Genomic DNA, 51,865 nt, shown 5'->3' with positions numbered 1-51,865 from the left:
AATGCGATTTGGGTTTGAGTAAATCCGACTTGTAAAAGACTCTGAATTTGATACCTTTGAGATAGGGTCAATTGTTTGTAATGTTTCATGCAAGATCAATATAAATATTGAACCTAAAATACTTGGGGCTAGCCCCAAGTATTTTAAATATGCATGTTGCACTTATGACTTGAACTTAGAAATTACTTTATCAATGTTATTTTTTGCAGTATTTTTTTACCTCCTTTCTACTATTTTTAAAACTTTTAAAGCTCCAAAACTTTTCACGGATAGGGCTATCAAGCAATTAAACTATTTTGCGCTGCTTAATTTGATTGCGGCACCTCTATTGTTCTTAACCATAGATATCTTTATCATGCAAAAACAACAGATAGGAAATATTTTAAATTACCTTTTGACCTTCCTTTTAGGAATTTTTCTACTATTTATTGTGGCTATTTTTAAACGAGGTTATCAGGTTCAAAATGAAAACGATTTAACGATATAACATGGGCATCTTAGTAAATCTGGACAAAGTACTTGCTGACCGAAACATGAAGAGCAAAGAACTTGCAAGGGCTATTGGGATTACCGAGGCCAACTTGTCCATACTAAAATCTGGAAAGGCCAAAGCGGTTCGCTTTTCCACTCTAGAGGCTATTTGCAAAGAATTGGATTGTCAACCTGCGGATATTCTAGTATACAAACCATAAAAAAAGCCATACGTAAGGTATGGCTTTTGAATAATATTTGAATTTCATACTATCTAATCCGCTAGTACAATCACTTTGTTATCCTTCATTTCAATTGTTCCACTAGAAATAGAAAGAATTGTTTTCCCTGTAGAATCTGTAGAGAATTTATTTTCGTGCGCTTCTTCAATAGCAATATTTCCTTCTACCTTAACGTCTCCTTTTTGCAAAAGCGATACCACTGGTGCGTGACCTTTTAACATTTGAAATTCACCGTTAATACCTGGCACCGTAACTGATGTTACTTCACCTGAGAATAAGGTTGCTTCTGGAGATACGATTTCTAAATACATAGTTCAATAGTAGTTAGTAGTTAGTAGTTAGTATTCAGTAAAGCGTTGCTGATCGCTCAATACCAAATGCGAACATCTCAATACTATTTTAAGCTTCAGCAAGCATTTTCTCACCAGCTTCTATAGCTTCTTCAATAGTTCCTTTAAGGTTAAAGGCAGATTCTGGCAAGTGGTCTAATTCGCCATCCATAATCATATTAAATCCTTTGATGGTATCCTTAATATCTACCAATACACCTTTAAGCCCGGTAAACTGCTCAGCCACATGGAAAGGTTGTGACAAGAAACGCTGTACACGTCTTGCTCTACCTACGGCCAATTTATCTTCTTCGGATAACTCCTCCATACCTAGGATGGCAATAATATCCTGTAATTCTTTATAACGTTGTAACAGCTCTTTTACTCGTTGTGCACAAGCATAATGGTCGTTTCCTAAAATTTCTGCCGTTAAAATTCTAGAAGTAGAATCCAGTGGGTCAACGGCAGGGTAAATTCCTAATTCCGCAATCTTACGAGATAATACCGTAGTTGCATCCAGGTGAGCAAATGTTGTTGCCGGAGCTGGATCCGTTAAATCATCCGCAGGAACATAAACCGCCTGTACAGATGTAATAGAACCTCTTTTAGTTGATGTAATACGCTCTTGCATTGCACCCATTTCCGTTGCCAAGGTTGGTTGGTAACCTACTGCAGAAGGCATACGACCTAAAAGTGCCGATACCTCTGAACCCGCTTGTGTAAAACGGAATATATTATCAACGAAGAATAAAACGTCTTTACCTTGCCCTTCACCAGCACCATCACGGAAATACTCCGCTATGGTCAAACCTGAAAGCGCAACACGTGCACGTGCTCCAGGTGGCTCGTTCATTTGACCAAAAACGAAAGTCGCTTTTGATCCTTTCATCGCTGTCTTATCCACTTTGGATAAATCCCAGCCGCCCTCTTCCATAGAGTGCAAGAAATCATCTCCGTACTTAATAATACCGGACTCTAACATCTCACGAAGTAAATCATTTCCTTCACGAGTTCTTTCACCTACACCTGCAAACACAGAAAGACCACCGTGACCTTTTGCAATGTTGTTTATCAATTCTTGAATCAATACTGTTTTACCGACACCTGCACCACCGAACAAACCAATTTTACCCCCTTTTGCATAAGGCTCAATCAAATCGATTACTTTAATACCTGTGAACAAAACTTCAGTAGTAGTGGTAAGGTCTTCAAATTTTGGAGCTTCTCGGTGAATTGGCAAACCATCTTTACCCGCTTTAGGTAAATCACCTAAACCATCAATAGCATCTCCGATTACATTAAACAAACGTCCATAAACATCATCTCCAATAGGCATCTGTATAGCGGCTCCAGTAGCAACTACATCAGTACCTCTGCTTAGTCCATCAGTAGAATCCATTGAAATTGTCCTAACCGTATTCTCTCCTACATGAGATTGTACTTCTAACACCAATTTAGATTTATCCTTATTAGTGATCTCTAAAGAATCATAGATTTTAGGAAGGTCTGCGCCTGATTGAAACTCTACATCAACCACTGGGCCAATGATTTGTGAAACTTTACCTGTAACTTTTGACATTACTCTTTTGTTTATGTATTGCGTTTAAAATAAGCTGGAGAATGCTTTCATTTTCCGGCTGTAAAGATATGTCATTACATTTTAAAGAAAAACTGTTTTTTGGGTTTTTTACCAAACAAAAGAGGCACTACGAAAGTGCCTCTTTTAATTTCTCTTACACATGTTATTTTACTGAAGCGCAGGCGAATAATTAGTTGGAAAATCCCCAACATTGACAAGATTGCCCGAAGCTTCAAAGTTAGAGCCATATGTAGCATCTATAGCTTTCATAAATTCATTTGCCAAAAGTGCGTACCCTCTAGCTGTGGGATGAATTCCGTCTAATGAAAAAGCGCTACCTGTAACCAAACTTGATGTTAACGTAAAATCACCACTAGTGATGCCTCCATTGGCCAATTGATTCAACAAACCATTAGCATCGACCAAAGCCAAACCTGCAGCGTTTGCAGTAGCCTCAATAATCGTATTAAATGCCGCCGTGGCTGTTGCTATTTCCGCTTGCTCCTCTGGAGTAAGCACCCATTTATCTTCTAAAGGAAGTGAAATACCCTCAACAGAGAACTGGCCAGCCAATGCTTGCGGTAATCCTTGGGCAACTAGTGCCCCAACGGAAGCCGTGTTTACAGTACCGATAATGGAAGCACTTGGTAAGACCAAAAGATCATCTGCAGTGGCTTCCCTTGTCTGCCCATAAATATTACCTAACAAGCCCGCGACCAAGGGCGCTGCTTCTGCAGGAAGCCCAAAGGATTGTACAAATAATGGAAAAGCAGGACTAGCATTAAAAACTCCCGCAATCTGAGCCGACAAATCTGGTAAATTCTCATCCTTTATCACTACCTCACTGGCAGCCGTTGTAGAAAATTCAATACTTCTTTCTGGAACACCTAAAAAGGCATAAACTTGATTTAATTGTCCGAAAATACCATTTAATGTTGCTATTTGAGGACCGAAATCAGGGTTTGTAGGGTCTAACGGATTATGTGGTACTGTAGTAAAATGCGGAATATCGATGACATTTGGGATATTTGAAACAACGCCTTGCGCCCCACCTGCCGTAAGTGTTGCAATCAACGCACCATAACTACCATCAAAACCAACACCAGGCGCTCCGTTTACAGGTGTTAAAGGGTTAGTCCCATCACCACCTGTAGTAGCGTAACCCAGCACATCATTATTCCCAATCCAAAGTGAAAAGAAGCTTGGTGCTTGGCCTACGGCCAATTCAAGAACACTAGCATCTGGTGTACTTCCCGTCATCCGAACAAAGAATGGATTAGCAAGTCCCAAAGGAACATTTGCTAAATTACCGTAGCCAGGTGCTAGGAGATGAAAACTTTTAGCACCAGGCACTCCTAAATTGTTAAAAGGACCTGTTGGATTGTTCAAAGCGATATCAGTAGTCACCGTAACTGGACCTATCACAGATTCCAGCCCTACCGGACCTGCTCCTCCAAAAACCAGTCTGGGCCCTTGGATTCTAGTCCCCGCCAATGCTAAACCTCCTAAATTATCGTTGGTTAGGGGTTGCGTAAAGCTACCTCCGCCGACTATGGCAAACTTTTGAGAAAGAATGTTCGGGAAAGATAGGTTTTGACTCGCTTGAAACAAAGCGCCATCAGTAAAACCTGCCGTCAAAGAGTTTCCTAAAGCCACATAGTTGGAAAAGTCCACCGAACCTGCCGTAAGTTCTGGAGTAGGCTCCATTACCTCTGGAGCATCCAAATCTATATCTTCAATATCATTACAATTGACAAATAGTAAGGATGCCGTTAATAAATAAATATATTTTAAGTTTTTCATGTCAAATACGTATTTGATTTTCATTTAGTTGTTGATAGTCCATGATAGGTAATACATAGAACCTATAAACCCTGTTCCAAAAGCAGTAAAATATTCATCGCCTAACAAGTTATTACCACCTATTTTAAAAGTGGACTTAATACTAGGCACAGCATAATTTATCTGTGCATCAACTACATGGAACTCAGGTATTACCCCGTTGCCAAAAGTAGCCTCCCAAAAATAATCATCGCTGAACCTGTAATTAACGTTGAATCCGAAATTTTTGAATAACTCTGTATTACCAAATGAGGCTTTGAACTGATGCTCTGGTGTATTGAACTGTACCTGAAAATCAGGATTTAGCTCTCTATCAAAATCTAGTTTAGTAAAGGTATAACTACCGCTTAAGTCAAAATTACCAAGCACTTTAGCAGTAAGCCCTAATGAAGCTCCGTAGGAATTGATGTCCACATCAGAATTCGTGTAAGCCTGATAGGTCTGAAAATCTCCATTAGCAATCGCAGCAACGGACAAAGAGCCATCACCAACAGTACCATAATATGGAGCAATCACGTTCTCCGGAGAAAGAAAATCTTTATAGCTATTGTAATATGTACTGAAATCGATGACCAATTTATCAACCTTACCACGGTAACCTATCTCAAAAGATGTTACCTGCTCTGGCTGCACCAAATCAGGATTTGCAATTTCCAAATCCGCTGGATTGCCGGTTTCGGACAAACGAAGTACAGATTCGGCAGAGTAAGAATTCTCATAAGCCGCTCTACCGGTCTGCGTAATCTGCGCAGGCTGACCTAATAATTGACCTCCGCCACTAACTTCGTAAGGTCTAGAAAAACGATCTAGGTTATCAGGTGCCGCTCCGATCAATATGGCCCTACCCGCATTTAAGCCGATAAACAAATCTTGAGTGGTAGGGTTCCTGAAGCCTGTTTGTACAGAAGCTCTGATGTTATGATCTCTATTCAGGGTAAAACCTGCAGAGACTCTTGGAGAAAAGAAGCCATCAAAAAATTCTGACTTGTCATAACGTACGGAACCAGTTAGTTTTAAACTTTTTTCTCCTTCTAATTCAATCTTCTTTTGAATTTGTGTGTACACCCCAAATTCTGAATAGTCTATCGGTCCATCAAAATCAGTATAAATGGTTCCTGACGAATTTAGACTATACTGTCTGTAAGACCCACCTATCTGAATCTCAGCAAAATCGATCAAATGACTAAAATTATAATTAGCATCTGCGTGATAGTACTTGGAGGCATCTTGGAACTTAGAACCCGTTGATAAATCCGGATCATTTATACTACGATTAAAAGCCGCTTGAAACTCTGGTGTTCCTGGTAAAAATCTTCCTGTTTCCGCTTGGGCCCGTGCCGCTGCATGTGCTTGTTCGTTTGTAGCTCCTCCTAGTGTAGCCTGCACATAGGTGCCAGTGTACTCACCAAACCAAGTGTTATCGTCTTTCCAAGCTCTATTAATATTAATACCCGTAAATACCATATCGTAAGAATCACCGGCCTTATCCGCAACTACATAACCTCTAACAAAGAAATTATCGTTTCTAATCTCCAGCTTATGCTGTTCTTGGAAGAACCTCGCGATATTATATCTGTTCGTACCTTGATAAATCGTGTTCCCCGTTCCTATTTTTCCTATATAGGAAAGTTCAAGACTTTTACCTTCTATCGGTCTATAATAAAGGCCCCAGTCAGATTTAATACTTCGTGCCGTATAATTAGTAAGGTCTCTTTCGTTGTAGCCTGTTCTACTTACTTCAACAGAGGGAACCAAAGCATTGGCGCCAGCGGGCAAGACCCCTAAACCTTCTAAAGTAACGGCTACATCCTTAATATCTGTTGAAACTTCATCACCATAAACATTGATTCCGTCATAATTTAAATCTGCCCTTGTAGCTCCGGGATTAAACTTATCTACTTCACTTGTAGCGGCCCAATCGGTACCATCCAAGAATCCAAAGTTCCATTTCACCGCAAACTTATCACTGAATTTGTGCGCGGCCCTTATACCAACATCCGTGTAGGAATTGGTTCCCGCTGCCTCTTGTGAAGTGACCCCTTGTTTTACGGAAGCGCTTATGCCTTGATAATCAAAAGGACTCTTACTACGCATAAAGAGAATTCCATTAAAAGCATTTGCACCATAAAGTGCAGAAGCTGCACCTGGTAGTAATTCCACACTAAGCACATCTGGCTCTATCATACCTACCAAGTTCCCAATAGGGAAATTCAAAGCCGGTGTGGAGTTGTCCATCCCATCTACCAATTGCATAAAACGCGTATTGGCAAAAGTGGCAAAACCTCTGGTGTTTACCGACTTAAAGGTTAAACTGTTCGTGTTTACGTCTACGCCTTTTAGATTTTCTAATCCGCCATAAAAATCGGCAGATGCAGTGTTTTGAATTTCTTGTAATCCAAAACGCTCTACGGTAACCGGAGATTCAAAAATACGTTCCGGAGTCCTGGAAGCGGATATCACCACTTCATCCAAAAAGGTCTGTGTTTCTTCCAATACCACCGTAAAGGTTTGGTTGTTAGAAGTAACGTTCTCTACTGCGTCCGCATACCCAATACTAGAAATATTAATTTGAAAGGGGGGGACTTCTGATGTTTCCAAAACAAAATTACCGTCAAAATCAGCGGTAGTGCCGATTGCTTTTCCTACGATGACAATATTTGCACCAGGAATAGGTTCATTGTTCTGATCAACAACATTTCCATTGATTATTGTTTGGGACAACCCTACGGTGCCAGACAGCATCAATGCTAAAAATAGTATTGCTCTCATTATAAATTTGAGTTAAAATTAGTTTGGGGTCAATATACAGATAATTTTAAACGGAAAATAGTAAAATGAAAAAAATTATGCATGCATAGTATTATTTTGATAAAAATCATCCACACATAATGGGAAATCCTTAAAAAACAAAAGGAACCCAGTAAAACCAGGTTCCTTTTCAAAACAAATTTTAAAAACGTTTATTCTACGGTAACAGATTTTGCTAGGTTACGCGGCTGATCTACATTACACTCTCTCATCACCGCAATGTGGTAAGAAAGTAATTGCAATGGAATCGTCGTAAGCAAAGGCGTAAGACTTTCTAAAGTTTCAGGCACTTCTATTACATGGTCGGCAAGCTCTGTTACTTGTTCATCACCTTCCGTTACGATAGCGATAATTTTACCTTTTCTTGATTTTATTTCCTGAATATTGCTAACTACTTTTTCATAATGTCCTCTCTTGGTAGCTATCACAAAAACAGGCATTTGTTCATCGATAAGTGCTATAGGTCCGTGTTTCATCTCCGCAGCGGGATATCCTTCTGCATGTATGTAGCTAATCTCCTTTAACTTTAAAGCACCTTCCAAAGCAACCGGGAAATTGTAGCCCCTACCTAAATAAAGACAGTTACTTGAATCCTTATAAACATTGGAGATGATTTCGATTAACGGGTTGGACTCCAAAGCTTTTTCTACCTTGGCAGGAATAGTCTCTAATTCCGTTAAGTATTCGTGATATTGTATTTGTGAAAAAGCACCTTTCTCCTTGGCCAATTTTAAAGCGATAAGCGTTAAAACGGTAATCTGTGTGGTAAAAGCTTTGGTAGAAGCCACCCCAATTTCCGGTCCTGCATGTGTATAAGCTCCCGCATCGCTCTCTCTTGCAATGGAGGAACCTACTACATTACAGACGCCAAAGACGAAGGCTCCTTTTTCCTTGGCTAATTTAATTGCTGCTAACGTATCTGCTGTTTCTCCAGATTGAGAAATAGCAATTAATACATCGTTTTCCGTAATAACCGGATTTCTATATCTAAACTCAGAGGCATATTCGACTTCGACAGGTATTCTGGCCAAATCTTCAAAAATATACTCCGCCACCAAGCCAGCATGCCATGACGTTCCGCAGGCAACAATTATAATTCTATTGGCATTCAAGAACTTTTCTAAGTTTTGGTCAATGCCGGCCATACGTATCAATCCTTGATCGGCGAGTAATCTACCACGATAAGTATCCTTAATTGCTCTAGGTTGTTCATAGATTTCCTTAAGCATAAAGTGATCATAACCACCTTTTTCAATTTCTTCAAGATTCATCTGTAACTCTAAAATCCTAGGGTAAGCAACGGCATCATCCTTGATTTTGCGGAGTTTTATCTCTTTCCCTAAACGGATAATAGCCATTTCCTCATCTTCTAAGTAAACAGCATTATTAGTAAATTCTATGAAAGGTGAAGCATCTGAAGCTATAAAGAATTCATTTTCCCCTATTCCTATGGCTAATGGACTCCCTAACTTTGCTACCACTATCTCGTCCGGTTTCTTTTTGTCAAAAACGGCAATTGCATAAGCTCCCACTACCTGATTCAAAGCAATCTGAACAGCCTGACCCAGTTTCACGTCTTCGGTCTTCTTGACCTCTTCTATTAAATTCACGAGAACCTCAGTATCCGTATCTGACTCAAAAGTATAGCCTCTTTTCGTAAGCTCTTTTTTGATGGACTCATAGTTTTCTATGATTCCGTTATGTATGATGACCAAGTCACCAGAATTTGAATAATGAGGATGAGAGTTCACGTCATTAGGTACACCGTGAGTGGCCCATCTTGTATGACCTATACCAAGACTTCCCTTTTGAGAAATACCCTTGGCTTTATTCTTTAAATCCTCGACTTTTCCTTTTGTCTTGACAAGGTTGATTTCGCTTCCATCAAATAGGGCAACGCCAGCACTATCGTAACCACGATATTCTAGGCGTTGTAATCCTTTGATAATAACGGGGAAAGCTTCCCTATGACCTATATAACCTACAATTCCACACATGTTGTTTGTGTTTGGTGATTTATATTAAATTTCCTAAGCAAAAGTAACCTAAAATGTAAAAAAGCATTTCGTTTCTGGATATAGAACGCTTATAATCCTTGAATTGTATAAACCGGGATAATATTTATTATAAAAGAATCTTAGTTAATCTCCGTGTAAGAAATCTCAAGTTTCAGGCGTTTGTCAAAATTAGGATCTGACTCCGGGATATTACTTCCATAAAAAACGGTACCTAATGGCGTTAAGGTTGACGTGGCCGGAATATCGACCTCTCCTTCTTCTAAAATGGCATTAGCCAAACCTACTGCTTCAATATTGGTCGTAAGTACAAGGCCCAAGGTGCTATTGGCCGCCTCTCTCACTATTATCTCATTGATATAATCGGTGATACGAACGGTGTATTTTACATTACCGTCATCATCAGTCTCAACGATTCCATCATAATTAAGGAAAAGTCCAAAAATGTTCTCAGCAGTGTTCTGTTCCGTCAGAGGGTTATATAATGGACTTCCCGTCTCCATGTTATACAAATAAAGTCTTGGCGGAGCTATATTATCACCTGTTAAAGAGGCATCTACATTAAAAACCAAATTGGCTTCGTTTATAACCCAATTTTCCGCTCTTATTTGCTCAATAACACTTTCACCTCCATTCGCCTCAAAAAGGTTGATTCTAGCGGTAATACCAGCCCCTCCTTTAAGAAAAATTCTTGAAGCATTTTCTTCGTTGTCCAAGTTATCCAAAACCTGTGGGGAATACATTTCATTGTTTAGGGTGTTCACGGCATTGCCAAGTATACCCCCATTAGGAAGCCCAGATATGAGATTAAAGACAACATCCCTTTCGTTGGTTTCTATCTCATCATCGGATACATCATCTGATGTGCCATTTGTATTATACGAATTAAAAGTGTAAGTCATTGTAATATTGGCTTGTCTTAAATCTAACAACAACATAAGGTCCTCTCCTTCCTGAGGGGTCAACGCTAAATGTATACCACGCACAAACTCATTGAAATTGGCTTGACTTAATAATTCTGAACTTCCTTCTTTGTTCAGAATATTTTCCTGAAACCATTGATTGTCTAAAGGGATTCTTAATCCAGGGTTTAACCGTACAAAAGCTAGTGACTCATCTACGTCCTCGGTAGACTCATCATCTTCCCTTGGTGTTAAAATTTCTTTACTGTCTATAACAAGCTGCCCGTCTTCATTAGAGTCAAATAAAACATCGGACACAAATGAAGGGGCGAATTCCTGCGAAGAAAAATACTCTTGCGCCTCTTGGAAGCCACTACCCGGGTCTAAATCTCTAAGAAAAAATGTAGAACGCGCTACTCTTAAATTGAAAGTAGGCGGTGCAATTACTTCTAAATCCGCATTAACCTCTAAATCATCGTAATTTTTACCATTGAAATAAATACTATCCAAATCTACCCTTCTAGCAAAGTTGTTTGCAAAGATTGTAGCACCGTCCGTATCGTTTTTGCCATCAGCATCAGCATCTACACTGTTTGGGTCTAGCGGATCTGTATTGGTGGCATTCTCTACCCTGTTGGAAACACCGTCGCCATCATTATCGTTGTCCGCATCGTTCGGTTCCTTATCGAATTCGTCATCCACACCGTCAAGGTCACTGTCCCTTGATCCACTCTTAGTCAAAAATGGAATGTAAAGAAAAACTTCCTTGACCGTCTCTTCTTCCTCGATTGTGGTGATAACATCATCGGTCTCCGCATCTTCTTCCGTTCTTTGGGATAGATTGCCAAAAGTAGGATTGCCACTGGGAAGCTGTACTTGCGAGGTAATAGAAGCCTCCGTTGTACCATAAGCCGCATCTGTAAACGTGCCCAATTGATACAAGGGTAATTTATTGGTTCTTACCGCCTCAATATTTTTATTGAAAGCAAAAACATCGTAAACTTCTTTTCCGGTAGTAAACGGATCTGTTGCTACAACACCTGCGCCTATGGTGGTTAATTCTTCTTCACAGGAACTGAAAAGGGTAACCACAAAGATTAAGCCCATAAGGACCGAATAAGGGCTATTCTTAAAAAAATTCATTCGATTATTTTAAAACTTCCGTGTTATAAAAATTGGCATATGCTTCTTCAAATTCTTGAACAGGAACATAGGACAACACTGGTTTTTGGAGGTTAGCAATATGTGAATTCAATTCTTCTGGAATCTCTTCAGAGGCTAAAATAACTGCATCTGAAAAATCTACAGCTACTTTTAACAAATTATTATATGTGGGCGACCCCAAAGAAGCAATTTCTTCCTCGGGAATACCATCAAAAGTTATTTTTTTGAGCATATCCTTATCGAGCTCGCCTTCAAAGGTTTTACCATAAACGGAAAGTACTATTTTACTATCGGCAAAAAGAGGTTCGTCTGAGTAGTACTTTTTAAGATATAGTGGTAATAGACTCGCCATCCAACCATGCACATGAATAATGTCCGGAGACCAATTTAGTTTTTTGACCGTTTCCATGACTCCTTTTGCAAAGAATATGGCTCTTTGGTCATTATCGGGAAATAAGTTCCCCTCTTTATCTGTAAAAGTGGCCTTTCTTTTGAAATATTCCTCGTTGTCTATAAAATATACCTGTATGCGCTCTCTTGGTATAGAAGCTACCTTAATAATCAATGGCATATCCATATCGTTAATGACAAGATTCATCCCCGATAACCGGATAACTTCGTGCAGTTGATGCCTTCTTTCATTGATATTACCATACCTAGGCATAAAGATTCTAATTTGCCCTCCATTGCTATTGACCATTCTCGGAGCCTCGTAAGACATTAAAGAAACCTCATTTTCCGGTAGATAAGGAACTAATTCAGAAGATACAAACAATATCTTTTTACCATTCATAAAAGCTATTTTTTATTTTTCGCAGAAACGCAGGTGCAAAATTACAAAAAATATAGAGATTAGCAGTATTTATAGTAAGTTTGCTCGTTAATGACAAAATTACATGCTCCCCGTTAAAACAAAAAAAGAGCTTTTAAGTCACTTGAAAAAGCTATCGCCTCATGGTAATCTTGGACTGGTCCCTACCATGGGGGCTTTACATCAAGGCCATGCTTCCTTAATCAAAAAAGCCATCTCGGAAAATGAACACGTTGTCGTTACCATTTTTGTAAACCCGACCCAATTTGATAATTCGGAAGATTTAAAAAAATACCCCAGCACACTCAGTAAAGACTTGGAATTGGTAAATAATATTGCTCCTAAAATTACGGTCTTTGCCCCTTCAATTCAAGAAATCTATGATGATACCGTGGTTTCAAAAACCTACGATTTTCACGGTCTGGACAAAGTAATGGAGGGAGAATTTAGAGACGACCATTTTAATGGGGTTGGCACAATAGTAGAAACCCTTCTAAGGCTTATAAAACCTACAAAGGCCTACTTTGGAGAAAAAGATTTTCAACAACTGCGCATCATTCAAAAATTGACCGAAATCGAAAAAATACCAGTTGAAATCGTACCCTGCCCTATTGTACGAGAACCACATGGTTTGGCCATGAGTTCCAGAAATGAAAGACTAGATGCTCCGCTAAGACTTAAGGCCAGTTTAATTTATAGCACTTTAAAAACTGCCAAAGAAAAATTTGGCACGGAAAGTGCTTCTAGTTTAAGGGAATGGGTTAGTGAGGTTTTCCAGTCTGATAACGATTTTAAATTAGAGTATTTTGATATTACCGATGTGGAAACATTGACTCCTATTCAAAGAAAACAAGAAAATATAAAATATAGGGCCTTCATAGCCGTTTACGCTGCAGAAGTTAGACTTATTGATAACATAGCCCTTAATTAATTTTTGCCAAATGCAAATAGAAGTAGTTAAATCGAAAATTCATCGTGTAAAAGTTACAGGTGCAGACCTTAATTATATCGGCAGCATTACCATTGACGAAGATTTAATGGACGCCGCCAACATTATTAAAGGTGAAAAAGTACAAATCGTTAACAACAACAACGGAGAACGGCTTGAGACTTATGCCATTCCCGGACCAAGGGGAAGCGGTGAGATTACCCTGAACGGTGCGGCCTCTAGACGCGTAGCCGTCGGCGATATTTTAATATTGATCACGTACGCTAGAATGGATATAGAAGAAGCCAAAATCTTTAATCCGTCCTTAGTTTTTCCAAATGAGGAAAACAACTTGTTGCTTTAAATTAAGTAACTTGGTCCTGTTCTAAGTTAAACTTCAGTACAGATTTTGACCAATTCCCTAAAGAAAACCTTAAAAACAGTCCTCCCCATTGCCATAGGAGTATTCCTTGTCCTCTATTGGTATTACAATACTGCACCTTCCAATCGCGAACAGATTTTATTCTATATTAAAGAGGCTAATGTTTTTTGGATTACCATTTCTCTAATTCTTGGCTTACTGGGACATATATCAAGGGCCATAAGGTGGAACTATCTCTTGGAACCTTTGGGATATAAACCCAAATTAATCAATAATATTTTTATGATCTTCATGGCTTATTTGGCCAATTTAGGTGTGCCAAGAACCGGAGAAATATTAAGAGCAACTGCACTTACCACTTATGAAGGAGTCCCCTTTGAAAAAGGTTTTGGCACTATTGTTACCGAGCGTGTTATTGATGTCTTTATGCTTTTACTCGTTGTCGTTATTACCTTGGTGCTTCAGACAGAAATAATAATTACGTTTTTTCAAGAGCGTGGACTTAACCTTAATAGTATTTTCATGCTGTTGGTAGCCGGAGTAATTGGTTTTTTAATATTTGTGTTATTCATAAAGAAATCGGAGTCTAACATTGCCCTACGTATAAAGTCTTTTGTAAAAGGCTTGTTAGACGGGGTTTTCAGTATTTTCAAAATGAAGCGGAAATGGGCATTTGTAGCACATACCGTTTTTATCTGGTCATGCTATATCGGCATGATGTGGGTTATTAAATTCACGGTCCCTTCTACAGCGAATTTAGGGCTTAGTGAGGTTATGGTCGCTTTTGTTTTTGGCGCATTTGCCATGGCTACCACCAATGGCGGGGTAGGACTTTTTCCCATATTGGTAAGCAAAGCTTTGGCACTATTTGGTATACAAGAAGTTTCGGGAGATGCATTCGGTTGGATAATGTGGATCGCACAAACCCTTATGAACATTGTTTTTGGTGCAATATCTTTTCTCCTATTACCGTTATTGAACCGTAATAGGTAGCAATGGTTGCTGCCAAAATAAAGTATATGCAGCGTATTTTTCTTTTTTTGATGCTATCCGTAGGGTTTTTAGCCAACGCACAGGTTAAACAAGAAATCTTTGAATCTTTCAAACTTCAGGAAAGAAGGGATGTGCAATACTATTTTCCGGAAAATCTAGATGACACCAAAAAATACCCTTTAATTATCGTTTTAGACGGTAACTATCTTTTTGATCAGGTGGTAGCCACCTCAAAGTTCTATAGTAGATTCCATGGTATGCCAGAAAGTATTATCGTTGGAATAAACCAAAGCAAAGATGATTTAAGGTATGAAGACTGCGCCTTTGAGCCAGATAGTGGATTACCAAGCGAGAAGGGAAAGAAATTCTTCGAATTCTTGGGAATGGAGCTTATACCTTATCTAGACCTTAATTTCAGCACTGCGCCTTTTAAAATGATTGTAGGCTATGATATAACCGCTAATTTTCAAAACTATTGGCTGTTTAAGGACAATTCCCTTTTTAATGCATACGTGAGTATATCCCCGACATTAGCACCAGAAATGGGAACCAGGGTCGCGAGTAGATTAGGAGCATTTGATAAGCAAATATTTTACCAACTGATCGTAGAAGGAGAGAAAAATAAAGGAACTGCTGCCGTGCTGGAGATGAATACGGCCCTTAAAGCTATTGAAAAGGAAAGTTTACATTATTTCTTTGACGAATATAAGAGCGCCGACCACATATCCGTAGCAACATATGGCATAGGGAAAGCTTTTGACAACATTTTTGGAATGTTTAAACCCATAAGTCCTAAAGAATATAAAACACAAATATTGACGTCTGAAGACCCTGTTTTTGACTACCTCGAAAATAAATACAAAGGCATTGAAGACCTTTTTGGTTTTAGTAAACCAGTAGAACTGAATGATATTATGGCCATCTATGCAGCATCTAGAAAAAAAGAAGATTTTGAATCGTTAAAACCTTTATCCGACCTCTGTAAGCAGCAATATCCGGAAACAATGCTTGGCTTCTATTTTGAAGGTGAATATTACGAGCAGTTAGGAGAGCCTAAAAAAGCTTTAAAAACTTTTGAAAAAGCCTTTCAGATGGAAGAAATAGATTTTTTGACCAAAGAAATGGCTCTTGAAAAAATGGATGCCCTAAAAGCCGATTTTGGTTTTTAGCCCTGCCTTACTGAACCCAAATCCCAACCATTTTAATACCTACTAGCAATGATAAAAATAGACTCCAAATACTTTATAATTTCAGGTATATTATTTACCTATTTTGGATTAAAAGGCGAGTTTAATCTCGTATACAACGGTCTAGCTTTACTCATGGCGTGGGCTTCCTTTTTTATCGCTTTTACGGAATTCAGTAAGCAAAAGTACAAGGATAAATAGCTCCGTATCCGCAAAAATTACCTTATCATTTTCAAACTTCTTGTTACCTTTAGCACAAATAGTACCTGCTAGAGAATGGCTAAAACAAAAACTGCATTTTTTTGTCAGAATTGCGGAACGCAATACGCAAAATGGGTGGGACAATGTTCCGCGTGTAAAGAATGGAACACCGTGGTAGAAGAGGTTGTTCAAAAGGAGGAAAAAACAAGCTGGAAAACACCCGAAAACCAAGCTAGAAGAGTTTCCAAACCACTTCTTGTCAACGAAATAAGTACAGAGAAAGAACTTCGATTAAATACGTTTGACCTTGAATTTAACCGTGTTCTAGGCGGAGGGTTAGTCCCAGGAGCCCTGGTGCTTTTGGGCGGAGAGCCAGGGGTAGGGAAAAGCACCCTGCTTCTTCAAATAGCACTTAAATTACCCTATAAAACCTTATACGTGTCAGGGGAAGAAAGTCAAAAGCAAATACGTATGCGGGCAGACCGCATATTTCCAAATAGTGAAACTTGTTTTATACTAACGGAGACCAAAACTCAAAATATATTCAAACAGATTGAAGCTACAGAGCCAGATATTGTAGTCATAGATTCTATACAGACCTTACATTCCGATTATATTGAGTCCGCCGCCGGAAGCATCTCTCAGATAAGGGAATGCACGGCAGAGCTTATCAAATTTGCTAAAGAAACCAATACTCCGGTAATCCTAATTGGTCATATTACAAAAGATGGTTCCATTGCTGGCCCAAAAATTCTAGAACACATGGTAGACACGGTGCTTCAGTTCGAGGGTGACCGTAATTATGTTTACAGAATTCTGAGATCTTTAAAAAATAGGTTCGGTTCTACCGCTGAGTTGGGAATATATGAAATGCAGGGTAATGGATTACGCGAGGTGAACAATCCTTCCGAGGTACTCATCTCTAAAAACGAGGACGGCCTTAGTGGTACTGCGATTGCATCTACCGTAGAGGGCATGCGACCCCTACTTGTAGAAATCCAGGCTTTAGTGAGCACCGCCGTATATGGCACACCGCAACGTTCTACTACGGGTTATAACGCGAAACGACTCAATATGTTACTGGCAGTATTAGAAAAGCGTGCTGGCTTTAAACTAGGGGCTAAAGATGTATTCCTGAATATAACCGGTGGTATTTCTGTTGACGACCCAGCCATTGATTTGGCCGTTATTGCAGCAATCTTATCCAGTAATGAGGACATCCCCATAGAAAAAGGAATTTGTTTTGCCGCAGAGGTTGGCCTCGCTGGGGAAATAAGACCCGTACAACGAGTAGAACAACGAATTCTCGAAGCAGAAAAATTGGGCTACACTACGATTATTGTATCCAAAAACAATAAGATAGGACTTAAGAATACCAAGATAAAAGTATTGTTAGCCTCAAAAATCGAAGATGTTGTCAGAGGCTTATTCGATTAACGCTTATCTCTCATTATCCTTGCCATTACAAGAATGATAATAATTACGGCAACAATAAGAACAATTTGACCGAAACCTACTTTTAAATTGAACATCGCTATCATCTTATGGCGCAGGATTAGGTATACTATTATGAACCGACTCTATGCCTTTTAGGACATCCTCCGATAATGAGACATCAATACTCGCTATATTTTCAGCTAGCTGTTTTATTGAAGTTGCACCTATAATGTTACTGGTCACAAAAGGTCTAGTATTTACAAAGGCAAGAGCCATCTGAGCAAGCGATAAATCGTTCGCCTGTGCCAATTCGTAGTATTTTTGTGTAGCTTTAGTGGCTATCTCCCCATTATAGCGGTCAAATCTAGGAAATAACGATACTCTAGAACCTTCTGGCATTCTTCCTCCTAAATATTTTCCGCTCAATGCTCCAAAGCCTAGTGGAGAATACGCCAATAGGCCTATTTTTTCGCGCATGGAGACCTCAGCAAGTCCAACCTCAAAAAGCCTATTCAATAAATTATATGGGTTTTGTATGGTTATGGTTCTTGGTAAGGTGGCATGCACTTTACTCTCCTCTAGATAACGCATAGTTCCCCAAGGTGTCTCATTGGATATGCCTACATGCCTAATTTTTCCTTCGCGTATCAAATCTCGCAGGGTTTCCAGAACCTGATGGAAATTGTCTTCCCAGTAGTCGGTAATCTCATGCTCGTACCCTCTCTTTCCAAAATAATTAGTATTGCGTTCTGGCCAGTGTAATTGATACAAATCAATATAATCTGTTTGAAGTCTTTGCAGACTACCCTCCACCGCCTCTATAATAGATGCCCTAGAAAAACCAGTAGATCGGATAAACTTGGTGTAATCGCCATTACCGGCAATTTTAGAGGCCAACACCACCTTATCCCTATTCCCATTTTTCTTGAACCAACTTCCTATTATTTTCTCCGTGTGTCCATATCTTTCAGCTTCTGCCGGTACCGGATATAACTCTGCCGTATCAAAGAAATTTACCCCTTGGTCCAAAGCATAATCCATTTGCTCATGACCTTCTTCCTCTGTATTTTGCTTACCCCAGGTCATAGTGCCCAGACAAATTTTACTTACTTCAATATCAGTATGTGGCAGCGTGGAGTACTTCATATAAATGCGGATTGTCCTTTTAAGTTTGCAAAATTAGTAAATAAAATATCCTTAAACGGGACTGTAGTAAAATTCTAACTTATTCTTAAAGTTTACTTGGATAGATTGGTCAAAAGCAGTACCTGCGGGAAAGTGTTTGTCCCGGTATTCATGGTAATGGAAATCATTTCAGGAATATTGTAAATGTAAGTTCCCAACATAACATCTAGTTTAGCGTCCTTGTTAAAATCCCCTACTTCCATGGTTAGCCAATTGCCATGAATAGGCACGTCCATATAGGATGGCACAAAATTCAATCCTCCTTTATTTTCCAGATAAACAATGCCTTCCTTTGCGTTTCGTTTGTCCGTGTATTCCGAATAAAGCGCCGCTCCAATAATATCAAGGTCACCATCGCCATCAAAATCGCGGGTCATTGCCTTGCCACAATCGTACATGGGGTAGAAAAAAGACTCTTTAAACATAGCGTTACCGTCATTTAAATAAATTCGTATTCCGTGATAGGGTTTATCTATTGGGGAATAGTCTCGATTATCCCCGTTCGTTACCAAGATATCTTGATAACCATCTCCATTAAAATCTGCCAACTCAAAATAACTAGTTCCGTTTACGGCATCAAAACTCAACACATTTTTTTCTTCAAAAGTGTTGTTCCCCTGATTATAGTAAATGGTTATTTGCTCCCTGGCTTGGGTCATAAGAGCCATGATATCAGGTCTGCCATCCCCATTAAAATCGGAAATCTCTACTTTTCTTGTTCCCGGCAGAGTATTTAGAACATGCTCTTTTGAAGTATCAAAATTATCTAACCAAGAAAGTCTCCCGGCATAGTGGCCAAAACTGCACAAAATTAAATCTTTTAACCCATCATCGTTCAGATCCTCCACCTGAAAATTCACAGGCCGTTTTAAACTGGACAGTAAAATATCGTTTTTATCAGAACTCACATTCGTATCTAACCGCAACAATTTACCTAAGGCTTGATCAGATGGTGAAAGCTTGCCCAAGGTAAGGAGCAATGGTTCCTTGAATTCTACGAATTTGATATCGGATGCCGGACTCTCCAAATCCCATGTATTGGTAATGTTTCCTCTGGTATCAATTGCGATTAGACTCTGAAAATCTCCGATATAAAGTTCTGAAGTGTTTGGATCAAAACGGAGCAAACTTACTTGTGGTAACTTAGAATCTCCTATACTGATGGTCTGGGCACTAAACGGAAAGACGGTGTTACCTATATCCTTTTCTCTGATTTGAGCAGGCAACTCTTTTGGTGCGTTACCTATATAATACTTTTTCACTAATTCCCAATCCTGTTCGGAAATTAATGGATACTCGGGGTATATCTTCAAGTTTCTAACGATATCGGCTTCCACTTTGCTCATGGTATCATCCCAGTTCTTCCCATCTATTTTAAGACCTAAACGTAGGCCCATATTGGGTAGGACACTATTTTCCCAAGTTCTTTTATCCAATGATTCTGGCTTAGGTAATTTATGACAGGTAGCGCAATACACAGCTGCCAAAGTTGCTCCCTTATCTTGTACCTCTACGGTATCGATAACGACAGTATCAACTACAGACAAATACTCCTCTTTAATCTCATTTCCAGACAACCAAATTAAAATTGATAGTGGAAAAGCAAAAAGTAAAGGAAGTCTGTTCTTAAGCATAAAAGATGTTATTCTACCTCGACCAAAATAGGACAGTGATCGCTATGTTTGGCTTCTGATAGTATTACAGAACGCTTTAATCTGTCTCTTAAAGGTTCCGCAACCATAGCATAATCCAGACGCCAACCCTTATTGTTGTTTCTTGCATTAGCTCTATAACTCCACCACGTGTAATTGTCAGGTTCCTTATTGAAATGACGGAAGCTGTCTATGAAACCGCTTGCTATCAGATTACGGATCCACTCTCTTTCTACCGGTAAAAACCCGGATACGTTTTTAAGCCCTACAGGGTTATGAATATCGATGGCCTCGTGGCATATATTATAATCTCCAAGAACAATAAGATTTGGATTTTCTTTTCGCAATTCATTGAAATATTCTTGAATTTCCTCCATGTAATTCAGCTTAAAATCGAGTCTATCCATATTAGTACCAGACGGTAGATACATACTCATAATTGAAATATCCCCGAAATCGGCCCTCAGATTTCTTCCTTCGAAATCCATAGTTTCAATACCAGTGCCAAACTCAATATGGTCTGGCTCCGTTTTTGAAAGAATAGCAACTCCACTATAACCCTTCTTCTGCGCACTGTACCAATAATTATAGGTATAGCCCGCATCTTCAAAAACAGTGAGGTCCAATTGATTTTCTTGTGCCTTGATTTCTTGTAGACAAACGACATCAGGGTTTACCGATTGCAACCATTCTATGAACCCTTTTTTCAAAGCCGCTCGGATACCGTTAACGTTGTACGATACAATTTTCATAAATTAAATTTGATTCAAAAATAGAAAAAGCCAATGGCAATAACCCTTTTTAGATAGTATTAAAATTCTAACTTCGCAGCTTTGGAATGCCATTTGCTTCTAACAAATCGTAATTTCTAAATGAAAGCAATGAAAAATATACTTCTTATCTCCGTACTCTTTGTAACATCTAATTCATTGTTAGGGCAGGCCTATCCTGCTTTTTCCAACAATCATGAGGTAAAATTCAATATCGGTCACTTTTTAGCTACTACCACCGTGGAGGGCTCCTATGAATATTATTTGAACGAGGATACGAGCGTTGGCGGAACACTATATTTTAATGGTGATGCCACAGATTATAACGGTAATTTTGGAATTGGTCCCAACCTCCGTGCTTACTTTGGGTACAATCCCAGAAGTGGTTTTTTCGCAGAAGCTTTTGGCCTCTACTATACTGGCGAAAATGAGGACCTAACCGAAACTCTTGGAAGCCGTAATAATGATTTTGGAACCTTGGCTTTAGGTCTTGGACTAGGAACCAAATGGGCAACGCGAAGCGAGCGTTTTACTCTGGAAATAAATGGCGGACTAGGAAGAAACATTAACCCTGAAGATTTTCAAAATTCATTCATGTACAGGGCAGGACTGTCCATAGGGTTTCGATTTTAAATCCTATTTTTGAAGCTTCAACTTTTTACATGAAGCATATCTGTATACTCTTTTTTCTTTTTTTCAACGTCCTTGGTATAAGTCAAGACCCCCAGAAAAGAGATAGTATTACCGTATTGAACGAAGTAGTACTTATCGATACTTTAACGGCTAAAAATAGTATTGGTATAGTACCTTCTAAAATAATAGGAGCCAAAGTCTTTCAGAATTATAGTCCCGTAGATCTTGTGAACTCCATTAATCAAGTTTCTGGTGTGTATGCCTTATCCGGTGCTTTAAACACCAATAGAATTACCATTCGTGGGGTTGGCGCGCGTACCCCTTTTGGAACGGATAAACTACGCTTGTACTACAACAACATACCTGTCACCAACGGAACAGGATTTTCTACTATTGAAGCTTTTGATTTGGAGAATCTTACTTCATTCGAAATCATAAAAGGTCCCAAAGCAACAGGATTTGGGACAAATCTTGGTGGCGCAATTGTCTTGAATACCAAAAAAATAAGAAATCAGCCTACAAAATTTATCAACAATACTACCATTGGCTCCTACGGACTTCTCAAAAACAGTTTAGGATTTGTACACTCGGATGAGAACTTTCATCTAACACTACAATATGGACACATGGAAATTGATGGGTATCGCGAGAACAATAGATTTGAGCGAGATGGTATCCTATTGAACTCAAATTTCAGATTAAGTTCTAAAAGTGAATTAGGTCTTTTAGTGAACCATATTGATTATACCGCCCAGATAGCTAGTTCCATTAGTCAATCCGCTTTTGACGAGGATCCAAAACAGGCTGCATTTACTTGGAAATCTGCCCAAGGTTTCGAAAGTAATAACTATACGCTTATCGGACTTTCCCATACGTATAAACACAATGCTAAACTCCAAAACACCACTAGTCTATTTTACACCTATCTAGACCATTATGAACCCAGACCCTTTAATATTCTTGACGAATACACCAACGGATACGGCTTTCGCACACTATTCGCCGGAGCTCTTGGCATAAATCGATCTAAGTTACAGTATACTTTTGGAGGCGAATTGTACAAAGATGAATATACCTGGGGAACCTTTGAAAACCTATATCAAGAAAATAATGGAAACGGTAGTTTACAGGGTGATAGAATAGCTGACAATAAAGAATTTCGTAGACAATTCAACGGTTTTGCCACCGTCACCAGTCCTATTTCTCAAAACTTTACTGCGCAATTGGGCATCAACATAAACAAGACCAACTATAACTTTAGGGACTTATTTAATACTGGCGCACTTAATAAAAGTGCCGAAAGGAATTTTAACGCCTTGTTACTACCCAGTCTAGACCTTACCTATTTGCTAAGAAATGACGTTGAACTCTTCGCAAATCTAAGCCGAGGGTTCTCTAATCCGAGTTTAGAAGAAACCTTAACCCCGGATGGACTAATAAATCCCGATATTAAGCAAGAAACAGGTACCAATTACGAACTTGGAGTACGAAAGAACAATGGTTCGTTTACAATGGAAGCCGCGCTATACCACATGCGTATAAACAACCTGCTAGTTGCCGAGCGTGTTGGAGATGACCAGTTCATAGGAAGGAATGCGGGCAAGACCCAACATCAAGGGTTAGATCTGGACATCAACTACAGGCTATCGCTTTCGGAAAAAATAAGTGCCACGCCTTTTGTGAGTTATACTTTTAACAATCACTCCTTTATAGATTTTGTTGACGGGGACGAAGATTTTTCCGAAAACCAATTGACCGGAGTACCAAAACATCGTATCGTTTCTGGGTTACAGACTAATTTTGGAAACGGTTTGTATTGGAATACCACCTATCAATTTGTAGATAAAATATCGCTTCGTGACGAAGAAACCCTTTTTAGCGACTCATTTTCAGTGCTAAATACCCGTATTGGATTCAAAACAACCATACTTCAAAAACTATTGCTTGGTTTGGATTTTGGTATAAACAATATACTCAATACTACATATGCACAGTCCGTTCTCATTAACGCCAGCAGTTTCGGAGGCAGGGAACCCCGCTACTTCTATCCTGGAAACGATAGAAATTATTATGGAAGTTTAAAACTGAACTATACACTTTAATCTACTCCATCTTTTTTAACCACGAACGCATATCCACGGCCTTATGCAGTATCGATTTTAAATCTGAAATAGCTACCCTTTCTTGCTCCATGGTATCGCGATGACGAACAGTAACTGTCCTATCTTCTAAAGAATCATGATCAACCGTAATGCAAAATGGTGTGCCATTGGCATCCTGCCTGCGATACCTGCGACCTACTGCATCCTTTTGGTCATAAAGCACGTTAAAATCCCATTTTAAATCATCAATAATTTCATTTGCCAGTTCTGGTAACCCATCTTTCTTTACCAATGGAAGTACGGCGGCCTTTGTTGGCGCCAATACCGCTGGTAATTTAAGTACCGTCCTTGTAGTACCGTTCTCTAGCTCCTCTTCTTGTAAGGAGTTAGAAAAGACCGCTAAGAACATGCGATCTAGACCTATAGATGTTTCTAAGACGTATGGAACATAGTTTTTGTTAGTCTCATGGTCAAAATATTGAAGTTTTTTGCCTGAGAATTCTTGATGTTTAGACAGGTCAAAATCCGTACGGGAGTGAATTCCTTCCAATTCTTTAAATCCGAACGGAAAACGGAATTCTATATCCGCGGCGGCGTCTGCATAATGCGCCAGTTTTTCATGATCATGAAAACGGTAATTATCTTGACCCAGCCCTAGAGAGAGATGCCATTTCATTCGTTTCTCTTTCCAGGTATCGTACCATTCCTTTTGTGTTCCCGGTTGAATGAAAAATTGCATTTCCATCTGTTCAAACTCGCGCATTCTAAAAATGAACTGTCTAGCGACAATTTCATTTCTAAAGGCCTTTCCCGTCTGTGCAATACCAAAAGGAATTTTCATCCTTCCGCTCTTCTGAACGTTCAAGAAGTTAACGAAGATGCCTTGGGCGGTCTCCGGTCTTAAATACAGGTCCATAGCACTATCGGCGCTGGCTCCCAACTTTGTGCCGAACATTAGATTAAATTGCTTTACGTCTGTCCAGTTTTTGGACCCGGACATGGGGCAGGCGATATCCAATTCCTCGATAAGCGCCTTTACATCGGCTAAATCTTCTTTCTCCAAAGACTTTCCCATACGGCTCAAAATGGCCTTACCTTGCTCTTGGTAATCTACCACTCTTTGGTTGGTAGCCAAAAACTGCTCCTTATCAAAGGCATCCCCAAATCTTTTAGCTGCTTTTTTTACTTCTTTCTCTATTTTAGCATCTAGTTTACCAACATAATCCTCGATAAGGACATCTGCCCTATAGCGCTTTTTAGAGTCTTTATTATCTATTAAGGGGTCATTGAATGCATCAACGTGGCCAGAGGCCTTCCATGTAGTGGGATGCATAAATATGGCGGAATCGAGACCAACGATCTTATCATTCAGTTGCACCATGGCTTTCCACCAATACTCACGAATGTTCTTTTTTAGCTCAACACCATTTTGTCCGTAGTCATAAACGGCACTTAGTCCATCATAAATTTCGCTGGATTGGAATACGTAGCCGTATTCCTTTGCGTGGGATATAACCTTCTTAAAACTATCTTCTTGATTTGCCATGCGGCAAAAATAGAATTTTAGGTCAAAAGAACTGTAATTATTTTAGTTGAAATTCTGAAGAAGTAATCAAACGCTCATCTTCAAAAACATTAAGTGTATAGGTCCCTTCTTTTAGAGAGCCCTCAGGAACCGTAACCGCTTCGCACACGGAGGTTTCTATGCCCATGTAGATAAATTCTACACGCTTACTATAAATGTTACCGTTTACGGTAATCGTATTGGCATTATCCTCTATAATTTGTTTGTCCGGGTCTAGAAACTGTAGGTAAATAACCTTTTCTTCCTCCCCTTCACTAGCGTCGGCCAGAACGGTTACACATCCTCTTAATTTTTCTATGGTAGAAGCCTTGTTGGTCAATATGGGTCTGGTTCCTCTCATCCTAAAACCATCTCCCTCGGAGAAATCCATTTTTAGATAACTCTTGTTCTTCAATTTTTGGTTCAGCTCCATAATCTTCCGCCGCTGCAAGGCCTCTGCCTCTGCTAAGGAACTGCTATTGGCCCTAAGAATTTCTATCTCCTTTCGGGTCTCATCGTACTTATCCGTAAGTAACATATTATTATAACGAAGGAAATTGTTCTTAAGCTTTAAACTATCGTTCTTGGCCTCCAACCTTCTAAGTTCTGTCTTATACTCCCTTAGTTTCTCTACGGTAAAATTTAATCTACCAACGGAATCCAACAACTGTTGTACTTTATATTTGGAATCTTCAAGCTCAATTTCGTTCATTTCACTTAAAGCCGAAAGACGATCTACATCGGCCTTCATGATGGTAAGATCTTTTACCAAAATGTCTTTTTCCTGCTCTAAAAAATTAATCTGTGTTTTGGACTGTGCGTAGCTGTAGTAAAATGCAATTAGAATGCCGATAATAACGGCGACCAAAGCAGCAAGTATTATTTTATAATTGAATTTATTATCTTGACTGTCCATCAATAAAGTTGGCCTTATAGTAGGTTAATAGATACTTAAGATTTGTTTCGCAACAAGCTACCAAATATACTAAATGCTATAAACAACCTCCTATTACCAAGGGTATGTTTTGGATGTAATGCGCGATTAAACGGAGGAGAGCAACATCTGTGTACCGTTTGTCGACATCAATTACCGCTCACCGATTATAACTTTAACGACGAAAACAGGGTAGATCGTATTTTTTATGGCAGAATTAACATTAAAAAGGCCAATTCCTTCTTATTTTTCACTGATCAAGGCATTGTAAAGAACCTTATTCATAATCTTAAATACAGGAACCAAGAACAAATCGGTGCTTTTCTGGGAGATTGGTTCGGTCAACAAATAAGCGAGAATAATCATTTGGAAAAGGTAGATTTTGTAATTCCGGTGCCTCTGCATAAAAAAAAACTTAAAAAGAGAGGATACAATCAAACCGCACTCTTCGCAAAACGAATGGCATTTCATTTAAACAGTACGTATCTGGAGAATGTGCTCATAAAGACCGCCAACACCAAAACCCAAACCAAGAGAAGTAGATTAGCAAGATGGTATGATAACAGATCCTTATATGAAGTAACTGATGAGAAAATCCTAAAAAATAAAAGAATACTATTGGTAGATGATGTAATTACCACTGGTGCTACCATGGAAATCTGTGCCCGGCCGTTGAAAAAAATTGAAGGAACCGTTGTTTACATCGCCACTATGGCCGTAGTTGAATGATTACCATTTTCTATAAAATATGTTGTTTCTTTGTTCTAGAAATTATATCGATGTTTCGAAAATTTTTATCCTATATTTTTATTTTTTTCATAGTATTTGCATCATACCAATGCGCCCGCAAAGGAACCCCGACCGGAGGGCCAAAGGATGAAACACCTCCTACACTTATAAGAGCGGAGCCAGATAATATGACCACTAACTTTAAATCCGCCAAAATACGACTCTATTTTGATGAGTTGGTAAAGCTACAGGATGTACAAGAGCAGTTAATAGTTTCTCCTCCCCTTAAATATCCTCCTCTATTAAGCCCGCAGGGCGCAGCTGATAAATTTGTTGAAATTACCATTAAAGACACTCTTCTAGAAAATACTACGTACACCCTGAATTTTGGACAGAGTATCGTGGACAATAATGAGGGAAACCCCAATAGTTTTTTAACCTACGTTTTTTCTACGGGAGATTATATTGATTCATTGGAGTTGGCAGGTGTTGTCAAAGATGCCTTCAACAAAGAGGCGGATGATTTTATTAGTGTGATGCTGTATAAAATCGATTCTTCCTATACCGATTCTACACTTTACCAAAAGCCCCCGAACTACATCACCAATACCTTGGATAGCACGGTGATATTTCGGCTTAAAAATCTCAAAGAGGGGAAATACGCCCTATTTGCAATCAAGGACGAGGCAAAGGATAACATCTTTAATCAGAAAACGGACAAAATTGGCTTTACAAAGGACACCATTAACTTACCCACAGACTCTATTTATTTGCTGACCTTGTTTAAAGAAATACCCGATTACGGGGCCGCTGTTCCTTCGATGGCAGCGAAAAACAAAATTAGTTTCGGGTATTATGGTGAAGGTCAAAACCTTCGCATAGACCCCATTTCCGCAATTCCCGATACCGTGAGGACCACTGTACTAAAAGAATTCGATAAAGACACACTGAACTTTTGGTTTACCCCTTTTGAAATGGATTCCCTCGTATTTACGATAACCAACGATGCATTCAAGGTTATAGACACCTTTACCGTAAAAAAAAGAAAAATTGGTGTGGACTCGCTTCGTCTTACGCCCAATAAAAAAGGGAATCTGGATTTTGGAGAATCTTTCAGTATAGCCGTAAATACCCCGATAATGGTGTTGGATACCTCTAAGATTAAAATGATATCGAAGGATTCTACCACTGTAGCCTACTCGACAAAATTAGACAGTATGGCCAATAAGGTAGATTTTGATTTTAGCGTAGAACCAAATGAAAACTATAAAATTGAACTCTTGCCAGGTGCTATTCAAGATTTTTTCGAAGAGACCAATGATACTATCAACTATAACTTGAATACCAAAAGTCTAGCCGATTTCGGAAACTTAAGTTTGAACTTGAATGGTACGAATATTAACTATCCTTTGATTGTACAACTAACGAACGAGAAAGGACAGACAGAAAGAGAAATCTACGCAACAGGACCTCAAGTTTTTGAGTTCAATAATATAGACCCGGGAAACTATTTGGTCAGGATAATATTTGACGAGAATGAAAATAAACAATGGGATACTGGGAATTACCTTAAAAATATTCAACCAGAAAAGGTAAGCTATTACCCCGGTCCCATAGAAATGCGTGCCAATTGGGAAAAGATAGAGACGTTTAATCTATTAGATTAATATTGACTATATTAAAGGAATTCAAAAAAAAATATGAACAAGATAATTTTTTTAACCTTTGTATTCGTGACCTTTTATTCCAAAAGCCAAGTAAATTATACCACTGATGAAGGAGCCTCTTTTCAATTTGACAACGTAACCAGTGGTGCGCCAATACGCGTTTCTGAAAATTCAGATGTTAAGGTAAAGGGGTCGGAATTTCTAAATGAGGAATGGCAACAGGCAACCATCTTGGATAAAAAAAACAAAAAGAAAGTTAAACTGTTGGCAAGGTTTAATGCGTATACCAGAGAAATTGAGGTGCTTAAAGTAAAAGATATCGTTTCTTTAACACCTGTCGATGGAATCTCTGTTCAACTCGCCGGTAAAAACTTTGTTCCTCTTAAAATAAAAGGTATAAACAAAAGAATATTCGCCGAACGACTTGTCCAAGGTAAAATCAGTTTGTTCAGAGTTTACGATACTAAAATTATAAAAGCAGTTTCAGATTCTAACTTATTAGGGATAGATAACGAAGATAAATTAACGATTGTTGATGACCTTTATTATACAAACGAAGTGGAAGAAGCCATTCAGCTTCCGTCTAAGAAAAAAATTATCACAGGTCTCTTTGACAATGAAACACTAAATTTCATAAAAAAAGAAAAACTTTCCTTTAAAAAAGAAAAAGATTTAGCTCGAATTCTAGAATACTATAACTCTAAAAATTAGTTTGCAGAATTAATTCAAAACTATCCCTATCATCCAAAAAACCTAAGGTATCCCGAGTCTTTTTAATATGGTTTTTATGAACGGTAATTTCAATACACTCCTCTTGATCGGAAAATGTTATCCGTTTTCCTAGTGCGTCATAAACTGCGGAATGTCCAGGGTACTCATGTCCGCTATCATCCGTGCCTATCCTATTTACCCCTACGCAATAAGCCATGTTCTCAATAGCACGGGCTTTAAGTAACGTATCCCAAGCTCCTATTCTTGGTTTGGGCCAGTTGGCCACATATAGTAATACGTCATAGGCCTCTGTATTTCTGCTCCACACAGGAAAACGTAAATCATAACAAATAAGAGGACAAAACTTAAAACCCTTGTAGGTTTCCAATAATTTTTTGCTACCAGCAACGTATTTTTTATCCTCCCCGGCTAATGTGAAGGTGTGTCTTTTATCATACGATGAAGAACTCCCATCTGGTTTTACAAACCAAAGCCGGTTATAATAACACTCTTCTTCTTTGAAAACAATACTTCCTATAATTGCTGCGCCAGTCTCCTTCGCCTTATGTTGCATCCATTCTACGGTCTTTTTCCCTTCTTCTTCTTCAATATGCACAGGGGACATGGTAAAGCCCGTGGTGAACATCTCAGGCAGCACAATAACATCGCTATCACCCTTCAGACCTTCGAGCTTTTTTGACAGTAGCGCTCTATTCTTCTTTGGATTTTCCCAAATCAAAGAGGTTTGAACAAGTACTATTTTTAAAGCTTCTTTCATTTTATTAGTCTATATGAACGGATTGATTATCTGATTTAGCCAGTTGAAATAATTGTTTTAATTGGCTCTCTAAAATTCTTAGTTCCGAAAGTTCGGGTAAATCGGTTAATGAAAAAAAATCGGCGCCCTTCATATCAAACCCATGTTGCAAATTTCCACCTGTAATCGTACATAGAAACATGAGTTTATAAATATAAAAAGGCTCCGGCGGATGGTTATGACAACGTTTATCATAAATGGCAAGAAGTCTCACTACTTCAGCGTCCAAACCGGTTTCTTCCCTAATTTCTTTAACAACAGCTTCTGTAGGGGTATCACCGATATCTGCCCATCCTCCAGGAATTGTCCATTTTCCGTCTACGCTTTCCTTTGCCATTAGAATTTGGTCGTCCTCGTTCAGAACAAAACCGCGCACATCTACCTTTACGGTTGGATAATCCTTTTCTCTTAGGAAAAAACTATCTAGTGTTTTAAAAGGCTTGTTCGTTAAACCGCCCATGAGTTGAAGACTAATTTCCCGAAGCTCTTCATACCTTTCTCTGGCATAATCATCCTCTACATACACCAAACCTGTCTCCGCTAAGGACTTCAAACGTTTTATTAGTGTAAGTTGTTCTTTAAGTTCCATGTATTCAAATTTACCATTTTGAACCTTAAACTGTTTTTAGATGAACTATTCAAAATTATCTATTTCTGAATCAAATGAGACAAAAAAAGGTAAAATAGCATATTTTTTGGCAAATAATGATGTTGTACCAACTTAGTCTTTCAAGCAACTTTGTACCCACAAATGGAATTGTTATGGATTTTACCTTTATTATCGGAAATTTGGCAGCCGTTCTTACCACGGTGAGCTTTCTTCCTCAGGCCCTAAAAACGATTAGAACAAAAGATACGAAAGGTCTGTCCTTACCTATGTACGTCCTTTTTGTATCGGGTGTTGGTCTATGGTTGCTCTATGGTATGCTAAATAATCAAATGCCTATTATTGCGGGAAATTTAATAACATTTATACTCGCAGGGACTATCTTACTATTTATGGTGAAGGGCTTACTGTCTAGAAAATAGTCTCGGCCCTTCTCTGCTGTAATGTCTTATTTAGCGCTCCAAAAGGTCTATGAGCTCTGGCGCGCCCTGTAACTTTGCATGATCCAAGGCCGTATTTCCTCGCTGGTCTTTTATACTGGTATCCGCATTATTTGCCAGTAACAACTTGGCTATTTCTAACCTGTTAAATGTTGCTGCATAGATAAGGGCTGTGCCTCCCATTGCATTTCTTTCGTTTATACTGGCCCCTTTCTCAATTAGTTTTTTGGCAATACTGATGAATCCCTTAAAACAAACACCCATCAATGCCGTGTTTCCGGAAGCATCCTTATCATCTAGGGCAGCGCCTTGCTCCAAAAGCAAATCTACAATCTCTTCTTGATTGTAATACGTAGCCAGTATCAAAGGTGACGACCCGCGCTGATCTTTTGCTCCTATTAAATCCGGAGTTTCATCGAGCAAATTTTTAAAATCTAAAAAATTACCTTCCCTGATCGCACCAAAAAACAATTCGATTTTATTCATATGCCTAAGATATTAAAAAAGAGTAATTGAAGAAGTTGAAAGACATTTATAGCATCACTTCAAACATAGATAATATCAATGATGAAATAAGGCAATTCAAGATTATATCTATGTAACTTGTGCTATAATTTTATAATTTTAAAATTAGAAAATCAAAATAACAGAACAATGGATAATAATGAGAGTAATCCACATGGCAAAGCCTGGGATATTAACGATTCTAGCAAATGTCCCTATTTAGGTGGCGAATTAAAACAAACTGCTGGTGGCGGTACTACAAATCTAGACTGGTGGCCAAACCAGTTACGATTAAACGTGCTGCGCCAGAATTCATCGTTGACCAATCCTATGGATGAGGACTTCGATTATGCCGAAGAATTTAAATCTTTGGATTTGGCGGAGGTAAAAAAAGATATTGTAGAAGCCCTGACCACATCACAAGACTGGTGGCCTGCGGATTATGGCCATTACGGTCCATTTATGATTCGTATGGCATGGCATAGTGCCGGTACTTATCGTATTGGAGACGGTCGTGGAGGTTCAAGTTCTGGATCTCAACGTTTCGCACCCTTGAACAGTTGGCCAGATAATGGTAATCTAGATAAAGCAAGGTTGCTTTTATGGCCCATTAAGAAGAAATATGGTAAAAAGCTTTCTTGGGCGGATTTAATGATCCTTACAGGAAATTGCGCCTTAGAATCCATGGGATTCAAAACCTTCGGTTTTGGTGGCGGTCGTGAAGACATATGGCAGCCAGAAGAAGATATTTACTGGGGTTCAGAAACGGAATGGATGGGTAATGAAGAGCGTTTCTCAGATGGCGAATATGTTTTAGAAGCAAATCTAGGTGCCTCTCACATGGGACTCATCTATGTAAATCCTGAAGGTCCAAATGGGGAATCAAATCCCTTAGGAACCGCAAAATTGATGAAAGAAACTTTTGGACGTATGGCTATGAACGATGAGGAGACAGTGGCCTTAGCGGCTGGCGGACATACGTTCGGAAAAGCACATGGTGCAGCTAACCCGGATGAATTTGTTGGACCGGAACCTGCGGGAGCAACAATGGCGGAACAGAGCATGGGTTGGAAAAACAGCTACAAAACCGGAGTACTTGATGATGCCATTACTAGTGGTATTGAAGGAGCTTGGACACCAAACCCAACAAAATGGGACCACGATTACTTTGAGGTGCTCTTAGGTTACGATTGGGAATTAACAAAAAGTCCGGCAGGGGCGAACCAATGGAGGCCTACCGCGGCTTCAGCAGCCAAAAAAGCACCTAGGGCGGGAGACGCATCGCAAACACAAGACCTTATGATGACAGATGCCGATATGGCTCTAAAAATGGATCCTGCTTATCTCGAAATTTCCAAGCGTTTTCATAAAGACCCTGCGGCCTTCGAGGATGCATTTGCACGTGCTTGGTTTAAATTAACACACAGAGATATGGGACCTGTTTCCCGATATCTTGGACCAGAAGTGCCCAAAGAAGAGTTATTATGGCAAGACCCGATTCCTGCCGTTGATCACGAGTTGATTACGGATACGGACGCAACGGAATTAAAGAAAAGGCTTTTGGCCTCAGGATTAACCATATCCCAATTGGTAAGTACAGCGTGGGCTTCTGCCTCTACTTACAGGGATTCTGATAAAAGAGGTGGCGCAAACGGCGCACGTTTACGTTTAGAACCACAAAAGAGTTGGGAAGTAAACAACCCGGCAGAGCTCTCTAAAATCATAGGGATATTAGAAGGAATCCAAAAAGAGTTCAACGCATCGCAAACAGGAAACAAAAAAGTCTCCTTAGCTGATTTGATAATCCTTGGAGGATCTGCCGGTATTGAGGAAGCTGCACGAAATGCAGGTCATGAGGTAGAGGTCCCCTTTACTCCTGGTCGTATGGATGCGACTCAAGAGCAAACAGATGCGTATTCATTTGAGGCTTTAGAACCTGCAGCAGACGGTTTTAGAAATTATAAGAATGCAGATTTCAAGGCTTCTGCGGAAGCACTAATGGTTGACCGAGCACAGTTAATGAAGCTAACCGCCCCAGAAATGACGGTACTAGTAGGTGGTATGCGGGTATTGGACACAAATTTTGATAAATCTAGACATGGAGTTTTTACCGATCGTAGAGAAGTATTGACAAATGATTTCTTCGTGAATCTTTTAGATTTAAGCGTAAAATGGGAAGATTCCTCGGACAATGAAACTCTCTTTGCGGGACGCGATAGAATGTCCGGAAATATAAAATGGACAGGCACCCGTGCCGACCTTATCTTTGGTTCTAACACAGAATTAAGGGCTTATGCCGAAGTATATGGTTCCTCGGACGCTGAGCAAAAGTTTGTAAAAGATTTTATAAAAGCTTGGACCAAGGTTATGAATCTAGATCGTTTTGATTTAGTGTAATACCTAATTAAACAGATATGATAGTTAAAAGTGGCTCTAATTAGAGCCACTTTTTTTATGTAAAAGCGTGAATTCGATTGATGTTATTACATTAATTTCTTACAATTTTATACTATTTTCCTACGTTTAAATAAAAGCGTATCTTTAACAAAACCTGATTAAATTGGAAACCCTATCCATTAATTTTTTAATAAAAGATTCCCCCACAGCTGTAGCCATACTGGATAAGGATTTAAATTTTATAAGTCATTCCGATGAATGGTTGAAACAGTTTTGTCCGGATTCTCCAAAAATAGTGGGTGTTAAATTTACAGATGCCCTTCCCGCTATTCCGTCTCAACTCCTCATTGATTTAGAAAATAGCCTTCTAGACAAAAAAAGTGTAAATCCTGGAACTAAATTCATTCTAAACAACCATAGAACAGTATGGTTGAAATGGAGAATAAAAGCTTGGAAGACACCAAATGACGAAGTGGGAGGGGCTATTATAATTTTGGAAGATATTACAGAAGAGCAGCGAGAAAAAGAACTTTTATTAAAAGCCGAAGTTGTCGCAAGGATAGGTGGATGGGAAGTAGATCTGTTGAAAAACGAAGTGTATTGGAGCGCAATGACCAGAAAAATACATGAAGTTTCCGCCGATTACGAACCCGATTTAGAAGAAGGCATTAACTTTTATAAGGAAGGTGACTCTAGAGAAAAAATTATGGCCTTGGTTAATCTAGCCATATCACAAGGAAAACCATGGGATACCGAACTCATTATAGTTACTGCTAAAAAGAGGGAGGTTTGGGTTCGTACCAAAGGAGAAGTTGAGTTTAGGAACGGAAAATGCGTACGAATGTTCGGTACTTTTCAAGATATCGATGAAAAAAAGAAAGCAGAGCTTAAATATGAGGAAATCGCAGAACGTCTTAAAATAGCTACGAATACCGCAAATATTGGTATTTGGGAGTATGATATTACAAGCAACGCACTTCTTTGGGACGCTAATATGTATAAGCTTTACGGGATAAATAAGAAAGATTTCTCCGGGGAGTACGAAGCTTGGGAAGCGGGAGTGCATCCGGAAGATAAAGAAAGAGGAAGTACGGAAATAGCTCAAGCAATTTCTGGTGAAAAAGAGTTTGACACCGAATTTAGAGTCCTCTGGCCCAACGGTGCGGTAAGGAACATTAGGGCAATAGCCCGAACCGAAAGAGATCAAAGTGGGAATGCCATAAAAATGATCGGGACCAATTGGGATATTACCGAACTTAAAAGAACAAAACTAAAACTGGAGCTTAGCAAGGCATCCTTTGAAGAGACTTTTCAAAACTCTGCAACCGGGATGGCCTTGGTAAGTCTTGATGGTAGATGGATTAAAGTGAACAAACGCCTTTGCGAAAGTTTAGGGTATTCAGAACAAGAACTTCTCAGTTCAACTTTTCAAGATATTACGCATCCTGACGATGTAAAACGGGGGCTTCCCCTCTTGGAAGAGGTAATTGCTGGTAAACGGGAGAGTTATCAATTAGAAAAAAGATATTACCATAAAAATGGACATTTGAGCTATGCATTGGTCACCGTTAATGTAATACGTAATATAGATGGTTCCATTTCGCATTTAATTTCTCAAATTTTAGATATCACTTCAAGAAAAGAAGCGGAGCACGAACTGAGAGAAACCGCGGAACGGTTAAAAGTTGCTACCCAGGCCGCCAGCATAGGCATCTGGGACTATCGAATAGCAGAAAATGTGGTCATATGTAATGAGAATATGTACACCATGTACGATATTCCTAGAGACGCGTCAGATTTATTGGATGCCTGGATGAAAAGAATACATCCGGACGATACAGAGCGTGTAGCAGAAGAGTTAAAAAATACTATTGAAGAAAAGCTTCCATTCAATTCGCAATTTCGGGGAGTAAGACCAAACGGAGACATTGTGCATTTTGTAGCCTTTGGCGAAGCTCAAACGGATAAAGACGGTAAGACCTTTAAAATCATAGGTGCAAATTGGGACATTACGGAACTTCGAAAAATGAGGTTAAAATTAGAGCGAAGTCAAGAATCTTTTAATCTTACTTTTCAGAATTCAGTTGCCGGAATGGCTTTAGTGGGTCTTGATGGTAAGTGGATTTCTGTGAACAAAGGAATTTGTGACAGCTTTGGATATACTAGAGAAGAACTCTTAGATCTTACCTGGCAAGAAATTACGCACCCGGAAGATTTAGATAATGATTTAGAATTAGTACAACAAGTTCTAGATGAACAAATTTCGACCTACCAGCTTGAAAAACGATTTTATCATAAAAAAGGACATATCATTTACACCTTGCTTACAGTAACGGCGGCAAGGGACGAAGATGGTAATCTTAGCCACCTTATTTCCCAATTATTGGACATTACCTCTAGAATAGAAGCTGAAAGGAGACTCAGGACTTTGGTGGAAGTTACCAAGGCCCAGAACGATAGCTTATTAAACTTTGCCCATATCGTCTCGCATAACTTAAGGTCGCACTCCACCAACTTATCCATGTTGACCAAATTCCTGAAAGCTGAAGAAAGTGCCGAGGAAAGGGAAAATTTAAATACCATGTTAATCAATGCTACCAGTAGTCTATCGGAAACTATACAGCATTTAAATGATGTAGTTCAGATAAGAACAGGAGCTTTGGAAAAAATGCAGAGTATTAGTCTGCTCAACACCGTACATAATATTGAAAAAAGCATCGAAGGTCTTCTAAAAGAGAAAAGTGCAACTACAAAACTTAGTATACAAAAATCTCATTTTGTGATGGCGGTACCTGCTTATTTAGAAAGTATAATACTAAATTTGTACACTAATTCCTTGAAATATTGTTCTCCAGAAAGGAAACCGGTCATTACCGTTAGCTCCTCCTCAAAAAAGAACTATATTCAATTAGAATTTAAGGATAATGGTCAAGGAATTGATTTGGAAAGACATGGAAACAAGGTGTTTGGCATGTACAAAACGTTCCATGCACACAAAGAAGCCAAGGGAATAGGTCTTTTTATCACCAAGAACCAGATTGAATCCATGAACGGGAAAATCTGGTTAGAAAGTAAAGTGGATAAAGGAACAACGTTTTTCATAAAATTAAAAAAAGGATAAAAACTTAGTTATGGGTAAGATAGAAAGTTGCTGTATTATTGATGATGATCCCATTTTTATCTATGGGACAAAGCGCATAATGAAAGAAATAGAATTTTGCGAAAATATTATTGTATTTAATAACGGACAAGAGGCCTTAGATGGGATTATGGAAATATCCCAATCTGCTATGAAAATTCCACAGGTTATCTTTCTAGATTTGAATATGCCCATAATGAACGGGTGGGAATTTTTGGACGAGTTTATTAAGATACCTAATAGTAATCTTGAAAAAACCATAGTTTATATCATCAGCTCTTCGGTTGATCCCAGAGATTTGGAAAAAGTAAAGGATTACAAACAACGAGTAAACAATTATATTTTAAAACCTATTACACCGAACGACTTGGAAAGCGTCCTAGGTGCACTAGCCCTCTAATTCGTCTAAATAAGGATGTTTAATTGTTGAAAAATTACCTTGAAATTGCTCTTTTTTACCAAAATTCATTAAACAAAATTAAATAGATAAGACTATATCGATTTTGTTATCGCTTTTTATTATTATCTTAGGTATACTCCTCAAATTGAAAATTGAACAGCACAAAATTTTTCGATGAGTAAGTTTAAAAGTTGTTGTATTGTTGATGATGATGAGTTCTTTGCGTTTCAGACCAAGAAACTAATGAAAGTGAAGGACTTTTGTCAGAACATTCTTGTTTTTTCTGATGGCCAAGACGCAATCGATGGTTTAGTGGGATTACTCATTGAAAATATTCCCCTGCCAGAAATCATACTTTTAGATTTAAATATGCCCAGGAAAGATGGATGGGGATTTCTAGATGACTTCGTTAAAATACCCCTTTCTCAAAGAGAAAATTGTGCCGTCTACATCGCTAGTTCTTTCATAAGTCCTAAAAATCTCAAAAGAACGGAATTCTACGATGTAATAAGAGACTATTTAGTTAAGCCTCTTACCAAAGATTCGTTGCAACAAATAATAGAGACAAAGAAGACGCCTTGTTAATCAAAAACGCGCTCCCGGTGAAAAGTCCTCAGGGGCGTTTTTTGGAGTATTCGTTGTTCCCGAACTCCCGGTATCATTACATATTTCCCATTCAGTAATCGTGTACGTGCTATTACCTTGTAAGACGGAAGAATTACGCAGGGCCCTACCATCCTCAAACTCATGGTCTGTACCAGAGCCATCTTCCCCTACGATACCAAAAACATCTATAACGGTACCAAAAGGGTCTATCAATTGTAAATTATCGTCACCGTTAGAATCTGCGGGAGAGTTTGTGCCCACGGCTACATCAGGAGCAAAACCATAAACAGACTCAAATTCCATTGCGTTCGGAGAAATGACCAAGGTACTTTCAGAACCAATTTCTATACCTGACAAATCTAGAGCAGAACTGACCTCTTGACTGGCATTGGTGTAGCGCAACAAGGTCCAACCATTTAGAGGTAGTGCAGTATCAGAAGCATTATAAAGCTCTACAAATCTGGCTCCTGCATTATTATTAGGGTCGGCCAGTTCAGAAAAGAAAATATTTGATGAAGTAAATTCGGTAATAAGATCTTCACAGCGTTCTTCTTCAAAATTAATATCACTCAATTTGCGAACTATCAATTGATACTCATCTCCTTCTCTTGTTAAAACTCCTGTTATATGGCCCCTACCTTCTGGTAAAAGATTATTTTGAAACTCCGCAAAACCACTATTTTTAAGTATAATTTCGTTATCTACGCAATCCGTTAATTTTCTTTCGGTTTCCTCCCTTTCCAACGCAAAGGTCGAACCCAACTCTTCTGCTAAAAATTCAACGTTCTCAAGGGTAATCAAGGTATTTACCAATGCATCATTTAATTCTGAAATTGTAGTCGTTGTGGGTATTATGTTGCTGCTTTCTTCACAAAGAACCTTGATTTGTTCAAAAACAGTGGCGGAGGGAAGTCTGCCCACAATTTCGTTCCCAAAAGAACTAAAAACACCCCCCAACTTAAAAACACCTTTAGATTTTCCCAGATACAAGCCTTTAACATTGAGTAAAACCCTATCCCCTATGTCGTAAAATAAGTAAGAATTCCTTAGGTCTATTTCTATCTGAAAACCATCTGTCGGATTCTCCACAGCATCTTGGAAATGCAGGACACCAAAAAAATTATTTTCTTGATCAGATGATATGACATATCCCTCTATTAAAAAATCTTCTTGAATTTGAATTGTCTTATCAACATACAAATTTTTTATATCTAAGAATGTGGCATTAGCACTCAAAACACTTTCACAGGTAGCATCTGGCTCCTTAAAAACCTTACTCTTAACACAGTTGTAAGAACTAAAAAGTGCCATAGAAACAAGTAAAAACTTGACAAAACTAATAGACCGTTTATGCATAAAATATTTTTTCAACATAACTTTCTTTAAAAACTAATGGCAACGTTAAGAAAATAAGTGCGTCCGTAACCGTACCAGTACTTTGGCGCAAATGAGGGTGAACCACTTAGGTTGTCTTGTCTTAACTGACCAAAATTTCCATTTCTGCTTTGTTCGTATCCGCCAGTTCTAAAAACCTCATCGAACAAATTATTTACGCTTGCGAAAACCCCAATATATTTTCCTTTCTTCAGCCAAGATTTTCCTCCTACCAAATTCAATAAGTAAAAATTATCCAATGGCTTTTGCGCTAGTAAGTTATTGACGTTTTCAACCGTAGCATCAGGAAAATTTTCACCTGTTTCTGGATCGATAAAAAAACTCGCCGTCCTCGTTATTGTTGAAATATTAGCGTAATTGTTAGCCAGGTAATTCGTTGTTAATGCAATCCACCAATATTTAGGGTCTCTATATTCTATGCCAAGCGCAAAGGCCTGTTGCGGCCCTTGCGCCAACTTATAATCTTTTATTGCCGCAAATCCTAAGTTCTTGGAACCACTCACGTCAATAAGTTCTTCTTGCGCTGAGGCCGTATCAAAATTAATGGTAACCAAAGGATTACTGGCGTATACATAATTGCCAATTGAAGCAACGGCGGATAGCTTTACCGAAGCTGATAATTGATACTCCAGTCCCAGTTCAGCGCCAAGATGTAACTTATCCAAATCGGTTAAAACTTCTTGAACAAAATCAGAGCCCACACCGGAGTCCACGAAGAAAAAATTAATATCCGTCGTATTTTGAAACCTGGTATAAAAACCCCCGAAACGGCCCGTAAGTTTTGGCATTCGAATAAAGTAATTCATATCGATTGAACTTATACGCTCATCCTGCAGATTTGGGACTATTTCGTTAGATTCCCTTGGGTTGATAAATACATTTTGCAGTAATGGGGCATTGTTCAGCAGCGCACCGTTTATCGCAAGCCAATGCCTTCCCGTAATTTTATAGGTCGCTCCTCCTTTTACGCCAAAATTTGAGAAACTGATAGTACTGCTCTTTCCGAAAGAGTTCTCTAAAAATCGTTCGTTTTCGTAGAAACCGTTACGTTCATAACTGTGATTTGCGTAATTGCCAGCAATAAAAGTCTTCAATTTTCCGAAATCGCCCTTTAACTGCGCATAAGTATTTAAACGATTTACGGCAAACTCATAATTATACCCAAATTTATCGCCTTCCTCCTTTTTTACGTCTTGGAGTATATTATTTCGGGTATTGGAAAAGGTATCGATATCTTCATGAAAAGAGGCACCCAAGAGATCAATGATTTTAGCATAGTTCTTGGACCTCAAATCTGTGTTAGTAATACCAAAATCTAACTTAATTTTATCCGTTAGCTTTAGATTAGCATTTAAACTACTTGCAAATTGTGTATCTGCAACGGTATCATCATAGAAGACGTAAGCAGCTTTTTCACCTAGAGATGTATTTTCGTTGGCATCGTAAAGCCTTTCCCAATTCAATTGCGGATTTCTCAAGAAACTATTTCTCGCTATTTCTGCACCTATAAAATTGGCGTCTATAGGACTATTGATGTAAAGGCTAGGCAGATATCTATAGTAGGTAGGGTCGGGATTTGGAGCATTAAAATAACCTAATCTACTTCTGGCGTTTATCCCGGTTTGATAGGCGAAACCAATGTTTAAATTCAAATTATCGGATTTATGGAAGTAATTAACTAAGACCATGGGTTCAGAAACCTTTCGTTCCCTAGAATTTCTAATATTTCCATTTTGATTTCCCCAATTTGGGTTGTATCTATTTCCCACTAAATTAAAGACCTCCTCGGTAATGGCTGAAGAGCGTCCTCTTCTATTTACGGCTGAAAACGCTGTCAATGACAGACTGTTCTTTTTGTTTATCTGGTACTCCAGCGCTCCATAAAATGAATACGCATCGTATAAGGTTCCGTCTATATAACCTTCTTTTGCCCATCTCCTAGAGGCGCTGAACATATAGGCCAACCCATTGCCTTGCATCCCTGAATTATAGGTCGCCATTAACCGACCGGTGTAGGTTCTATTTGAAGCGGAAGATGAAATCCTAAAACCTGGTCGAAGTCCAGAAGGGCGTAAATCAATATTGGTATTACCCAAAATACCTCCAAAAGTAAAATCTGAAGGATTTAATCCATTGGAAAATTGCTGATTTCTTACCACATCATTTAAACCGCCCCAGTTATTCCACTGTGGTCTACCATTAAAAAGTTTATTCATGCGTATTCCGTTCAAAAGCACCTCACCATGTTGGGCGTCGTACCCCTTTACCCTAAAGAAGGCCTGTCCAAAATCAAATGCCGCTCTTGTTAAAAAGACATCTCGTGTTGCCTGAAGCAGACCTAGAGCGTTACCGCTAGATTCATCATCTAGAAGCTCGGAATCTGTTATCGTAATAAGATTATCTTTCTTCTCAAAGGTGATGTCCTTATCCACGTAAATAGGCCCAAGGTCAAGGTTTTTCCCTTCTAAAAATATTGGGATGCGTTTTGTTGTATAACCAGCAAGAGTTATGTTAAGGATAAACTCCCCCTTTTCTGCAATAGTTAAGCTGAAAGCACCTTTTTGATTCGATAGGACAGTAGTAGCGTCTCCTTCAATTGAGACTAAAGCATTAGGCATTGGAGACTTTTCAACAACGTCAAGAACGATACCGACAATTGAAAAATCTTCTTGAGCCATAGCCAGGCTATGGTACAGAAAGAGTAGTATAAATAGATAAAATCTATGCATACTTTGGTTAGTGAATAGTGTTAATAGTTTTGCAATATATTTATATAAAAGAATAGTAGTGAGAAAATTCGTTATTATTTGTGTTATTTTCGTTATAGGATGAAGTTAATTAGACCTTTAGTATTGTATCTAGCCATATTTGCAACCAATTTTGGTTACTGCCAGACTGAAAAGAGATACGAAATAAGGACGATTGCCTTTTATAATCTTGAAAACCTTTTTGACACCAAAAATGACACTTTGATCTTTGATGACGACAGGACTCCTAATGGAAAAGACAAGTGGACAGCCCAGCGTTACGAACAAAAATTAGAGCATCTGTCAAAGGTTATTTCTGAGATTGGGTCCAAAATTAATCAGAGTTCTCCAGATATAATTGGCGTATGTGAAGTAGAGAACAGACAAGTTTTATCGGACTTGATCAATCAACCTTTGCTTAGGAACAGTAACTATGGTATCGTGCATTTTGATTCTCCCGATGAAAGAGGAATAGACGTGGCACTGCTATACAAAAAAGACGTTTTTCTTCCTATAAACACCAACAGCCACAGGTTACTTTTATTTAATGACCTTGAGGAAAGGGATTACACCCGGGACCAACTAGTGGTAGAAGGTCTTTTGGGCGAAGAAAAAATACACCTTATTGTTAATCATTGGCCTTCTAGAAGTGGTGGAGAACTTCGTAGTAGACCTTACCGATTGGACGCAGCGCAACTAAACAAGAGAATTATTGATTCTCTAAGACGGCAGACAGTTAATCCAAAAATTATTGGTATGGGCGATTTTAACGATGACCCTGTAGACCCAAGTTTTAAAAAAATACTCAAGGTAAAAGGAAAAAATAAAAAACTGGATTCCCTTGATCTTTACGGCCCTATGGAAAGGATGTTCAGAAAAGGAATGGGCTCCTTGGCGTATAGGGATAAATGGAACATCTTTGATCAAATTTATATGACAGCCAATTTGACCACTACCACCAAGACTGGCTATAGTTTTTGGAAAGCAGCTATTTTTACTCCTTCCTATTTAATTGATGATAAAGGAAAATATAAGGGCTATCCTTTGCGCACCTACGCGGGAGGAAGCTATATTGGCGGGTATAGTGACCATTTTCCGGTTTATATGTATCTTATAAAAAGTGTGGACTAAAGCTCTAAGAGTCCAACAATCTAAACGTCTTTATTATAATACGTGTTCTTTTAACGCCGAACACTTTGCATTACGCCACTTCAATTTTTGTAGCTGATATATTAAAACTATTGATTCCATGGTATTCTACTAAGGATAAGCAAAAGCCCTATTCCATAAAAAATAGCAATACTTTTAAACTTTTTATCTCCCTCCACAAACTTCTTATGCCTAGACCAGCCTATCGTAATGGCCACAATAGCCAAAATATTTACTGTTGGATGTTCTACAGCTAAAAGCCGAGCTGCTGAGGTCAATCCTCCCATACCAAACTCCTGAATGGCACTAAAACCGTTTGGAGAAATAAAGTATAGTATAAGCCCTATTAATAACTGAATATGACAAAGAATAAGAGCGAAAAGACTAAGTCTCAAATCTTTATTCATATTAAAAATTCTTTTCCCTACTCTGCCGGTAATAGCATTAGCCACTGCAAAAAGCAAAACGGCCAGTGCTACATAGGCCAAATATGAATGGAGTATTTGAATGGTTTCGTACATCTTGTAATTATTTTGATTCTAAATGTACTGAATTTTGGGCATAAAAAAAGACCCTACATTGCTGTAAGGTCTCCCTTTTTATTTTATTAGTTCTAGTTAAAAATATATCTAAGACCTAATTGTGCTTGCCATCTTGAAGATTGTAATCCAAAATCATCAATTTGCTCAAGATTTGGCGTGCCATCAGGATTAACATCTCCATCGTTAATCGTAAAAACTGGAGTGCTACCTGTAGATACAGTCTGTAAAGGACTTACATTACGAGCTATAAACTTACGCTGACCCCAATCTTTATTTAGTAGGTTGGTGAAATTGAAAACATCTGCTGATATTTGAAAGGTGTGTTTCTTATCCCCAAAATTCAGAGAGAAATCTTGAAGTAGTTTTAAATCCACCACATGACTCCACGGTCCTCTAGAAGCATTACGCTCTGCATATCTTCCTCTATTTTCTCTTAAATAATCTAGACTATTTATAAAGGTTTCCAAACGTGCATACTGTGCTGCTTGTTCTGCCGCATCACCAGAAAATAATATCTCTGATGCATTTGCAGGTATATACATTAGGGCATTATCCCTTGAGTCATCGTTCAATAAATCACGCCCTTCCCTGTATACAAAACTATAGGGACCACTTTGAACACCCTCGTAGAACAGACCAAATGTTGTTTTTACATTATTGTTCCAAGCTAACTCATAAGACACGTTTGCCGATACTCTATTTCCCAAGGCAAAGTCTGACCTTGAAACTGGTATTCTAGAGTTCTTCCCGTTAACCGTTTGGATATTTCTCCATTGTGAACTGTTCTGAGAAGATGTACCATCAAAAACTTTATTAGATTCTCCGTAAGTATAGGAAACCATACCAGAGAACCCGTTTTCAAATGGTTTTCTAAGGCTAAACGTTAAGTTTGTTGCATCACCTCCACCTGTATTAGAAGCCAATATTATACGACCGTAGGTATCATCCAACTCTGCTCGTCTATCATAAAATGGTCTTGTATCAGCACCCTCATAGTTTCCTACAGGTCCACCTAGATTCAAATTTTCGTAATAGATGTCCGTGATAACGTCTGTATACAAGAAATCAACAGACCCGATTAAATTCCATAATGGAAGCTTTTGATCAATAGCAACGTTGTATTTAACTACTTGTGGTAATTTAAAATCTCCTGCAATTAAGTCTATATTCCCTCCTACGTCACCAGAACCCGGAGCAGGATCTTCAAATTGATTATTGATATCAGCTACAAAAGGTTGACCGAATTCAAAGTTAAATCCGCCTGTTATACCATTATTGTTATAAGTTCCTCCGGGCCATACCAAAGGTAATCTTGATGTAAACACACCAATTCCACCGCGAACCTGCGTAGTTCTGTCTCCGTTGACATCCCAATTAAAACCAAGTCTTGGTGCGAAGTGTGCAATACCCTGAACACCTTGACCCACTCTAGCTCCTTGCAAATCCTTGCCAGCAGCTTCCAATAAAGGAATTGTTCTATTGTTGAAGTCATCATTGACAGCACCATCTCTCCAATAAGGAATATCGATACGCGCACCTAAAGTTGCCTTAAAATTATCTGTTACCTGAATATCGTCTTGAATATAGAAACCTGCTTGGAAGGTTTTAAAATCTGCAGATCCAGCAGACTCATCGCCTACTGTACCATCACCTACCAAGGAATAACCATGTTGGTAGACATCTGCATCTTGTCCTGTAAGGAATTGATTCAGCCCCGTAGATATTAAATCTCCATCATCATTAAATTGATCTTCAAACGTGTAATCTCCATAGTTAAATGCGAAAAACAAGTTCTTTATGTTCGCAAATTCTAGGTTAGCACCTAAAGTCAATGTGTGCTTTCCGGCATATATTTCAAAGTTATTGGTAATGGTAGTCAAGTCCGTATTCAACAAGTTCGCTGTTGAAAACGGTTCCGATCCAAACTCAATATTACCACCACCATCTTGTATGCCTACTGTAGGAAAAGGAGTGCCTAGTGGATCTCTATCATCTCTAACAGAGGTATGGGTAAGTATAAGATTGTTCGAATATTTGTTTCCAAAAGTTGAGTTTAATTCTAACGCCGTAGAATTCGTTGTTGTAACAAATGATTCAGAACCATTAAGGAAACCGATGAATCTGTTCCCTGAGCTTCTTGCTTCCAAATTATCTCCTTGAACATAACCATGTCTCAAGGATAACTTGTGATTTTCGTTAATGTTCCAGTCCAATTTCGCGGTGATCTTGTTACTTTCTAATGTTCTGGTGTTATTATCAAAAATACCTGGGTCATACCCATATGTAGTTTGCAAGAAATTACTTAAACCATCTATATCAGCTTGAGAAGCCCGTCCAGTATAATTGCTAAAATTAAAAGGTTGCGGAGTCTCGTCGTCTTGACGTTCGTAATTAAAAAATAAGAATAATTTATCCTTAACCAAAGGACCACCTACTCTCATACCGTAGGTAAGAGCACTAAATTCATCAACCTTTGTTCTTTCTTCCCCGTCACCAACTAATGAGGGAGGCGTTTTACCTACTAAACTTTCATTCCTTACAAAACCATAAACCGAACCTTCCCAGTCATTCGTACCTGAACGCGTAATAGCGTTTATAGAACCTCCAGAAAAACCAGATTGTCTAACATCAAAAGGTGCAATATTCACTTGGAAAGATGCAATAGCATCAACAGAGAATGGATTTACTCCAGTCTGACCCCCGTTAGTTCCCGAACCAGCTAAACCGAATACATCATTGTTGGCAGCGCCATCAATATAGACAGCATTATACCTGTTGTTCTGACCGGCCAATGAAATAGAAAAACCATCATTCCCCTCAGTAATTTGTGCTTGTGGTGTAATACGAACAAAATCCGCAATTGACCGAGAAGCGGCAGGCAGCGTGTTAATGTCTCTTTGAGATACATTAGTAGAAGAACCTGTCCGATTAGAGCTGAAACCGTCATTTACGGCGGTGACAACGACTTCGTCCAAAGCGGTTGCGGATTCTGCCAGACTTATGTTTATCCTTTCGGTCTGGCCCAAATTCAAATAGACGTTCTCACGAACAAAATCATTAAATCCTACATAGGATACGGTAACTTTATAAGGGCCACCAACACGCATGTTGGGTATCCTGAAGTAACCATCAAAATCAGAAATTGCGCCGTAAGTTGATCCCGAAGGAACATGAACAGCAACTACATTTGCTCCTAAAAGTGGTTCCTCAGAAGCATCGGTAACCTTACCACCCATCGAAGATGTGGTAACTCCTTGTGAGAATGCAGATGCCGCAATCAAGAGCGCGACAAATGCCAAATACATTTTTTTCATTTCTAGTGTGTGTTAGTTTTTAACTTGCTGCAAAAGTCCTATATTTTTGAACTTCTAACGTTAAGGGAACGTTAAATCAGCCTCCTTAAATTTAAGTTAAAAATGTTACAACAAATACTGTAAATGAATAAGTTATGAAGTGTTATTAAAAAAATAACGAACAGGCAGTTTAACTCTTAAAATATTGAAGAAGTCGTAACGTAGAGCTATCATGTTTTGATATTTCCGAACCTTCTATATCTTTAAGTATCGTTCCTGCCAACTGCTTGCCCAATTCTACTCCCCATTGATCATAACTAAATATATTCCATAGTACCCCTTGTACGAAAATCTTATGTTCGTACAGGGCAATTAAACTACCAAGACTTTTAGGGGTAAGTTGATCTATTAATAGCGTATTGGTGGGATTGTTACCCTTGAATACTTTAAAGGGCGCTAGTTTTTCTATATCCGTTGCGGACATGTTCTTCTCCTCTAACTCCTGCACTACCTCTTCTTTTGTCTTACCGTTCATGAGTGCTTCTGTCTGGGCAAAGAAATTGGCCATGAGCTTATTGTGATGATCGACATTTCCGTGAAGCGAATGCTTAAACCCGATAAAATCCGTTGGGATTAATTTGGTCCCTTGATGGATAAGCTGAAAAAAGGCGTGTTGTGAATTGGTCCCAGGCTCGCCCCATATGATCGTACCCGTCTCATAGGATACCGATTCCCCGTTTCTGTCTACACTCTTACCGTTACTCTCCATAATGCCCTGCTGTAAATAAGCAGAAAATCTACTCAAGTACTGTGTATAAGGGATGATAGCTTCAGTCTCCGCGCTATAGAAATTGTTATACCATACACTTATTAGCGCCATGACCATGGGTATATTTTCAGAAAACTCGGCTTCCTTAAAGTGTGTATCCATTTCATTGGCTCCCTGTAACATTTTATCAAACGATTCAAATCCTACGGCTAATGAAATAGAAAGCCCCACGGCGCTCCATAGCGAAAATCTACCGCCGACCCAATCCCACATAGGGAAGACGTTCTCGCTAGAAATTCCAAAATCGGCTATTTTCTCCGTATTCGTTGATACCGCCGCGAAATGCTTGGCAATATCCTTTTGTTCGGCATATTGCAAAAACCACTTTTTAATCGTAGTGGCGTTGCTTAGGGTTTCTTGTGTGGTAAAAGTCTTGGAAACAACAACGAATAAAGTAGTCTCAGGATTCAGTTTCTTTAAAACTTCTTGCGCGTGGTCACCATCAACATTGCTTACAAAATGAAGGTCTAAATGGTTTTTATAGAATTTTAAAGCTTCTACGACCATCGCCGGCCCTAAGTCAGAACCACCGATACCAATGTTCACTACATCAGTAAAAGCTTTTCCGGTATATCCATTTCTCTCGCCATTGATAATTGCATCACTAAAAGTCTTCATTTGCTTTTTTACCGCATAGACCTCTTGTACTACATTTTCCCCGTCCAATATAACCTCATCACCTGCTCTTGCCCTTAGCGCGGTATGTAGCACGGCCCTACCTTCGGTCTCATTAATTGTATCTCCCGAGAAGTACTTCTGAATGGACTCTTTCAAATCTATTTCTTTGGCCAATTCCAAGAGCAGTTTTAAGGTCTGCTGATCAATTCTATTCTTTGAAAAGTCCAGTAAAAAATCATTCCATTTGATGCTCAAGTTATCCGCTCTGTCATCTTCTAAAGCAAAGAGTTCTTTTAGATGTGTGTTTTTTATAGCGGAATGATGTTCTTTTAATTTTTTCCAGCTATTGGTCGTGGTAGGGTTTATGCTATTTAGTGACATTTTCTTCGTTAAGTGTTAGTAAATCTTCCTCTTCAGGTTCAGGTTCTGGATATACAATACAATCCAACTGATCCTTAATTGGCGCTATATAAGTAAAGTAATCAGGTCTCAAAGGTTCGGCCAAGGGTTCGGCCAAGGGTAATTTTTCTCTTAGGGGATCTACTTGTCTCCCATTTTTCCAAAAACGATAACATACATGGGGACCACCAGTATTGCCGGTCATTCCAATCCACCCTATGACATCTCCCTGACGTACAAACTCTCCTTTTTTTACTTTTTGTGCCTTCATATGCAAGTATTGTGTGGAGTAGGTGCCGTTATGCCTAATTTTGACATACTTCCCGTTTCCACCCCTACGCGTAGACTCTGTGACCGTGCCATCTGCAGTGGCCAAAATAGGGGTTCCTATAGGTGCGGCATAGTCGGTACCCTTATGTGGACGCAGTTTATACCCATAATACCGTATTCGCCTTTTTAGGTTATACCTAGATGATATTCTGCTGAATTTAACCGGAGCCCTTAAAAATGTTCTTCTTAAATTGTTAGCCTCCTCATCAAAATAATCTACAATACTTTTTAAGGAATCATTCTCATAGGCAAAGGCATAAATTGGTCGCCCGTTATGTTCAAAATAGGCAGACTCTATTGGTTCTGCTCCTGCGTAAATGGAATCATTAATATATTTCTCCTTGTAAATGACCTTAAACTTATCTCCCTTTTGTAGCCTGAAGAAATCAATGGTCCAAGCATATATTTCCGATAAATTATTGGTTACGTTGTAATCTATGCCTTGGTCCAATATAGCTTCGGACAAAGAAGTCTTTATGATTCCGGAAGCTTCACGTTCTACATATTTTACCTTCTTCTTATTTCTATAGGCCAGCACACTGTCCCTTAGGTCAACAACGGTATAATTTATGGGATCGTTCTCATAGATAAAGACTTGAGCTTTTTCCACGGTATCCTTGGATTTCAGAATTAGATAGGGTTTCCCTACTCTTATTTTACGCACGTCAAAAGTATCCCTATACTCTTCGGTTATCTTTACAATTTTAGGGTAGTCCACCTTGTTTTTCAGCATTAACTCTCCAAAACTATCGCCATACTTAATAGTGTCTTGCTGAACGGTAAAGTCTTCTAAATTAAAACCGAAATGGGTTATTACAGGGTCTTCTACAGGACTGATTTTTAAGGCCTCATAATCAACTTTCACCTCTTTATCTTCCTTACACGAAAACACCACTGTTAATGCCAATATTATGCCCCAATATTTTTGCATTCCTAATTACTTATTTTATCAGGGTTAAAAATATGGTCTACCCATTGCTTACCCCATTCATTCAACTCTTGTTCTGTATAAATCTTCGGAAAAAAAACTATTTTCTGAAAACTAGGGGGAAGATAATTTTTCCAGTTAGTACCCCCTGTAGCATCTAGATTTCCCGATTCTTTCCCTAAATACCGATGTGCAGAACCCATATGCATCAAAGGCCAGTTAACATTTGCATTTACATCCAGACTCTTTAAAGCTTCTAACAATTCCGTATTTTCCCGATGCTCTTTTGAAAGCGACAGGTATTTGTTGTAAATGGTGCTATCCTTAACTTGTTTGGAAATTCGGATAAGACGTGGCGTGTATCTATATTCAAACTGTTTTAACGTAAGCGTCTTTTCACCTGTTGCAATATCTGTAGCTCCCTTTTTCCAATAGATATTCTCATAAAGTTCCTCAATAGAATTTTTAGACGAGAAATCTCCTCTTTTTGTATGATGGACTAAATTTTCCAAAGGCGTTGCATAGAGCTCTATCATCCTATACTGAGCGGATTGGAAACCACTGGCCGGGAGCAAAGCCATTCTGTATTGTAGAAATTGTTCGCGCTCCATTCCCTTTATCATAATACCAAAGGAGGAGATCAAAGCGGTATAATAGCTGTTTATCCGTCTTACCTTTTCAAGAACAAAATCTATCCGCTGGGATTTATCGTCAACAAGTTGTTTTTGCTCGTGTAAGATGAGCTTAAAGTAAAGCTCCGTAATCTGATGGTACATGATGAAGATTTCCTCATCGGGAAAGTGTGTTCTGGGAGCCTGGAGACTAAGTAGCGTATCTAAGTGAATATAGTCCCAATACGTAAGATAGCGTTGGTATAATAAGCCGTCTAGATAGGAGCTGAGATCTTGGCCTGAATCTTTATATTTTTCTTCAAGTTTTAAGATTTGAGATTGAATCTTCTCCTTTTCCTCCATTATTAAACTAATCCATTACTATCTTAAATTGATGTTTTAGACCATTATATCCATCTAAATCTGCTTTTATGGCTCCAACGGCCAAATCTGCCTTTATCCTAATTGGTATCCTATTGTCATCATTGGAAACCCAAAGCGATAAACTTTCCTGTTCCTTAAAGACTCTCCCGGATTGCACTAATGGTCTAAACTTAAGGCATTCTACTTTACCATACTTGGTGCGGACAATTTCTTTTCCTAAATACTTTAGCTTAAAATTGAAAATACCGTCATCATCATAGAGCATTTTTAAATCTATGGTTTCCCCTTTGGTCAAATCCTTAGGAGAATAATTGTTCCTAAGAAAATAGAAAGCAGAAATTAAATCTTGAATGCTGTCCTGTAAAGCAAAATTAAACTTTTTCTTGTTCTTCTTATCATTTAGTACAGCTTTGTCCTTCTCATGGTCAAAATTTATCTCTACATCTTTAGTATAACCCCCTTCATTTATTTTTCTGATGAATCTGTAGGGTT

42 protein-coding genes (1 of these 42 running past the window's edge) are annotated in these 51,865 nt (G+C 38.7%); 19 read left to right on the top strand and 23 right to left on the bottom strand.

What is annotated here, in order from left to right; genetic code table 11:
• Nucleotides 1–169 precede the first annotated feature (169 nt).
• Together BFP77_RS12205 and BFP77_RS12200 are read left to right on the top strand one after the other, a co-directional pair.
• The gene (locus tag BFP77_RS12205) at nt 170–487 is read left to right on the top strand and encodes a DUF2975 domain-containing protein (protein WP_180272354.1); all 318 of its coding nucleotides are present in this window, start codon (nt 170–172) and stop codon (nt 485–487) included.
• A gap of 1 nt (nt 488) precedes the next feature.
• Nucleotides 489–692 carry a helix-turn-helix domain-containing protein gene (locus tag BFP77_RS12200; protein WP_099574305.1) on the top strand — a complete coding sequence of 68 codons (204 nt, stop codon included), beginning with the start codon at nt 489–491 and terminating at the stop codon, nt 690–692.
• Nucleotides 693–745: 53 nt separating this feature from the next.
• Here BFP77_RS12200 and BFP77_RS12195 read toward each other — a convergent pair whose 3' ends face one another.
• From BFP77_RS12195 to BFP77_RS12165, 7 genes are all read right to left on the bottom strand, one after another.
• Nucleotides 746–1,024: a F0F1 ATP synthase subunit epsilon gene (locus tag BFP77_RS12195; protein WP_099574304.1), complete on the bottom strand. Its 279-nt coding sequence runs from the start codon at nt 1,022–1,024 to the stop codon at nt 746–748.
• 88 nt (nt 1,025–1,112) lie between these two features.
• Entirely contained in the window at nt 1,113–2,621 is a 1,509-nt protein-coding gene (gene atpD / locus BFP77_RS12190) for a F0F1 ATP synthase subunit beta (RefSeq protein ID WP_099574303.1), read from the bottom strand.
• Between the two features lie 168 nt (nt 2,622–2,789).
• Nucleotides 2,790–4,424 carry a G-D-S-L family lipolytic protein gene (locus BFP77_RS12185; protein WP_099574302.1) on the bottom strand — a complete coding sequence of 545 codons (1,635 nt, stop codon included), beginning with the start codon at nt 4,422–4,424 and terminating at the stop codon, nt 2,790–2,792.
• 24 nt (nt 4,425–4,448) lie between these two features.
• The gene (locus tag BFP77_RS12180) at nt 4,449–7,232 is read right to left on the bottom strand and encodes a TonB-dependent receptor (protein ID WP_099574301.1); all 2,784 of its coding nucleotides are present in this window, start codon (nt 7,230–7,232) and stop codon (nt 4,449–4,451) included.
• A 191-nt stretch (nt 7,233–7,423) separates the two neighbouring features.
• Complete coding sequence (gene glmS, locus BFP77_RS12175) at nt 7,424–9,268, bottom strand: glutamine--fructose-6-phosphate transaminase (isomerizing) (protein ID WP_099574300.1); 1,845 nt, start codon at nt 9,266–9,268, stop codon at nt 7,424–7,426.
• 140 nt (nt 9,269–9,408) lie between these two features.
• On the bottom strand, nt 9,409–11,331 hold the full coding sequence (locus BFP77_RS12170) for a DUF4270 domain-containing protein (protein WP_099574299.1): 1,923 nt from the start codon (nt 11,329–11,331) through the stop codon (nt 9,409–9,411).
• A 4-nt stretch (nt 11,332–11,335) separates the two neighbouring features.
• The gene (locus tag BFP77_RS12165) at nt 11,336–12,145 is read right to left on the bottom strand and encodes a glycogen/starch synthase (RefSeq protein WP_099574298.1); all 810 of its coding nucleotides are present in this window, start codon (nt 12,143–12,145) and stop codon (nt 11,336–11,338) included.
• 103 nt (nt 12,146–12,248) lie between these two features.
• Between BFP77_RS12165 and panC the strand changes: the two genes are divergently transcribed.
• The 6 genes from panC (at nt 12,249) to radA (ending at nt 17,291) form a co-directional block, all read left to right on the top strand.
• A complete protein-coding gene (panC, locus tag BFP77_RS12160; protein WP_099574297.1) occupies nt 12,249–13,094 on the top strand; it encodes a pantoate--beta-alanine ligase in 846 nt (281 codons plus the stop codon).
• 10 nt (nt 13,095–13,104) lie between these two features.
• Nucleotides 13,105–13,455: an aspartate 1-decarboxylase gene (gene panD, locus BFP77_RS12155; RefSeq protein ID WP_099574296.1), complete on the top strand. Its 351-nt coding sequence runs from the start codon at nt 13,105–13,107 to the stop codon at nt 13,453–13,455.
• 45 nt (nt 13,456–13,500) lie between these two features.
• Nucleotides 13,501–14,466: a lysylphosphatidylglycerol synthase transmembrane domain-containing protein gene (locus BFP77_RS12150; RefSeq protein ID WP_099574295.1), complete on the top strand. Its 966-nt coding sequence runs from the start codon at nt 13,501–13,503 to the stop codon at nt 14,464–14,466.
• Between the two features lie 26 nt (nt 14,467–14,492).
• Nucleotides 14,493–15,635: an alpha/beta hydrolase gene (locus BFP77_RS12145; RefSeq protein ID WP_099574314.1), complete on the top strand. Its 1,143-nt coding sequence runs from the start codon at nt 14,493–14,495 to the stop codon at nt 15,633–15,635.
• Nucleotides 15,636–15,683: 48 nt separating this feature from the next.
• The gene (locus BFP77_RS17010; RefSeq protein WP_164721482.1) at nt 15,684–15,854 is read left to right on the top strand and encodes a hypothetical protein; all 171 of its coding nucleotides are present in this window, start codon (nt 15,684–15,686) and stop codon (nt 15,852–15,854) included.
• Between the two features lie 75 nt (nt 15,855–15,929).
• Complete coding sequence (gene radA, locus BFP77_RS12140) at nt 15,930–17,291, top strand: DNA repair protein RadA (RefSeq protein ID WP_099574294.1); 1,362 nt, start codon at nt 15,930–15,932, stop codon at nt 17,289–17,291.
• 105 nt (nt 17,292–17,396) lie between these two features.
• Here radA and BFP77_RS12135 read toward each other — a convergent pair whose 3' ends face one another.
• The 3 genes from BFP77_RS12135 to BFP77_RS12125 form a co-directional block, all read right to left on the bottom strand.
• Nucleotides 17,397–18,437: an NADP(H)-dependent aldo-keto reductase gene (locus tag BFP77_RS12135; RefSeq protein ID WP_099574293.1), complete on the bottom strand. Its 1,041-nt coding sequence runs from the start codon at nt 18,435–18,437 to the stop codon at nt 17,397–17,399.
• A gap of 92 nt (nt 18,438–18,529) precedes the next feature.
• Entirely contained in the window at nt 18,530–20,110 is a 1,581-nt protein-coding gene (locus BFP77_RS12130) for an FG-GAP repeat domain-containing protein (protein ID WP_099574292.1), read from the bottom strand.
• 8 nt (nt 20,111–20,118) lie between these two features.
• On the bottom strand, nt 20,119–20,880 hold the full coding sequence (locus tag BFP77_RS12125; RefSeq protein ID WP_099574291.1) for an exodeoxyribonuclease III: 762 nt from the start codon (nt 20,878–20,880) through the stop codon (nt 20,119–20,121).
• 129 nt (nt 20,881–21,009) lie between these two features.
• Between BFP77_RS12125 and BFP77_RS12120 the strand changes: the two genes are divergently transcribed.
• Both BFP77_RS12120 and BFP77_RS12115 read left to right on the top strand, forming a co-directional pair.
• Complete coding sequence (locus BFP77_RS12120; RefSeq protein ID WP_099574313.1) at nt 21,010–21,531, top strand: DUF3575 domain-containing protein; 522 nt, start codon at nt 21,010–21,012, stop codon at nt 21,529–21,531.
• A 29-nt stretch (nt 21,532–21,560) separates the two neighbouring features.
• Nucleotides 21,561–23,633, top strand: coding sequence for a TonB-dependent receptor family protein (locus tag BFP77_RS12115; RefSeq protein ID WP_099574290.1), 2,073 nt, complete (start codon nt 21,561–21,563; stop codon nt 23,631–23,633).
• Nucleotide 23,634: 1 nt separating this feature from the next.
• Here the strand turns inward: BFP77_RS12115 and BFP77_RS12110 are convergent, their stop codons facing one another.
• Complete coding sequence (locus BFP77_RS12110) at nt 23,635–25,179, bottom strand: glycine--tRNA ligase (RefSeq protein WP_099574289.1); 1,545 nt, start codon at nt 25,177–25,179, stop codon at nt 23,635–23,637.
• A gap of 37 nt (nt 25,180–25,216) precedes the next feature.
• Nucleotides 25,217–26,113 carry a hypothetical protein gene (locus tag BFP77_RS12105; protein ID WP_099574288.1) on the bottom strand — a complete coding sequence of 299 codons (897 nt, stop codon included), beginning with the start codon at nt 26,111–26,113 and terminating at the stop codon, nt 25,217–25,219.
• A gap of 42 nt (nt 26,114–26,155) precedes the next feature.
• Between BFP77_RS12105 and BFP77_RS12100 the strand changes: the two genes are divergently transcribed.
• The 3 genes from BFP77_RS12100 to BFP77_RS12090 are packed head-to-tail and all read left to right on the top strand — an operon-like array spanning nt 26,156 to nt 29,238.
• Nucleotides 26,156–26,860, top strand: a complete 705-nt coding sequence (locus tag BFP77_RS12100; protein WP_180272353.1) for a ComF family protein — start codon at nt 26,156–26,158, stop codon at nt 26,858–26,860.
• Nucleotides 26,861–26,910: 50 nt separating this feature from the next.
• Nucleotides 26,911–28,527 carry an Ig-like domain-containing protein gene (locus tag BFP77_RS12095; protein ID WP_099574287.1) on the top strand — a complete coding sequence of 539 codons (1,617 nt, stop codon included), beginning with the start codon at nt 26,911–26,913 and terminating at the stop codon, nt 28,525–28,527.
• Nucleotides 28,528–28,560: 33 nt separating this feature from the next.
• Nucleotides 28,561–29,238, top strand: a complete 678-nt coding sequence (locus BFP77_RS12090) for a hypothetical protein (RefSeq protein ID WP_099574286.1) — start codon at nt 28,561–28,563, stop codon at nt 29,236–29,238.
• On the opposite strand, the gene BFP77_RS12085 is transcribed toward BFP77_RS12090, so the two are convergent.
• Both BFP77_RS12085 and BFP77_RS12080 read right to left on the bottom strand, forming a co-directional pair.
• Nucleotides 29,228–30,016 (bottom strand): amidohydrolase, encoded by a 789-nt coding sequence (locus tag BFP77_RS12085; RefSeq protein ID WP_099574285.1) that lies wholly within the window; start codon nt 30,014–30,016, stop codon nt 29,228–29,230. The two genes, BFP77_RS12090 and BFP77_RS12085, sit on opposite strands and share 11 nt — an antisense overlap.
• A 4-nt stretch (nt 30,017–30,020) precedes the next feature.
• Entirely contained in the window at nt 30,021–30,644 is a 624-nt protein-coding gene (locus BFP77_RS12080) for an NUDIX hydrolase (RefSeq protein ID WP_099574284.1), read from the bottom strand.
• Nucleotides 30,645–30,817: 173 nt separating this feature from the next.
• Here BFP77_RS12080 and BFP77_RS12075 point away from each other — a divergent pair, with 173 nt between their 5' ends.
• Nucleotides 30,818–31,084 carry a SemiSWEET transporter gene (locus BFP77_RS12075; RefSeq protein WP_099574311.1) on the top strand — a complete coding sequence of 89 codons (267 nt, stop codon included), beginning with the start codon at nt 30,818–30,820 and terminating at the stop codon, nt 31,082–31,084.
• A 30-nt stretch (nt 31,085–31,114) separates the two neighbouring features.
• Here the strand turns inward: BFP77_RS12075 and BFP77_RS12070 are convergent, their stop codons facing one another.
• A complete protein-coding gene (locus BFP77_RS12070) occupies nt 31,115–31,588 on the bottom strand; it encodes an ankyrin repeat domain-containing protein (protein ID WP_099574283.1) in 474 nt (157 codons plus the stop codon).
• A gap of 168 nt (nt 31,589–31,756) precedes the next feature.
• Between BFP77_RS12070 and katG the strand changes: the two genes are divergently transcribed.
• From katG to BFP77_RS12050, 4 genes are all read left to right on the top strand, one after another.
• On the top strand, nt 31,757–34,003 hold the full coding sequence (gene katG, locus BFP77_RS12065) for a catalase/peroxidase HPI (protein WP_099574282.1): 2,247 nt from the start codon (nt 31,757–31,759) through the stop codon (nt 34,001–34,003).
• Between the two features lie 163 nt (nt 34,004–34,166).
• Nucleotides 34,167–37,124: a PAS domain-containing sensor histidine kinase gene (locus tag BFP77_RS12060; RefSeq protein WP_099574281.1), complete on the top strand. Its 2,958-nt coding sequence runs from the start codon at nt 34,167–34,169 to the stop codon at nt 37,122–37,124.
• A gap of 10 nt (nt 37,125–37,134) precedes the next feature.
• Nucleotides 37,135–37,542 (top strand): response regulator, encoded by a 408-nt coding sequence (locus BFP77_RS12055; RefSeq protein WP_099574280.1) that lies wholly within the window; start codon nt 37,135–37,137, stop codon nt 37,540–37,542.
• Between the two features lie 174 nt (nt 37,543–37,716).
• On the top strand, nt 37,717–38,127 hold the full coding sequence (locus tag BFP77_RS12050) for a response regulator (protein WP_099574279.1): 411 nt from the start codon (nt 37,717–37,719) through the stop codon (nt 38,125–38,127).
• Here BFP77_RS12050 and BFP77_RS12045 read toward each other — a convergent pair whose 3' ends face one another.
• Together BFP77_RS12045 and BFP77_RS12040 are read right to left on the bottom strand one after the other, a co-directional pair.
• Complete coding sequence (locus tag BFP77_RS12045) at nt 38,128–39,459, bottom strand: DUF5689 domain-containing protein (RefSeq protein WP_257212958.1); 1,332 nt, start codon at nt 39,457–39,459, stop codon at nt 38,128–38,130. It lies immediately after the preceding gene.
• A gap of 71 nt (nt 39,460–39,530) precedes the next feature.
• The gene (locus tag BFP77_RS12040; protein ID WP_099574278.1) at nt 39,531–42,272 is read right to left on the bottom strand and encodes a carboxypeptidase-like regulatory domain-containing protein; all 2,742 of its coding nucleotides are present in this window, start codon (nt 42,270–42,272) and stop codon (nt 39,531–39,533) included.
• A 99-nt stretch (nt 42,273–42,371) separates the two neighbouring features.
• Here BFP77_RS12040 and BFP77_RS12035 point away from each other — a divergent pair, with 99 nt between their 5' ends.
• Nucleotides 42,372–43,421, top strand: a complete 1,050-nt coding sequence (locus tag BFP77_RS12035) for an endonuclease/exonuclease/phosphatase family protein (RefSeq protein WP_257212957.1) — start codon at nt 42,372–42,374, stop codon at nt 43,419–43,421.
• Between the two features lie 107 nt (nt 43,422–43,528).
• On the opposite strand, the gene BFP77_RS12030 is transcribed toward BFP77_RS12035, so the two are convergent.
• The 6 genes from BFP77_RS12030 to BFP77_RS12005 all read right to left on the bottom strand — a co-directional run.
• The gene (locus BFP77_RS12030; protein WP_099574277.1) at nt 43,529–43,960 is read right to left on the bottom strand and encodes a hypothetical protein; all 432 of its coding nucleotides are present in this window, start codon (nt 43,958–43,960) and stop codon (nt 43,529–43,531) included.
• A gap of 92 nt (nt 43,961–44,052) precedes the next feature.
• Entirely contained in the window at nt 44,053–47,295 is a 3,243-nt protein-coding gene (locus tag BFP77_RS12025; protein WP_099574276.1) for a TonB-dependent receptor, read from the bottom strand.
• Nucleotides 47,296–47,464: 169 nt separating this feature from the next.
• Nucleotides 47,465–49,102 (bottom strand): glucose-6-phosphate isomerase, encoded by a 1,638-nt coding sequence (gene pgi, locus BFP77_RS12020; protein ID WP_099574275.1) that lies wholly within the window; start codon nt 49,100–49,102, stop codon nt 47,465–47,467.
• Nucleotides 49,089–50,381: a peptidoglycan DD-metalloendopeptidase family protein gene (locus BFP77_RS12015; RefSeq protein ID WP_099574274.1), complete on the bottom strand. Its 1,293-nt coding sequence runs from the start codon at nt 50,379–50,381 to the stop codon at nt 49,089–49,091. Before BFP77_RS12015 ends, pgi begins: the two co-directional genes overlap by 14 nt.
• Before the next feature lie 2 nt (nt 50,382–50,383).
• Complete coding sequence (locus tag BFP77_RS12010; protein WP_099574273.1) at nt 50,384–51,352, bottom strand: tryptophan 2,3-dioxygenase family protein; 969 nt, start codon at nt 51,350–51,352, stop codon at nt 50,384–50,386.
• 7 nt (nt 51,353–51,359) lie between these two features.
• Nucleotides 51,360–51,865, bottom strand: the 3' portion of a protein-coding gene (locus BFP77_RS12005) for a DUF3108 domain-containing protein (RefSeq protein ID WP_099574272.1). 274 nt of this gene lie beyond the right edge of the window; the window shows 506 of its 780 coding nt (coding positions 275–780); the start codon falls outside the window, past its right edge — the gene reads right to left on this strand; it ends in the stop codon at nt 51,360–51,362.

Origin of the sequence: Maribacter sp. 4U21 (assembly GCF_002742365.1) — a bacterium.
Classification (GTDB): domain Bacteria; phylum Bacteroidota; class Bacteroidia; order Flavobacteriales; family Flavobacteriaceae; genus Maribacter.
This window is presented reverse-complemented; position numbering and strand designations above follow the sequence as displayed.

Coding starts and splice junctions, on each gene's coding strand:
- BFP77_RS12200 (WP_099574305.1), top strand. CDS start 489: ATGGGCATCTTAGTAAATCTGGACAAAGTACTTGCTGACCGAAACATG.
- BFP77_RS12195 (WP_099574304.1), bottom strand. CDS start 1,024: ATGTATTTAGAAATCGTATCTCCAGAAGCAACCTTATTCTCAGGTGAA.
- atpD (WP_099574303.1), bottom strand. CDS start 2,621: ATGTCAAAAGTTACAGGTAAAGTTTCACAAATCATTGGCCCAGTGGTT.
- BFP77_RS12185 (WP_099574302.1), bottom strand. CDS start 4,424: ATGAAAAACTTAAAATATATTTATTTATTAACGGCATCCTTACTATTT.
- BFP77_RS12180 (WP_099574301.1), bottom strand. CDS start 7,232: ATGAGAGCAATACTATTTTTAGCATTGATGCTGTCTGGCACCGTAGGG.
- glmS (WP_099574300.1), bottom strand. CDS start 9,268: ATGTGTGGAATTGTAGGTTATATAGGTCATAGGGAAGCTTTCCCCGTT.
- BFP77_RS12170 (WP_099574299.1), bottom strand. CDS start 11,331: ATGAATTTTTTTAAGAATAGCCCTTATTCGGTCCTTATGGGCTTAATC.
- BFP77_RS12165 (WP_099574298.1), bottom strand. CDS start 12,145: ATGAATGGTAAAAAGATATTGTTTGTATCTTCTGAATTAGTTCCTTAT.
- panC (WP_099574297.1), top strand. CDS start 12,249: ATGCTCCCCGTTAAAACAAAAAAAGAGCTTTTAAGTCACTTGAAAAAG.
- panD (WP_099574296.1), top strand. CDS start 13,105: ATGCAAATAGAAGTAGTTAAATCGAAAATTCATCGTGTAAAAGTTACA.
- BFP77_RS12145 (WP_099574314.1), top strand. CDS start 14,493: ATGCAGCGTATTTTTCTTTTTTTGATGCTATCCGTAGGGTTTTTAGCC.
- BFP77_RS17010 (WP_164721482.1), top strand. CDS start 15,684: ATGATAAAAATAGACTCCAAATACTTTATAATTTCAGGTATATTATTT.
- radA (WP_099574294.1), top strand. CDS start 15,930: ATGGCTAAAACAAAAACTGCATTTTTTTGTCAGAATTGCGGAACGCAA.
- BFP77_RS12135 (WP_099574293.1), bottom strand. CDS start 18,437: ATGAAGTACTCCACGCTGCCACATACTGATATTGAAGTAAGTAAAATT.
- BFP77_RS12130 (WP_099574292.1), bottom strand. CDS start 20,110: ATGCTTAAGAACAGACTTCCTTTACTTTTTGCTTTTCCACTATCAATT.
- BFP77_RS12125 (WP_099574291.1), bottom strand. CDS start 20,880: ATGAAAATTGTATCGTACAACGTTAACGGTATCCGAGCGGCTTTGAAA.
- BFP77_RS12120 (WP_099574313.1), top strand. CDS start 21,010: ATGAAAAATATACTTCTTATCTCCGTACTCTTTGTAACATCTAATTCA.
- BFP77_RS12115 (WP_099574290.1), top strand. CDS start 21,561: ATGAAGCATATCTGTATACTCTTTTTTCTTTTTTTCAACGTCCTTGGT.
- BFP77_RS12110 (WP_099574289.1), bottom strand. CDS start 25,179: ATGGCAAATCAAGAAGATAGTTTTAAGAAGGTTATATCCCACGCAAAG.
- BFP77_RS12105 (WP_099574288.1), bottom strand. CDS start 26,113: ATGGACAGTCAAGATAATAAATTCAATTATAAAATAATACTTGCTGCT.
- BFP77_RS12095 (WP_099574287.1), top strand. CDS start 26,911: ATGTTTCGAAAATTTTTATCCTATATTTTTATTTTTTTCATAGTATTT.
- BFP77_RS12090 (WP_099574286.1), top strand. CDS start 28,561: ATGAACAAGATAATTTTTTTAACCTTTGTATTCGTGACCTTTTATTCC.
- BFP77_RS12085 (WP_099574285.1), bottom strand. CDS start 30,016: ATGAAAGAAGCTTTAAAAATAGTACTTGTTCAAACCTCTTTGATTTGG.
- BFP77_RS12080 (WP_099574284.1), bottom strand. CDS start 30,644: ATGGAACTTAAAGAACAACTTACACTAATAAAACGTTTGAAGTCCTTA.
- BFP77_RS12075 (WP_099574311.1), top strand. CDS start 30,818: ATGGATTTTACCTTTATTATCGGAAATTTGGCAGCCGTTCTTACCACG.
- BFP77_RS12070 (WP_099574283.1), bottom strand. CDS start 31,588: ATGAATAAAATCGAATTGTTTTTTGGTGCGATCAGGGAAGGTAATTTT.
- katG (WP_099574282.1), top strand. CDS start 31,757: ATGGATAATAATGAGAGTAATCCACATGGCAAAGCCTGGGATATTAAC.
- BFP77_RS12055 (WP_099574280.1), top strand. CDS start 37,135: ATGGGTAAGATAGAAAGTTGCTGTATTATTGATGATGATCCCATTTTT.
- BFP77_RS12050 (WP_099574279.1), top strand. CDS start 37,717: ATGAGTAAGTTTAAAAGTTGTTGTATTGTTGATGATGATGAGTTCTTT.
- BFP77_RS12045 (WP_257212958.1), bottom strand. CDS start 39,459: ATGGCACTTTTTAGTTCTTACAACTGTGTTAAGAGTAAGGTTTTTAAG.
- BFP77_RS12040 (WP_099574278.1), bottom strand. CDS start 42,272: ATGCATAGATTTTATCTATTTATACTACTCTTTCTGTACCATAGCCTG.
- BFP77_RS12035 (WP_257212957.1), top strand. CDS start 42,372: ATGAAGTTAATTAGACCTTTAGTATTGTATCTAGCCATATTTGCAACC.
- BFP77_RS12030 (WP_099574277.1), bottom strand. CDS start 43,960: ATGTACGAAACCATTCAAATACTCCATTCATATTTGGCCTATGTAGCA.
- BFP77_RS12025 (WP_099574276.1), bottom strand. CDS start 47,295: ATGAAAAAAATGTATTTGGCATTTGTCGCGCTCTTGATTGCGGCATCT.
- pgi (WP_099574275.1), bottom strand. CDS start 49,102: ATGTCACTAAATAGCATAAACCCTACCACGACCAATAGCTGGAAAAAA.
- BFP77_RS12015 (WP_099574274.1), bottom strand. CDS start 50,381: ATGCAAAAATATTGGGGCATAATATTGGCATTAACAGTGGTGTTTTCG.
- BFP77_RS12010 (WP_099574273.1), bottom strand. CDS start 51,352: ATGGAGGAAAAGGAGAAGATTCAATCTCAAATCTTAAAACTTGAAGAA.